This is a genomic window from Streptomyces sp. NPDC046870, assembly GCF_040704595.1.
GTDB classification, from domain to species: domain Bacteria; phylum Actinomycetota; class Actinomycetes; order Streptomycetales; family Streptomycetaceae; genus Streptomyces; species Streptomyces argyrophylli.
Genome location: NZ_JBEYXM010000004.1, coordinates 172,287 through 228,087, shown reverse-complemented (window position 1 = coordinate 228,087; position 55,801 = coordinate 172,287). Strand labels below are relative to the sequence as shown.

The following is a 55,801-nucleotide window of genomic DNA, read 5'->3' as shown; positions in this document are numbered from 1 at the left end:
CCGCAGGACTGGCATCTGGTCCATCTCGGCTCCCTGGCACGCGGCGGCTCCGGCCTGGTCATGCAGGAGGCCACGGCCGTGGAACCCGAGGGCCGGATCACCCCCTCCGACGCCGGCATCTGGGATGACGGGCAGGCCGCCGCGTACAAGCGGATCACCGACTTCGTCCACGGGCAGGGAGCCATCGCCGGCATCCAGATCTCCCACGCCGGCCGCAAGGCGTCGACGGCACCGCCCTGGGAGGGTGACGTGTACGTCGAACCGGAGGCCGGAGGATGGCGGACGGTCGCACCGTCACCGCTGCCCTTCGGCGACTGGCCGGCCCCGCGGGAGCTCGGCGCGGACGACATCCGCGCTCTGGTCCGGGCCTTCGGCGAGGCCGCCGCGCGGGCGCTGTCCGGTGGCTTCGAGGTGCTGGAGATCCACGCCGCGCACGGCTATCTGCTGCACCAGTTCCTGTCGCCGCTGTCCAACCACCGCAGCGACGAGTACGGAGGCGATCTCGACGGGCGCAGCCGTTTCCTGGTCCAGGTCACCGACGCCGTGCGGGCGCAGTGGCCGGAAGACCGCCCGCTGTTCGTACGCTTCTCGGCCACGGACTGGGCCGACGGCGGCTGGACCCCGGAGGAGACGGTCGAGCTGTCGCGGCACCTGGTGGCCCACGGCGTCGATCTGGTGGACATCACCAGCGGCGGGCTCGTCCACAACGCCCGTATCGAAGTGGAGCCCGGCTACCAGGTGCCCTTCGCCCGAACCGTCCGCGAGGGCGCGGCCCTGCCCGTCTCCGCGGTCGGCCTGATCACCGCACCGGAGCAGGCCGACCAGATCCTCGTGGACCGCTCGGCCGACGCGATCATGCTCGCGCGCGAGCTGCTGCGCAACCCGACCTGGCCGCTCCACGCGGCCCATGTGCTCGGTGACGACGTCCCGTGGCCGAAGCAGTACCAGCGTGGCCGCCCACGTCATCGCTGAAGCCGTCGTCGTCCGAGCACCGGGAATTCGGCACAAGACAATGAGGTTTCCTCTGATATGAGCGATCAATCCACCAATGCCGCTTTCGCCGCGCCCCAGGGCGAGTCGATGCGGGCGCTGCTCGCGGCCGACCGTGTCGGCACGCTGGAGCAGATATCCGCCCTCAGCCGTGAGTTCGAAGGGATCGTCGAGGCGAACGCACTGGTGGCCATTGACGACGAGCACGACCCGGAAGGCGCGAGCACGGCCTTCGAGCGGGCGCACGTCGCCGCCCTGCTGTCCCAGGCGCGCGAGCATCTGGACGATCTCGATCGCGCCCTGGAACGGCTGGAGAGAGGCGACTACGGGCGCTGCGAGCGATGCGGTGAGCCGATCCCGGCGGAGCGCCTCGAAGTCCGCCCGGCGGCGAAAACCTGCGTGCGCTGTGCGTCCGTAGCTCGTTGAAGGGTGCACAGTCGAGGACGCGACCTTCTGCACAGGTCACAGGGCGTATCGCCCCCGTGCAGGAGGGCGAGACGCCCTGCCGCCCCGCTGGCTAACCCATGGTCTTGGCGCCGTCCAGGGACTCGCGGATGATGTCGGCGTGGCCGGCGTGCTGGGCGGTCTCGCTGATGATGTGCATCAGTACCCGGCGGGCCGACCATCGCGCGCCCGGCGGGGACCACGGGGCCTTCGGCAGTGGTTGTGTGGCGTCCAGGTCGGGGAGGGTGGCGACCAGTTCGTCGGTTCGGCGGGCTGCCTCGGCGTAGTCGGCGAGCACGCCGGCCAGCGTCTCGCCGGGCAGCATCCGGAACTCGTCGGCCCGTCGGGCCCAGTCGGTCTCGGTCATGGTGGTGAAGTCGGGCATCGCCGACGGGCCGTCCAGGATGAACTGCGCCCAGGAGCGCTCGACCGCGGTGACATGTTTGATCAGGCCGCCCAGGCACAGCTGGCTGGCGGTGGTCCGGCGCCCGGCCTGCTCGTCGGTGAGGTCACGGGTGGTGAAGCGCAGGAAGTGCCGATGCTTGGCCAGGGCCTCCAGCAAGTCACCGCGCTCGCCGGTGGCGGTCGGCTCATGGGCCGAGTCGTGGGTGGCCAGTTCGTTGACAGTCACGGTCTCGCTCATCGTCGCTGCCTTCTGTGGTTCGTTTTCCGCCGGGCAAGAAGGACGCTAGCGGGCCTGGAGGTCAGATGCTGACCTGAAGGGCCGGAGGGGTGAGGATGCTGAGGACCGAGGCGTCTTCGTACGACCACGACCGCCCGTGCGGCGGCTCGCCTCGGACCGCTTCGCCCGGCGACACGGGGAGCAGGGCAGGTCCGCGTTCATCGCGGAGACCGACGCGGTCGGCGGTCACCCCCAGGTTGACAGCCCGGAGGTAAGAGAGGGGAAGGCCGGCCAGGACATCTCCGCCCGGCGCGGTTCCGTGCGACGCGTGCCGGCTCGTCGGCGGACGCCTACGGTCCTCTCTTACCGGGTTCCGGTCAAGTGAGCGCGGACCGCCAGGGATGCATGACGAAGGCCAGTCAGGAGCGTGCTCCTGACTGGCCTTCCCCCATGTGCCCCCGGCAGGATTCGAACCTGCGACACCCGCTTTAGGAGTTCGATCAGCTAGTTGCGCGGCGTGCCGAAACGGGGCTCAGTGGTCGCTCGTGGGTCCGATCGTGGCCGCTTCGATGCGCCATCGTTCGTTGTCGTTGATGTCAGCTGGTGATGTCAGGCGGGCCGAGGAACGATGTTCACGGCCCGGTAGCTGTACCCGTCCTGTTTGAAGCCAGGGGCTTCCCACTGGAGGTCTACTTGCTGTCCCGGCGACAGCGTTCGGAAGCCCTTCACTTGGATGTGGGAGTAGTGGCCCCAACATCCGCCGGGAGTGTCGGGGGAGTCGAGCACGCCCCACCCTTCCTCGTCGTGCCACTCGCGGACAGTCGCAGTCACCATGAGTGAAACCTTACGGCTTCGTCTGTGCTGGCAACCGGGGATCTCAACTTGGGAAGCTAAGCGCATCTAGGGCTTGTTCCGGGGCTGACCCGCGGCAGGAGCGGTATCGGTGCCCGATGGGCGGTCGACTGGCTCCCCGGTGTTCCTCCCCGGTGTTCCCCGTGGTTCCCCGCACGATCGGGCACACATCTGGCACGTACGACCACCCGGACTGAGAAGCTGAGCCGGTGACTGACGATGAGGTTGTCGAGGCGTTGCGGATCGTGGCCCGGGCGGGGACTTTGCCACCGCCCGCAATACCGGAGGCTGTCGCTGCGGCGGAAGAAGTCATCGGGTTCCCGCTGCCCTCTCTCCTGCGGCGCCTGTACGTCGAAGTCGCCAACGGCGGATTCGGCCCGGAAGAAGGAGCCCTGGGGGTGAGCGGTGGGGCTGCGCAGGGCAACTTTGCGGACATCGCCGAGCTGTACCAGGACGGCCCGGATCCGTCCGGCCGCATCCCGGCCGGCCTGGTGCTGATCTACGACTGGGGCTGCGCCATCTGGTCGCTCGTCGACTTTCGCGACCCCGCGGGTGGCATGTGGTGCAGCCACGAAGGCGAGTGCTGGCCCCAGGGCGTGAACCTCGCAGAATGGCTGACCGGCACGTTGGCAGGAACCCTGACGGTGGAAACACTGCTGGAGAGCCGACCCACTTCGTAGACCAGCCGTCTCACTGCCCTGAGCTGGCGCTGCTCCATGGGAGTTGCCGACTTTGGACCCACGACTTCTTCGTCCCGAAGCAACTTGCACAGCCTGCCCACCTTGGACCAGTGCTCATCTGACCTGCTGCGACGGTCCGTGAGTGTCCGTGCTCGTCCGCCGCTGTCCGTCCGCGTTGTCACGCAGTTAGACACTCACCGCTGCGGCTCACGTCGAGGTGCTCAGATCGGCGTCGTGCAGCGCAGCGAGTTCCCTCAGGTCGTTCGCGACCATGACCTGGGCGAGACGACCCGCGACCGCCACGACCTTTGGCCAAGTGGGTGCCTGTAGATACTCCGCATCGGTGTTGTTGGGTGCCTCGGCCGCCGCGGCGTTGAGCATGGTGCCCAGCTCACGCATGAGGGCGACCTCTTCCTCAGTCCTCAGACTGACTCCGAGGTATCGCTCGGGTTTGTCGGCATCGCAAAAGTCATCGAAGAGCGTGTGAAAGACGTGGTCCAGGTTCTCGAACACCGACGGGTCAAGCCAGACGTCCTGCTGCCATGGCGGATTGGCCAGAGCCAGGACTACGGGTACGACGTGGACTCGGTGGTTCGCCAGGAGACGGGCGTCTTCGCTCACGGGGCCGAGCCTAGTGACGAGACCCTGCCGATGCGCTGGCGTTTCCGGGGAGCCTAGTGCAAGAAGGTCCCCATTTTGCCGTACGGCCACCCCTGGGTGGAAACGCGTACGGTCCGGGCGCGCTGACCTGGGGTTTCGCTGCTGCGCGCTGCGGCGGACGCGCCGACCGACCAGGCGCGCGTATGTCTCGCTGCACTCCCACCGGCCTCAGTCACGGTGCAGTGCCGTCGACCGGAGCAGCCACGCCAGCCGGGGCGTGCGGACGAGTCGGAGTCGATCGCCTCCAAGCCCTCAGCTTGGGAAGCTGCGAGCACTAGCGGTGCATTCGACTGCTGACCTTGGCGAACGGTCTGAGAGCTGCCTGTCGGCCTCGGCTGCGTTCACCGTGGTTCCCCGTTGTTCCCCGCTCGATCTGGTGCGCATGTGGTGCGGCCGGGATCATCCGCGTTGAAACCCGATGCTCACCTGAACACGCAGACGACGCGCCCATAGTCTTCGATCTGCTGCTGTTGTTCGTCGGGACGAGGTGCGTGCTCGTTGTCTCCACACCTGAGGACTGTTCCGTCGTCTCCCTCAAATACGGAGACAACGCCTCCGTGATGGCTACAGGCTCCTGGGCGGCCGATGGAGTCTGACGGCCACCCGTCTGAGCACTCGTAGCCCTGATACGTCCAGCGAACTGGCGTGTGCGTGGCGGATGGAACTCCAGAGCTGACCGGCGGATCCTCGTCGTCATCGTTCCACCCACTGAGTTGGGCTGTGATCGGGAGGACGACGAAGATCCCTACGCCGATAAGGCCGGCCACGGAGTAGGCCACCACCCGAGCGACCCGCCACGCGCGGCTCTCGACGAGCCTTTGCAGGAGACTGCGCACGGAAGACTTCTAGCAGAGCAAGCGGCTCTAGCGGGCTTCTTCGCCGACGTTGGCGGCAGCTCTCCAGAGCGTCAAGTGGCGGACTGCTGGTCGTCGTGTCTGGCATTCCGCAGACCCACCAACACGCTTTCCAACTGTGGTGGTGGGGCGGTGGGTTGTGTGCAGGGGCGTTCAGCTGCGTTCATGGGCGGCTGACTGTCGGTGCGGGGACAGCTTCGGGTCTCGCCAGAACGGCAGCGAACGGGGGTGAACGAGACGGAAACTGAGACGGGCGGCCATCACGGGTTCACTGGTCACGGACCTGAAGTGTCGTCACGTTCACCGCGGTTGCCACGGTTCCACATGACGGCATCTTGCCCGCTGGGTGTAGCCGCCGGGCACGTCGACGCTGACGGAATTCCAGAACGGCTCGGCCTCGCGGAAGTGACCGCCGCCCGTATGCCACTGGACTCCTGGGTAGGCGTGGCGCAGGGACCGAAGAGCGGCTGAGGCGAGGCCGCAGCGCTTAAAGCCCTCATAGGAGTGAGGCGCTTCGACCCAGCCGATCTTGCACAGGTTGCAGACCACGTACTCAACCTCGAAGGCCAGGTCGGATCGGACGTAGGCCGCACGGATGCGCCAGCCTGTTCGCTCGTAGTGGCCGGCGGGCCGGTCGACCCAGGGTTCCGGTGGGGTGGCGGTCCCGTCGAAGTGGTACGACGCCGGGTTCAGCCACCGGCGAAGCCGGTCCCGCCAGGTCGGTTTGTCGGGCCACTTCCGTACCCAGTACACGTGGTCAGCGCGGCGCGCCACAGCGCGGATTGCCGCCTCTCTGTCCGCCATGCGCTCTCCTCTCCGGGCTCTGGAGTCGCCCTCAGCCATGGTCCGGCGGGCGGGAGGCTGCTGTACAGGACAGCGTATGGACCTCACTGGTCGTGACTGCTCCTCACGGTCGTCGTGGGAAATACAGGGTTCCTGTCCCTGTGCGACGAGGCGGCAGCAACACTGGTCTAGTGGACTGGCTTACACCCTTTATCGGACTTGTCGGCGTAGTCGTTGGTGCCGCCACCTCCTACGCCTCGACCCACCAGGTGCAGAAGCGACAACTCGCTGACGCTCGACTCGCGCGTGAGGAGGCAGAGCGGGCGGCCGTGGTTACCGCCAACGCCCAGGCGCTTACGGCGTTGTTGGGACACGTAAGGAAGATGCCGCCCGACTCCACATTGGCAGATGTTCCTTCGGATACATACGAGCAGCTTGTCGAGCGTGAGCAGGCCTGGGGAAAAGAACTGCATGAATATCTAGAACCGGCGCGCGTAGCAGCACTAGAAGTGCGCGATGAGGAACTTCGCACGCTCCTTCTCGACGGCCTGACATGGATCCATGATTGGGATTGGATCAATCTCGGTCCCTACAGGCGAAGTCGAGAGTGGCTCATAACGGGAACGGTTCATCACCTGATTTCCTGTTTGTTTGCATGGAAGCGCGGCGATGCACAAATGCCAGAGCCGAATGGTCGCTATAGTCGCTACAAGGAGGCATGGGAGTACGAGGAGGAAAGACGACGCATTGAGGCCGAGGAGATCGAGGCAGAGCGTCGCGGCCAACGCCATTGACGCGGGCCGCGATCTCTAAGTGGAGTTAGGGCGATGCCTGCCGAGCTGCTTGCGCTCGGTTCAGTAGGTACTCGCTGAACCGTTGAGCCTTGGTTGCCCTTTCCAGGATTACGCCTTCTTGGTCAAGATAGGTAGCAGACCATTCCTTGAGATTTTCGAAGAGAGTTTTGATCTCTGTTTCCTCGACTCCAGCGCTCCTGGAGGCTAGGGGGCGGAGTTGCTGCGGCCTTCGAATGGGACCACCGTTCAATTTTTCCACGATGAGCATGGATAGATGGAACTTAAGGTTGCTCTTTTGAGACACGTTGGCTTCGGCGGCATCAGACAAGATGAAGTTGTCCACTTGGCGCTGTAGTCTTGCGCACCAGAGATAGGTCTGCAGATCAATTGACGAGTTGAAAACGAGACGGTAGTCTTCATCGTTCTTAAGTAGCGAAGAAGGCTTTCCGCGAGATTTGTCCGGGCGCGCCAGTCCCATCGCTGTGACGGACGCTCCAACGAATTGAATGCTCACAATTTTGGCAGGATCCTTGCCGTCGTTCTTGTAATATCCTTTCCTCCTGTCGTAGTACCAGCCTTGGGTCAAAAAATAGTCCTCGATATTGCGTTGCACCTCATCCGTTGCACGCAGAGAGGCGTCAGTAATTGCTGTTTGGCGATTGGTAGCCCTGATGACCATATCTCTGGTTGCGGCGTCAGCAGTGACGATAATCCGCACGAGAAGCATGCGCTCTGCGGCTTCTTCCGTAGCGTTTCCTCTGAGCGCTTCAAAAATTTCGTGACTGGTCTGCAAACCATTCACGATCTGAATATTTGATAGGGAGTAGGTCTTCGCTGTACTCGTAGCTTCGCTGCAAATCAGGGTGACGCCATTGTTTAGCCACCAAAACTCAGGGCTTTCGGTAGCCGTCAAGGACTGGCGAATCTCCTGATTGACCGACACGTTACCTTGATAGTCTCTGACGTTCCATTCGAAGAGGTGCCGACGGAGTCGACCGTTCTCATCTACGATCAAGTTGTAGTAGTCCCTCAGCTTCACGAGGGCTACATGGGACTGTCCGCTTGTGGCGCTTTCTTGATAATTCATAGCCAAGGTGTAAGGCGGACGTTCGTTGTACCTAGCCAATAGCTCTTTATCGCCGAGAAGCTCTACGGAAATTGTCCGTGCGTCCGGCACTGAAGAGAGAATCACCTGCTTCAGGGCGTGTAGTTTTGCCTCGAACTGCGGTGTGATGTTGCTGGAGTCTCCTGGAGTGGCATAAATAACGTTTACGCTGATTCGGGGGCGGCGCGTGAGGAGCTTCTCCCAGGCGGCGCGGAAGATTCCGAAGCGTGCCAGAAGCGTGGGATTGTATAGAACGGATAGATCGTCAAGGGGTTGCGAGAGGTCCAGCAATCGGCGCATTGTATTCTCTAGCTTTTCTGCCACCTCCTCGGCGAAGCTGGGTGTCCGCTTAGCCTGCACCACCCAGAGTTCAAGGTTTCTATCTTGCCCGAAATCGGTGGGGCGGCTTGTTTCTGACACTACATCTGAGTCTTCATCTAGCAGCGTGTCGTCGAAGAAAACGTACACTGAGTCAATGGCGCCATCCTGCCCGCCGCCTACAATCCCCGCTTCAATATCCTCAAGCCCCAGCCCAAATGACCGCAATGCAAGCTCGGATGCGAAGACTTCAAAGGCGGTGCCCCCGTCGACCGTAGGTAGGTTCTCTTCTTTCCATGCATCAAAGATTCGCATGATCAGCATCTGCGCGTTGCTGGGCATTTTCGGCATATGAGGACTCCCACCCGTCAAGAGATGTTGCGTGCTGAACGTACCATTGAGGTGCGTGGCTGTGCAGTGCTTTCACGGGTTTAAGGGTTGTAGAGGGCGGTGCTCTCATTCTGGCTGGTCGTCCGTGGGTATCCGGGTTAAACGTAGGTTGCGGCAGCATGGCAGTCAGGTCGGTGGAGCGGCTTTGGGGTGGCGCTGCTTTGGCGCGAGTGATCATGGCCTCGTAAGCTTCCGGCGCGTCGGGCAGTCTGTGGACCTGCCCGGTAAAGCACGACGTTGGGGCCACGATCTTCGAGGCTCGCGCCAAAGTGGCTCCGTAAAGGCGTGGAGCCGACCGCCCCAGCCACGACGTACCCCTTCTCTGACATCAGGTGGCTGATTGCTGTGCGCGCGGCACGGGCGCCGGCCGGGCTGGAGCGGGGCGGAGACAGGAGCGCAGGCCCGGCCGGGGGCCGGGCCGCGCGGTGAGCGGAGCGAGCCGCCTTGAACCAGTAGAGAAAGTTGTAACTCAGTCTGTCGGGCCGGGCTTGAAGTCGTACGCACACGGCGGGAGTCCGGCTGCTTGGCGGTGCGCGAGTGGCAGGAAGAGCACGGGCCGGATCGTCCACGTGATGCGGGTCTTGGCGTGGGTCACCGAAACCGTGCACGGCTCGGCGCGCAACAGGGCTCGTCGGGTCGCGATGCGGCCCTCGTACAACCACTCCCACACCTCGTCGGAGGCGTCAGCGTCTAGGGCCGGTGAGATCGTGCGGAGCGCGACCGCTACCCAACGGTCGGCCTGGGGTGCCGAGTACGCGTCGAACGATGCCATCAGCGCCGGCCCCCGCTGCTCGGTCAGGTCCTCGGTCCAGCACTCGCACCAGTAGCCCCGCTGCGGCGGCTTCAGCATGGGTGGCCTCCCAGACGGGCGTCCGCGTACAGCTCCGCGGTGACCGTGTGGCCCTGGTCGCTCTCGTGCACGACGACCCGGTGGGCGATGGCACTGACCATGTCCAGCCCGCGGCCGTGCTCGGCGTCCTGGTCCTGGTGCTCGACCTTCGGGGCCGTGGCCGTGCCGCCGTCGTCCGTGACTGACACCGCCACCACCTGAGCCGAGACGGCGACCGCCAGGTGGAAGCTGCCGTACTCCCGGCCGCTGGCCGTGTGCAGGATCGCGTTCGCGCTCAGCTCGCTCACGATCAGTTCGGCGTCTTCGGCTAAGGGGGAGCCGCGCAGGATGTCGCGCGTCCAGCGGCGGGCCCGGCTCACTTCTTCGGGGAATCCTGGGCAACTCAGTCCCCAGACCCGGACTGTACTCGTATACTCGTGCATACAAGTTCCTTCGTGCTGGTAGGCCGCCATGTGCAGCGGGTTCGGGCTAGACGAGTTTCACGCCGTCGTGGGCGCGGATGGCCGGCGGGATCGTCGCGTCGAGTGCGTCAAGGACGCGGATCGCGTACGCCTCGTCGGCAAGCTCGGTGACCTCTTCGCGGGTGGCCCAGCGCAGCGCGCGGGTCTCGTCACCGGTGGTGGGCACACCGTCGGCGGCTTCACAGCGGAAGACCAGCGAGACGATCAGGCCCTTCATGTTCTTGTAGACGCCGGTCAGGGTCGCCGGAAGTGCGATCTTGATTCCGGTCTCTTCGAGGACTTCGCGCTGGAGGGCTTCCGGGATGGTCTCCTCGCGTTCGAGGACACCGCCCGGTGGCTCCCAGTGGCCGTTGTCCCGGCGCTGGATCAGGAGGGCCCGACCGTGGTCGTCCACGACGACCCCGGCGACGCTCACGGAGTGCGGGCGTTCACTGCTCACGTTCCTCGGCCCTCTCGGCTGGCTAGGCTCTCCACCGTAGCAACAACACTCGCCCACTCGTCTAGATACCTAAAGGAGTACTCACGTGAGCCCTCTTTCTTCGGGCCTCCTCGGTGATCTCGACCCCACGAGCGATCGTGCGGTCTTCCGGCAGATCGTCGACCAGCTCCGCGAGGCCATCGACCGTGGGCGATTCCGCGAGGGCGAGAAACTGCCCTCTGAAGCCGACCTTGTCGACCACTTCGGGGTGTCCCGGATGACGGTCCGCAACGCCTTCTCCATCCTCCAGGGTGAAGGCCTGGTGCACGCCGAGCACGGCCGGGGCGTCTTCGTGCGACCACGACCGCCCGTGCGGCGGCTCGCCTCGGACCGCTTCGCCCGGCGGCACCGGGAGCAGGGCAAGTCCGCGTTCATCGTGGAAGCAGACGCGGCCGGCAGCCACCCCCAGGTGGACAGTCTGGAGGTCAAGGAGGAGAAAGCTAGTCAGGACGTCTCCGCCCGGCTGGGCTCGGTGCGGCGCGTGCTGGCTCGTCGGCGCCGGTACCTGCTCGACGGGCGACCCGTCGAGTTCGCCACCTCCTACCTCCCGCTCGACATCGCCCGCGGAACCCCCATCGCCGAACCCAACCCCGGCCCCGGCGGCATCTACGCCCGCCTCGAAGAGCTGGGTCACCGCCTCGACCACTTCGAGGAAGAGATCCGCGCCAGGATGCCCTCGCCCCCAGAGGTGAAGCTCCTGCACCTGGCGGCCGGCGTGCCGGTCATCCACCTCATTCGGACGGCCTTCGACACCGAGGGTCGGGCCGTCGAGGTCTGCGACACGGTGATGGCGGCGGACGCGTACGTGCTCTCGTACCAGCTTCCGGCTACGTGATCAGGTGGGCGGCGGCACAGCTCTAAGCGGTCGGCTCGTCCTCGCCGTCGGTGGCAAGGGCAAACATGTGGCCGATGTTGGTCCACATGAGGTTCTCTCGCCAGTCGGGCTTGTCGAGCATCCAGCCGAGGAGAGCCTGCAAGACCTTCTCCTGGGACACCGTTCGGGTCTGGTAGTGCTCCGCAGGGACACCGTTGCGGTATTCCAGCTGGTAGGTGTTGTTGTCGCGGAACCAGACCTGGATGTACCAGTCGCCCTCCCGTTCCTCATCCCGCCGTTCAAGGATCAAGTACTCGTTGCCGCGTCTCAGGTTGGCGAGCATGGTTCCTACTGCCGGCTTCGTGGGGCGCTTCAGCTCGTAGCCACGGCCGTTGGTCGCTATCAGCATGGGTGGATTCTGGCGGGTGGGCCTGACATCGGCCGCAGGACGCTTCTCCGAACTCGAACACCCCAAACACGCTTACTCGTATAGACGAGTGGGTAAGTTATCTGGCAAGGTGAGTACGCGATCCCGATCAAGGGACTCGCAGGACCCATCTTATATAGACGAGTAGATAGGAGTGGGTCTTGCGCGCCATCCGCGTGGAGACATCCGGAGCGACGATCCTCCTGTACCCAGGTGCGAAGGTCCTCCCGCAGTCGGAAGCGACCCGCCGTTGGGCGCAAGCCGTTGGGGATCGACTTCCATGAGGTGCGCATTGAGGCCAATGCGCACCGTCTCACCCTGATCTTCTCGGACTTGCAGGTCAGCGAGGTGCCGGTCGGGTATGCACCCTTTGCCACGGAGTAGCGGGGACCCCTTCCGCTCCAACGAGGTGCCGAACGGGCGTAGTGGCACGCATGTGGCACGGCGCCTGAAACGGCTAAGGGCCAGCCTGGGAGGGAATTCCTCCTGAGCTGGCCCTTCTCACTGTGCCCCCGGCAGGATTCGAACCTGCGACACCCGCTTTAGGAGAGCGGTGCTCTATCCCCTGAGCTACGAAGGCGAGGCGTTGGTCCACAGGGTACCGGATCAGGACGGGGGGACGTGGGTGAAGCGGGATGCGGTGTGGAGGTCCTGCTGGATGTGGGCCGCCGTCGCGTGCAGGGCGGGCAGGAGATCGGCGACGACGTCCGGCAGGGTGCGGCGGGCCGCGTGGGTGGAGACGTTCAGGGCGGCCACCGTCCGGCCCGTGCGGTCCCGTACCGGTACGGCGATGGACCGCAGACCCGATTCCAGTTCCTCGTCGACCAGGGCGTAGCCCTGCGAGCGGACCTCGGTGAGCGTGGGGGACAGGGAGGCGGAGGTGTCCGCCAGGAGGACGCGGCCCAGGGAGGTCGCGGTCGCCGGCAGCCGTGTGCCCACGGTGATCTGTACGGTCAGGACCCGGCTCGTGCCCGCCCCGGCCGTGTACTGGATCTCCTCGCCGTCGTTCGTCAGCACCGCCAGTGCGGCCGGTTCCCGTACCGCGTCCGCCAGGGCCCGCAGGTGCGGTTCGGCCAGGCGGGGCAGTGTCGTCCGGGACAGGGCCGGGAAGCCGAGGTCCAGGACGCGCGGGGTCAGGGTGAACGTGCGGTCGGGGTGTGCCGCCACCAGGCCCAGGTGCTCGTGGGTGAGCAGCGCCCGGCGTGCGGTGGCCCGGGACAGGCCGGTCGCGCGGGCCACCTCCGTCAGGGACAGTGCGGAGCGGCCCCCGCCGAACGCCGTCAGCACCGTCAGGCCCCGGGCCAGCGACTCCACGAAGTCCCGGCCGAGTTCGTGCTTGGACGCCGTGGTCCAGGTCGCCAGGCCGGCCGGTGCCGGACCCGGCTCGGGTGCGGGTGCGGTGCGCAGGGCCGCCTCCATCGCCGTCACCGCCGTACGCAGCCGGGGCAGCAGGCTGGTGCGCAGGTCCGCGGCGGAGTGCCGGCTGGTGTGGCTGACCACGCTCGCCACGCAGGCCACCCGGCCGGTGCCGGGGTCCCGTACCGGTACGGACACCGCGACCAGGCCCGGCTCGATCAGCTGGTCGTCCACGGCCCAGCCGTCCCGGCGCGCCCGCTCGACCCTTTCCGCGAAGGCGTCGTCCGCGGGGTCCGCTCCGGGCGGTACCGCGGGGAAGGACGCGTCCCGTGCGTCCTGCGTGCGGCGTTCCCGCCAGCGGGTCCAGTCCGCTGCCGTCCACTCGGTCGCGAACAGCGCGCCCGGCGCGGTCCGTTCGGCCGGCAGCAGGTCGCCGATGCGGAAGCTCACGGACAGCGCGCGGCGGCGGGTGGCCTGGTGGATGAAGCGGATGCCGTCGAGGTCGGCGACCGCGAGCGACACCGACTCGTCCAGTTCGTCGGCGAGGGCGTCGGCGCGCGCGTCGAGCAGGGCGGGCAGGCGCAGGGCGGCCAGGTAGGCGTTGCCCAGCTCCATCACGCGGGGGGTGAGGACGACATCCCGGCCGTCGAGGCGGACGTAGCCCATGCGGCCAAGGGTGCCGGTGATCCGGTCCACCGTGGAGCGGGCGAGGCCGGTGGCCCGTTCCAGCGCGCTCGGGCTCAGCGTGCCGCCCGCCTCGGTGAGCCGTCGTAGCACCGCGACGCCCCGCAGCAGCGGTCCGACCGCCTCCGCCGGCGTCCCGTCCCCGGTGCGGGCGTCGGCATCCACTGCGGTCATCGCGGGCATCGTCTCTCCGGTACGGCATCCCATCGGGGCACGCCTACGGTAAACCTCTCCCGGCCGTGAGCCGGTCCCGTGCCCGCCCCCGCGTCAGCCGGATCGCGGTCTGCCCGGGAACCATCGATCACCAGCCCCCGGCCGCCCCCTCACGCCCCGACCCCCGCCCCCGCCCCCCTCGTGATCCGTATCCGGTAGTCGCCCTCCTCGTCCGTGCTCAGGACCTGGACGGTGATGCCGTGGCGGGGGTCCTTGAACGTCTCGCCGGAGGCGAACGGCGCGTCGGAGAGTTCGGCGTGGACGTTGGGGCTGCGGGTGCAGCCGCCGCTCTGGCGGTGGCTGTCGTAGACGGTGACCGGGCCGCGGCCGGTGTCGACGGCGCCGTCGACCTTGTAGATGAGCACTCCCGGGTGGCACACCGCCTCGTCGTTGCCGCCCTGCGCGCGTACCTCCAGCGCGTAGGTGCTGCCCGCGGTGACCGGCACCAGGACGAGCTTTCCGCCGCCCGGCCGGTACAGCGGGGACAGGGTGTACTCGGTGCTGCCCCTGGCCGCCGCGCAGCCGACCTGGTCGCCGTCCAGCCAGCCCAGCTTCCACTTGTGCCAGCCGAGCAGGTCGTTGTTGGCGCCCCAGTCCTCGCTCATGATGTCCCAGTGCCCGACCGCGCCCCCGCCCTCCTGGGTGTACAGGTCGGGCAGGCCGAAGGTGTGGCCGTTCTCGTGCGGCAGCACCCGGTAGCCGGTGCGGGAGTAGGAGCCGGAGCCGTCGTCCTGGCGGGAGTAGACGAAGGAGGCGTTGGATATGCGGACGCCGTCGGCGACCGGGGCGTCGTCGTTCCCGGCGAAGGTCACGGACAGCACGGTGTCCAGGGCGGAGGGGCCGGCGTTCGGGGTGATGAGCACGTTCAGCAGGTCGTAGTCGCGGAAGTCCACGGCCGGGTCGGCGGTGGTCACGATGTCCTGGACCAGGTTCCGGTAGCCGGGGTCGAAGGGCGCTCCGCGCTCTATGCCGTACGCCTGGAAGGTCTTCGGCATGCGCAGCCAGGTGGTGACGGGGGTCTCGGGGCGGTAGTCGAGACGGCCGTACGACGCGGTGCGGAACCACTCCTGGGTCTGCGGGAAGAACTCGTGGAAGCGGTCCATCGCGCTGCCCGGTCCGGGCGCGTCGGGGAAGTCCACCATCAGGGTCAGGGCGCGGACGGTGCCGGTGGCGCGGGAGTAGCCGGACGGGGTGGGCAGGCCCTCGGTCATCTGCACGTCCAGACCGCCACGGATCATGCAGGGGACGAGCGCGGAGTTGCGGGCCAGGCTGTCGGGCCCGGCGGCGAAGGTGGGCGCCGTGAGGTTCCCGGTCCCGGCCGAGGTGCTGACCGCGAGGGTCAGTGCGGTCACCATCGACAGGGCGGCAACCCGGCGCGGGCGTATCCGGCGGCGGGGGCGGGGCTGCGGCTGCGGCTGCATGCAGGGACCTTTCGCGCCACGGCAGCCGCCGGTCACCGGCTGCACCCTTGCGCTCACCCTGTGTCGACAGGCCGGTGGGCGCGCGCTGGAGGAGACCGATCGTGGGAAAGCGGGGCGGCGGCGGGGTGAATCCCGGCGGGTGGTGATTGTGTCTCAGGTCACACCGGTTCTTCCGGCGGGCGGGAAATAACCGGGGAGGGTTTCCCCGTTTAGCCTGTGTCCGACGGAAACGGGGACCGGCTCCCCGGATCAACGCCGGGCACGCGCACGCGCACGCTCACCGTCGAGCGGCCGCCGCCGAGTCACCGGGTGCGCCACGGCGCACCACCACGCAGCACCCCGACCTACCCGAGGAGTTCACCGTGCCCGCCACGACCGCCCCCTCCGCGCGCAAGGCGCCCCGGCCGCGCGCCGACGCCCTGCGCAACCGGGAGCGGATCATCACCGCCGCCCGGGAGATGTTCGTCGAGCACGGCCCGGACGTGCCGCTGGACGAGATCGCCCGCCGGGCCGGCGTCGGCAACGCCACGGTGTACCGCAACTTCCCCGACCGTGACGCCCTCGTCCGCGAGGTCGTCTGCTCCGTCATGGACCGGACGGCCGAGGCGGCCGAGCTGGCCCTCGCGGAGACCGGGGACGCCTTCGCCGCTCTGGAGCGCTTCGTGCACACCGCCGCCGACGAGCGGATCAGTGCGCTGTGCCCCATGGTGTCCAGCACCTTCGACCAGCACCACCCCGACCTGGTGGCCTCCCGCGAGCGCGTCGAGCAGCTGGTCGAGGAGGTCATGGGCCGGGCCAAGGCGGCCGGGCAGCTCCGGGCGGACGTCGGCGTCGGCGATCTGATGATCGTCGCGGCCCAGCTGAGCCGGCCCCCGGCCGGCACGGACTGCCTGCGCGGCGACCGCTTCGTCCACCGTCATCTGCAGTTGTTCCTCGACGGTCTGCGGGCCCCCGGCCGCTCCACCCTGCCGGGCCGGGCCGTGGACATCAGGGAGCTGCGCGACTGCTGACCGACGACCGACCGATCAGTTCAGCTCCCGCACCCGGTCCACCCTCCGTGGAACGGCCCGTCCGCCTTCCGCCCCTCCTCCTTCCGAGCACGGCCTCTTCATCGTTCCGTCGTACTCCGTTTTCTCGTCATTTTTCCGTCACACCTTTCGTCACCTCCTCCTTCACGAAGTTCCGGTCCTCTCCGTCACGAAGGTCCGGGCTTCTCCGTCACGAAGTCCCGAAGTGGGTATCTCCATGTCCGAAGCAGCCCTCAAGGCTCCCGGCGCCGCCGCTGCGAGCGGTGACGCCAACCGCTGGAAGGCGCTCGTGTTCATCGCGCTCGCCCAGCTGATGGTCGTCCTCGACGCCACCATCGTGAACATCGCCCTTCCCTCCGCCCAGACCGACCTCGGCATATCCGACGGCAACCGGCAGTGGGTCGTCACGGCCTACGCCCTCGCCTTCGGTGGCCTGCTGCTCTTCGGCGGCCGGATCGCCGACCTGTGGGGCCGCAAGCGCGCCTTCGTGCTCGGCCTCGCCGGTTTCGCCGCCGCCTCCGCACTCGGCGGTGCCGCCACCACCGGTTCGATGATGTTCGGCGCCCGCGCCCTCCAGGGCGTCTTCGGCGCGCTGCTGGCCCCGGCCGCGCTGTCCCTGCTCGCGGTGATGTTCACCGACGCCAAGGAGCGCGCCAAGGCGTTCGGCATCTACGGCGCCATCGCGGGCGGTGGCGGTGCCGTCGGCCTGATCCTCGGCGGTTTCCTCACCGAGTACCTGGACTGGCGCTGGACCTTCTTCGTGAACGTCCCGTTCGCCGTGGTCGCCGCGGCCGGCGCCTACTTCGTCATCCGTGAGCCGGAGGGCGGCCGCAACCGCAACCCGCTCGACATCCCGGGCGTCCTGCTGTCCACCCTCGGCCTGGTCGCGCTCGTCTACGGCTTCACCCGCGCCGAGTCCGACGGCTGGGGCGACGCGGTGACCGTGTCGATGTTCGTCGCGTCCGTGGTGCTGCTGGTCGCGTTCGCGGTCGTGGAGTCCAGGGTCAAGGCCCCGCTGCTGCCGCTGCGCGTGGTGACCGACCGCAACCGCGGCGGCATCTACCTCTCCCTCGGCCTCGCGATCATCGGCATGTTCGGCCTGTTCCTCTTCCTGACCTACTACCTCCAGGTCGTGAAGGGCTACTCGCCGGTCAAGACCGGCTTCGCCTTCCTGCCGATGGTGGCCGGCATGATCACCGGCTCCACCCAGATCGGCACCCGGCTGATGACCCGCGTCCCGGCCCGCCTGCTGATGGGCCCGGGCTTCCTGGTCGCCGCGATCGGCATGCTGCTGCTGACCCAGCTGGAGATCGACTCCTCCTACGCGGCCCTGCTGCTGCCCGCGATGGTGCTGCTCGGCCTCGGCATGGGTACGGCGTTCATGCCGGCGATGTCCCTGGCCACCCAGGGCGTCGAGCCCCGGGACGCCGGTGTGGCCTCCGCGATGGTCAACACCTCGCAGCAGGTGGGCGGCGCGATCGGCACCGCCCTGCTGAACACCATCGCCGCCTCGGCGACCACCTCGTACATCAAGGACCACATCGCCGGTGCCGCCTCCAGGCCGCAGCAGCAGCTGGTGACGCTGCAGGGCCAGGTGCACGGGTACAGCACCGCGATCTGGTTCGCCGTCGGCATCCTGGCCGTCGCCGCCCTGATCGCGTTCACCTTCGTCAACGCCGGCCGTCCCGGTGCCACCCCGATGGCCTCGGGCGACGGTGTCGAGGACGAGCTCCCGGTGCCGGTGGTGGCCCACTGACCGGCCGTACGGCCCGGCCCGCCCCGCGCTGACCAGGGTCCTTCGTCTGGATCAGGCGCGAGCCCGGCATGATCCGAACGAGAGGCCCTAGCGCAGCCAGGGCAGGTCCGCACCCGCTTCGTTGGGCTGGAGGCCCTCGGCGACGATCTCCATGATCTCGCCGAGGGCCTTCTGCTGTTCCGGGCTCAGCCGGTCGAACAACGCCTGCCGTACGGCGGTGACGTGGCCGGGCGCGGTGCGCCGCAGCACCTCCTGGCCCGCGTCGGTGAGGACGGCGAACTGGCCGCGCTTGTCGCTGGGGCAGTCCTCCCGGTGGACCCAGCCGTTCTTCTCCAGCCGGGCGACGGCGTGCGACAGCCGGGAGCGGGTGATCTTGGCCTTCATCGCCAGCTCGGTCATCCGCAGCCGGCGGCGCGGCGCCTCGGCGAGGCTGACGAGGAGGCCGTAGTAGATGTGCGGCATCCCCGCGTCGCGCTGGAGCTGCCGGTCGAGGTGGTCCTCCAGCAGGGTGGTGGCGTGCAGGTAGGCGCGCCAGATGCGCTGTTCCTCGTCGGTGAGCCAGCGGTGCCGCGCGGCGGCGGGGTCCGGTGCCGTGTTCATATCCCCACTGTACGAGGCAGCTCCTTGAAACTTGAACAAGTCACGCGTAGGGTTTCCATGAGAACTTGAGACTTAAAGCAACTGGATCACCGGGAGCCGCCGCGATGTCCGCCACCGCCCAGGAGCGCATGCCCGCCCTGTACCTCAGCCACGGCGCCCCGCCGCTCGCCGACGACCCCGTCTGGCCCGGCCAGCTCGCCGCCTGGTCCGCCTCCCTGCCCCGGCCCACGGCGATCCTCATGGTCTCCGCGCACTGGGAGGAGGCTCCGCTCGCCCTCGGCGCGGTCGAGACCGTGCCGCTCGTCTACGACTTCTGGGGCTTCCCGGAGCACTACTACCAGGTCCGGTACGCCGCCCCCGGCGCCCCCGCGCTCGCCGAGTCCGTCCGCAAGCTGCTGCGCGCCCCCGGCATCCCCGTCCAGGACATCCCCGACCGGGGCCTGGACCACGGCGCGTACGTCCCCCTCGTCGAGATGTTCCCGGACGCCGACATCCCCGTCCTGCAGATCTCCCTGCCCACCCTCGACCCGGTGCGCCTGATGGACATCGGCCGCAAGCTCGCCCCCCTGCGCGACGAGGGCGTGCTGATCGTCGGCTCCGGCTTCTTCACCCACAACCTCGCCGCCCTGCGCCACACCGGCCGGGGCGTGCCGAGCTGGTCCTCCGAGTTCGACGACTGGGGACGGCGGGCCCTGGAGACCCGCGACTGGGACGCGCTGCTCGACTTCCTGAACAAGGCACCGGCCGGCCGCTACGCCCACCCGCGCACCGAGCACTTCGCCCCGCTGTTCGTGACCATGGGCGCGGCGGAGGCGGGCGGCGAGCTGGACGCGCAGAGGTCCGTCATCGACGGGTTCTGGATGGGAATGGCCAAGCGGTCGGTGCAGTTCGGATAAGTGACGCGTCCGGGCGGGCCGCGACGGCCGGCCGGGCCGGAGGGCCCCCCGGGCCGGCTAGAGAGGCTTCTCGTACCAGGCGACGTCCCAGTAGCGGCCGAACTTACGCCCCACCTCGCGGTACGTTCCGACGTGCGCGAAGCCGAAGCGCTCGTGGAGCCGCGTGGAGGCCTCGTTCGGCTGGGCGATGCCCGCGTAGGCGCGGTGCACGTCCTGCCCGGCCAGGGCGTCGAACAGGGCGCGGTAGAGCAGCGTGCCGATCCCGCGGTGGCCGCCGGCGCCCCCTCGTGCGGAGTCCGGGGCCACGTACACCGAGGTCTCCACGGACGTCGCGTACGCCGGCTTCGGCCGGTAAGGGCTGGATGTGGCGTACCCCAGAATCTCCTGTGACTCCGCGTCCGTGGCAACCATCAGCCGGTGCGGGCCGTCTTCCGGGTGGGAGAGCAGCCAAGGGCGGCGCTCCTCCGGAGTGAAGATCGCGGTGTCGAATGTGATGGCCGTCTCACGCACATAGTGGTTGTAGATCGCCGTGAGGGCATCGAGGTCCGCCTCGACTCCCGGTCTGACCTGCGCCTCAGTACGTTCCGACGGCATCTTGCCTCCCAGCGTGGCGGACAGGGTACTGCATGATCAGAAAAATCGGGGGGCGGGTTGGGAATTCTGTCCGGATTCCAGTCGTTGTTTCCCACGGATGCAGGGCACTCGGAGAGAGTCTCGGAGCGAGAGCGAGTGAGTGAGTCCCGGAGACTCCCCCGTCAGTGCCGAGCGTTCGCCAGGACCACCCGCCAGCCCACCATCGCAAGGGAGCACGCATGGCAACCCGTGCCGTCGCCCGTCGTCAGTCCGCCACCGGCGAGACGGCCGACTCGGCAAGCAGTGTTCGCGCTCATGGCGGCGAGATCGCAGACCGCGACCTGGTCGGCATGTACCTCGACGAGATCGCGCGTACGCCGCTGCTCGACGCCGCAAAGGAGGTCGAGCTGTCCCAGACCATCGAGGCGGGTGTGTTCGCGCGGCAGGTCCTCGACGGCGAGGAGGAGTCCAAGACGGACGCCACCCGCGAGGAGCTGGAGGCCCTGGTCGCCGCCGGCGAGCGGGCCAAGGACGTCTTCATCCGCTCCAACCTCCGTCTGGTCGTCGCGGTCGCCCGGCGCTACCCGCGCAGCGGTCTGCCGCTGCTGGACCTGATCCAGGAGGGCAACGCCGGCCTGGTGCGCGCGGTCGAGAAGTTCGACTACCGCAAGGGCTTCAAGTTCTCGACGTACGCCACCTGGTGGATCCGGCAGGCCATCACCCGCTCCATCGCCGACCAGTCCCGCACGATCCGGCTCCCCGTCCACCTGGTGGAGGAGCTGGGCCGCATCCGCCGCGTGCAGCGCGAGTTCAACCGCGAGCACGGCCGCGAGCCGGAGCCGGCCGAGATCGCCGCGGAGCTGGGCTCGACGCCGGAGCGCGTCACGGACGTCCTCGACTGGTCCCGCGACCCGGTGTCGCTGAACATGTCGGTGGACGACGAGGGCGAGACCCAGTTCGGCGACCTGCTCGAGGACACCTCGGCGGTCTCCCCCGAGCAGTCCGTGATGACCCTGCTGCGCAGCGAGGAGCTGGACGACCTGATCGGCCGCCTGGACCAGCGCACGGCCTCCATCATCAAGATGCGGTACGGCATCGAGGACGGCCGCGAGCGCACCCTGACCGAGGTCGGCAAGGAGCACGGGCTCACCCGCGAGCGGATCCGGCAGATCGAGAAGCACGCGCTGCTGGAGCTGAAGAAGCTGGCCCGCCAGACCGGTTTCGACGCTGCGGCGTGACGCAGGGGGCGCACGGGGCGTACGCCCGGTCGCGAAAGACGGCGCAAACATGGCGCTGTCGCCTCGCTTCAACCGCTGGGCCCGAGGGAACAACCCTTCCGGGCCCAGGAGCGGGCCCCGGGAACCGCACTCCCCACCCCACCGCACAGCCCCGGCCGGCCTCACGCGGCCGGCCCACGTGAACCACGTGTCCCGTCGCAATCCCCCCGGCGCCGGGACCTTCCCGAGCCGGACTTCGGCGCCCTTCCCCCCCCCGGGCGCCGGAGTCCGGCTTTTTCTCGTGAAGGGGACGCGGGGTCGGGCGGCCACGGGGCGTGCCGGGCCCTGACCCGGTCTGACCTGCTGGAAGACGGCCCACCCCGTACCTGAACCCCGGGGTGGACCGCCGGATGGCAGATTCTGCCACACCGGCATAGCCTGCCGGGATGAGCACCACCTCCAGCCCCTCCCACCAGCCGTTTTCCGCCTCGGTGCCGGTGTCCCTCACCGAGCGCAGGAAGGCCGAGACCCGGATGGAGATCGCCCGGGCGGCGGCGGCCCTCTTCGTCCAGCGCGGCCTGCGGGCCACCCGTGCCGAGGACATCGCCCAGGCCGCGGGCATCGCACCGCGCACCTTCTACCGCTATTTCGCCACCAAGGAAGAAGCGGTGTCCCCCCTCTACGCGGCCGGCGCCCAGCGCTGGACCGAGGCGGTCCGTACGGCCCCGGCGGACCTGACCCTCTCCGAGGCGCTCGAGCACGCCGTCCACCACACCCTCACCCCCGGCCTCGGCGTCTCGGCCGCCTCCTGGGAATGGCTCCGCACCCTGGTCCGCCTCGCCGACACCAGTCCGGCCCTGCGCAAGGTGTGGGCGGAGGTGTGCCAGATGTCGGAGGGCGCGCTGGCGGAGATCCTGGTGAGGCGGGCCGAGGCGGCGGGCAGACCGGCCCCGCTCACCCCGCACCTCCGTTTCGCCGCGGCCGTGGCCGGTGCCGCCGTGCGCGTGGCCGTGGAGTCCTGGGCCGCCACGACGAGTTCGCCCACCGGCCCGGAGGGCCCGGCGGCCCTGGCCCTCGACAACCTGCGCGCCCTCCGGTCCTTCGACTGGGGCCAGAACGAGAGCCCGGGCGGGGCAGGGTGACAGGCCCGGGCGGGACCAGCGAAGACGGCGGACCCGCGGCTCCCCGGCACCGGTGAGGCCCCGCACCGAAGCGAAACGGCCCTACGCCCTCCCGCCGGTGTCGGCGTCGGCCGCCCGGCTCAACCGGCCGCCCAGTTCCCGTACGCACTCCACCAGTTCCCCCGGCCCGCGCACCGTGAACTCGCAGCCGGCCATCACCAGCCGTACCGCGAGCCACTCCACGGGGTCGCCGGTGGTGCCCCGCAGGACACAGCCGCCCGCGCCGTCGTCCTCGGGCACCCCCAGCCACGTCGGCAGGCGCCCGGACACCCGGTCCGCCGGCGCGGCGAACCGCACCTCGAACGCGTACGTCTCCTGCCGCCTGTGGAGCGACTGGCGCAGGAACTCGGCGGCGCTCCCCGTCGGCAACTCCCGGGGCGCGAACCGGACCCCGGTCGCGAACGGCTCGCTCACCCGGTCGACCCGGAAGGTGCGCCAGTCCGCCCGGTCGAGGTCGTACGCGACCAGGTACCAGCGCCGGCCCGTGGACACCAGCCGGTGCGGCTCGGTCAGCCGCCGGGACGTGCCGCCGTCCTTGTCGCGGTAGGCGAACCGCAGCCGCTCCCGTCCGGCCACCGTCGACGCCATCACGGTCAGCGTCTCCGGGGCGATGCTCGGCCCGTCCCCGTGGGTCAGCGCGGTGGTCGCGGCCTGGAGCGTGGACACCCGGTGGCGCAGCCGGGCGGGCAGCACCTGTTCCAGCTTGGCCAGGGCCCGTACGGACGCCTCGTCCACCCCTTCCACGGCGTGTCCGGCGCCGGCCCGCAGCCCCACCGCGATGGCGACCGCCTCCTCGTCGTCCAGCACCAGCGGCGGCATCGCCTTGCCCGCCACCAGCCGGTACCCGCCGTCCGCGCCCTTCGTCGCCTGCACCGGATAGCCCAGCTCCCGCAGCCGGTCGACGTCCCGCCGCACGGTCCGCCGCGACACCCGGAGCCGCTCGGCGAGCTCACCGCCGGGCCACTCGCGGGGCGTCTGGAGGAGCGAGAGGAGCTGCAGCAGCCGGGCCGGGGTATCGGTCGTCATGCGTCCGAGCATGCCGGAGAACTAGGACATGATCCGTCCTAATGCGGTCCTACGGTCGCTTCATGACCCCGAACGACAGCACCACCGCACAGGGGCGCGGAGAACTGCGCGCGCCGACCGCCGACCGCAGCCGCTGGCTCGCCCTGGCCATCGTCATGACCGCGGCCTTCATGGACCTGGTGGACGTGACGATCGTCAACATCGCCATCCCGTCCATCCAGCGCAGCGCGGGCGCTTCGGTCAGCCAGATCCAGTGGATAACCGCCGGCTACGCCCTCGCCTTCGCCGCAGGTCTGATCACCGGCGGGCGGCTCGGCGACATCCACGGCCGCAAGCGGCTCTTCCTGATCGGTGTCGGCGGCTTCACGCTCGCCTCGGCCCTGTGCGGCTTCGCGGCGAACCCGGAGATGCTGGTCGCCGCCCGTATCCTCCAGGGCGGTATGGCGGCGCTGATGGTGCCGCAGGTGCTGTCGATCGTGCACGCCACCTTCCCGGCCCACGAACGCGGCAAGGTCTTCGGTCTGTTCGGCGCGATCGTCGGCCTCGGCGCGGTCTCCGGTCCGCTGCTCGGCGCACTGCTGACGGAGTGGAACCTGTTCGGCCTCGAATGGCGGCCCATCTTCCTCATCAACCTCCCTGTCGGCGTCCTCGCCTGGCTGCTGGGCCGCCGTTTCATCACCGAGTCCAGGGCCCCCAGGGCGCTGAAGCTGGATCTCGTCGGCGTCGCCCTGGTCACGCTGGGCCTGCTGATGCTGCTCTATCCGCTCACCCGCGGACGCGAGCTGGGCTGGCCGCTGTGGGGAGACCTCTGCATGGCCGGCGCGCTCGCCGTCTTCGCGGCGCTGGTGTCGTACGAGAAACGGAAGGCCGCCAGGGACGGTTCCCCGCTCATCGAACTGTCCCTCTTCCGGGTGAAGAGCTTCGCCGCGGGCATCGCCGTGCAGACCGTCTTCGGAGTGGCGCTCGGCATCTTCTTCCTGGTCTGGACGCTCTACCTGCAGATCGGCCTCGGCTGGAGCCCGCTGCGGGCCGGGCTGACCGGCGTTCCGTTCTCCATCGCCGTGTCCACGGCGGCCGGCCTGTCGGTGCAGCAGCTGGTCCCGCGGTTCGGGCGGAAGGTGCTCCAGGCGGGCGCGCTGGTGATGGGCGCGGGCGTGCTGCTGTACCTGGGGGAGGCCCGCCACTACGGCCTCGCCATCGCCTCCTGGCAGATGGCCCTGCCGCTGGTCGTGATGGGCGCCGGCATGGGCCTGATCGTCGCCCCGCTGACCGACGCGGTGCTCTCGGAGGTGCCGCGCGAGCACGCCGGGTCCGCCTCCGGGCTGATCAACACCGTGCAGCAGATGGGCAACGCGCTGGGACTGGGACTGGTGTCGGTGGTCTTCTTCGGTCAGATCGGCGACCGGCTGACACCGGCCCAGGTGGGCCCGGCCTTCACACACGCCTTCCAGCACGCCCTGTGGTGGGTCGCCGGGATCATGGGCGTGATCTTCCTACTGATGTCCGCCCTGCCGAAGCGTCCGGCCCAGCACGTGGAGGGCGGGGCCGAGCAGGCGCCGGCGGTGGAGGGGGAACCCGCGCTGGCGCACTGACCAGGCAGGACGAGGGGGCCCGGTACCGGTTCGGTACCGGGCCCTTCCGCTGCCGCGGAGCGGCGGCTCCCGGGCCCTGCGGCTCCCAGGTGCTCGGAAATGCGGTCCGGGGCCGTCCGGAAGTCCGATCATGCCCGACCTGAGCCCGAATCTGTTTACTTTCCAGAAATCCGGGCGTAGCCTCCGAGTGAAACCACACGTTCGGGCTTGGCCCGGAAGTGACCGGACATCGGTCGGACCTTGAGGCGGAGGCGGCGGACATGTACGCACCGGAACGGCAGCAGGAGATCCTCCGGCTCGCCCGTGACGGCGGCCGGGTGGACGTGCTGTCGCTGGCCGAGGAGTTCCAGGTCACCGCGGAGACGATCCGCCGCGATCTGAAGGCCCTCGACCGGGCCGGTCTGCTCCGCCGGGTGCACGGCGGCGCCATCCCGGCCGGACGCCTCGACTTCGAGCCGGACCTCGCCGAGCGCGAGACCACCGCAGCCGACGAGAAGGACCGCATCGCCAAGGCCGCCCTGTCCGAGCTGCCGGCCGAGGGCACGATGATCCTCGACGCCGGTACCACGGTGGCCCGCGTCGCCGCCGCCATCCCGCTGGAAGCACGGCTCACCGTCGTCACCCACTCCCTGCCGATCGCCGCCCGGCTCGCCGACCACCCGGGCATCCAGCTCCATCTGATCGGGGGGCGCGTACGGCACCGCACGCGCGCCGCCGTGGACGCGTGGGCGCTCCGCGCGTACGGCGAGATCCGCGCCGACGTGCTGTTCGTCGCCGCCAACGGCTTCTCCGCCGAGCACGGGCTGACCACCCCCGACCTCGCCGAGGCCGCGGTCAAGCGGGCCGCCGTCGCCGCCGCCCGGCGCGTCGTGCTGCTGGCCGACTCCTCCAAGCACGGCCAGGAGCACTTCGCCCGGTTCGGCGACCTGGGCGAAGTGGACCTGCTGATCACCGACAGCGGGCTGAGCCCCGAAGACACCGCCGCCATCGAGCGCGGCGGCACGGAAGTAGTGCGCGCATGATCCTCACCGTCACCCCCAACCCGTCCCTCGACCGCACCTACGAGGTCCAGGCCCTCAGGCGCGGCGAGGTCATCCGCGCCGAGACCGAGCGCATGGACCCCGGTGGCAAGGGTGTGAACGTCTCGCGCGCGGTCGCCGCCGCCGGCCGGCGCACGGTCGCGGTTCTGCCCCTGGGCGGTGCGCCGGGGGCGCTCGTCGCCGAACTGCTGCACGCCCAGGGCATCGAGGTCGCGCCGGTCCCGGTCGTCGGGGCCACCCGCTCCAACATCGCGCTCGCCGAGGCCGACGGCGTCCTCACGAAGATCAACGCGCCGGGCCCGCGGCTGTCGGGGTCCGAGCAGGAACTCCTCCTGGACACCGTCCGGGCGCAGTCCCACGACGCCGACTGGATCGCCTGCTGCGGCAGCCTGCCCCGGGGGCTCGCGCCCTCCTGGTACGCCGATGTCGTCACGCGGGCGCACGCCGGAGGCGCCCGGATCGCGCTGGACACCTCGGGGCCCGCGCTCCTGGAGGCGCTGCGCGCGCGGCCCGACGTGGTCAAGCCGAACGCCGAGGAGCTGGCGGAAGCCGTCGGGCGCCCCCTGACGACCGTGGGCGACGCCCTCAAGGCGGCGGAGGACGTGCGCTCGATGGGCGCCCGCGTCGTGCTGGCGAGCCTGGGCGCCGACGGCCAGCTGCTGGTGTCGGACGCCGGCGCCTGGTTCGGCAGCGCGCGCGTGTCCGCGGTCCGCAGCAACGTCGGCGCCGGTGACGCCTCCTTGGCCGGTTTCCTGATCGCCGGCGGCACCGGCCCCGACGCCCTCGCCTCCGCCGTCGCCCACGGCGCCGCCGCCGTGCAGCTCCCCGGCAGCGTGATGCCGACCCCGGCCGACCTGGACCCGGCGGCGGTGACCGTCACCACCGACGTCCCCGTGGACCGCGAACTGAGGGAGCCGGCGTCATGACCGCCCCGCCGGCGCGTGCCTCGGCCGCCCCGATGGCCCACGGCGTGCGTGCTCCGGCGCACAGGCCGGCCGCCCACGCCACGTCCGCCCGCGCCACGCCGGGTCCGGACACGTCCGCTCCGATCACGCCCGCTCCGGTGGTCCGCGGTACGTCCGTCGCGATCGGCCGTCCCCGGCCGGCCGCGGTGCCGGGCGCCGGATCCGCCACCCGGCCGGCGTCCGTCCCCGCCGGCCGCCGCGGGCGGAGTCTCCCGCCGGCCCCGTACCGCCGCACCGCTCCCCCCGTGCGGCCCCCCGCACCCGGTACGACGGCCCCGTTCCGCTCACCCCGTCGCGGTGTCCCGTCGGTCCCCGTCCGCCCCACCGCCCCCCGCATCACCCCCGTCCCCACCTCCGCCCACCCTTCTCCCCGGGCGATACGCGAGCAGAGGAGCCCGCGATGAGCGACATGATCACCGCGGACCTGGTCGATCTCGACCTGTCCGCCGATACCAAGGAAGCGGCGGCCCGTGCCCTCGCCGAGCGCATGGTGAGCCAGGGCCGGGTGACCGACCTGGAGGGCTTCCTCGCCGACGTGGCCGCCCGGGAGGCCCAGATGCCGACCGGCCTGGACGGCGGTATCGGCATCCCGCACTGCCGAAGCGCCCACGTCACCGAACCGACCCTCGCCTTCGGCCGCAGTGCCGCCGGCATCGACTTCGGCGCACCGGACGGCCCGGCCGACCTGATCTTCCTGATCGCGGCGCCCGCCGGTGCCGACGACGCCCACCTGACGATCCTCTCCTCCCTCGCCCGCCAGCTGATGAACGCCGAGTTCACCTCCGCGCTGCGGGCGGTGGGCGACCCGGAGACGGCGGCGGCGCTGATCCGGGGCGACGAGACACCCTCGGCCCGGAGCGCCGAGGACACCCCCGAAGACACCGCTGCGGCCCCGGTGGCGGCCTCCACCGGCGCCGCAGCGGGCAGGACGGCGCCCCCGCCGGACGCGGACACCGCGGGCCCGGCGGGCACCCCCGCCACGGACACCGCACCCCCCGCCGCGGAGCCCGCCGACTCCGGTGAGCGTCCCTTCCGCGTCGTCGCCGTCACCTCCTGCCCGACCGGCATCGCCCACACCTACATGGCGGCCGAGTCCCTGGAGAAGGCCGGCCGCGAGGCGGGCTTCGAGGTGGTCGTCGAGACGCAGGGCTCGGCCGGCTTCGCCCGGCTGGACCCGGCGGTGATCGCGGCGGCGGACGGCGTGATCTTCGCGCACGACGTCCCGGTGCGCGACAAGGACCGCTTCGCGGGCAAGCCGACCGTGGACGTCGGCGTGAAGGCGGGCATCAACCGCCCCGCCGAACTCCTCGCGGAGGTCCGCGGGAAGGCGGCGCGCGGCGAGGTGAGCGCTCCCGCGCACGCCGGGTCCGGTACGCCGGTCGAGCGCGCGGGCGACTCCACCGAGGGCTATGGCACCAAGCTGCGCAAGTGGCTGATGTCCGGCGTCAGCTACATGGTCCCGTTCGTCGCCGCGGGCGGTCTCCTCATCGCCCTGGGCTTCGCGATCGGCGGCTGGCAGGTCAACAAGGCCCCCTCGGTCATGGACCACTTCGTGTGGACGCAGACCGGCAGCTGGGGCGCGCTGCTGTTCCAGATCGGCGGCGTGGCCTTCAACTTCCTCGTCCCGGTGCTGGCCGGTTACATCGCCTACGGCATGGCAGACCGGCCGGGTCTCGTGCCCGGCTTCGTCGGCGGCGCCATCGCGCTCCAGATCAACGCCGGCTTCCTCGGCGGTCTGGCGGCCGGTCTGATCGCCGGTGGCGTGGTGATGGCGATCCAGAAGGTGAACATCCCGGCGGCGTTGCGCGGCATCATGCCGGTGGTGGTGATTCCGCTGATCTCCTCGGCGATCGTCGGGTTCCTGATGTTCGTCGTGATCGGCAAGCCCATCGCCTCCGCGCAGAAGGGCCTGACCGACTGGCTGGGCGGCCTCACCGGCACCAACGCCGTCCTGCTGGGCGCCCTGCTCGGCCTGATGATGTGCTTCGACCTGGGCGGCCCGGTCAACAAGGTCGCCTACACCTTCGCCACCGCCGGCATCGCCGTGGCCGACCCCAGCGACTCCGCCATGAAGATCATGGCCGCGGTGATGGCGGCCGGCATGGTCCCGCCGCTGGCGATGGCCCTGGCGACCACCGTGCGCGGCAGGCTGTTCACGCAGACCGAGCGGGAGAACGGCAAGGCCGCCTGGGTGCTGGGCGCGTCCTTCATCTCCGAGGGCGCGATCCCGTTCGCGGCGGCCGACCCGCTGCGGGTCATCCCGTCCTCCATGGTGGGCGGCGCGCTCACCGGCGCCCTGTCGATGGCCTTCGGCGCCACCCTGCGCGCCCCGCACGGCGGCATCTTCGTGGTCCCGCTGATCGGCAACCCGTTCCTGTACCTGGTGGCCATCGCGGCCGGCGTCTGCGTCAGCACGGCCCTGGTGGTCCTCCTGAAGGGGCTGCGCAAGCCGGCCCCCGGGGCGACGGCCACCGATCCCGCCGCGCCGGCGGCCACCGCGCCGAAGGAGACCAAGCAGCCGATAGCGGCCTGAGCGCCGCACCGCCGTCCACGGCGCCGCGCCGCAGCCCTTCTGCCTCCTTGTCCCTTTGGTTCGCTGTGAGTTGTTCACGGCACCTGCGAGATACGTCACGGTCCGGGACCAAAGTCCCGGACCGTGGTGTGTACTGGGAGGCATGCCTGAGCACGCAACGACTCTCCAGTTGATCGGCGTGGCCGTCCTCGGCGCGGCGGCCGTCGTCTGGGCCGTCGTTGTGCTGCGTCTGCTGCGCCGTGCCGGCCGCCGGACCGTCGCCCGGCGCTCCACCGCGCCGCTCCCGGCCCTGCCGCGTCAGACGCGGGTCGGCCCCTCCCGGGAGTCCGTCGAGCTGACCCCCGCCGAACAGGACGCGTTCGCGGGCCTGGTACGGCACCTCGCCAACGGCTGACCCTCAGCCCTGCCGCGCCGCGCGCCGCTCCATCGCGTCCCGGGCCGCGTCCTCCGACAGGTAGACCTCGCACATGTGCCGTCCGTCGGGCGTCGCCGTGTGCTCCACCTCCCACAGGGAGATCTCGGTGCCGTCCGGCAGCAGGAAGGCGTGCTCGTACAGCGCGTAGCTCAGCCCGGTCCGTCCGGCCCGCCCCGGCCGGCCGAACGCCTGGGTGATCTCGTGCGCGGTCGCCGTCGCCAGCAGTGCCGCCGTCCGCTCGTCGGGCCGGTCGGGGTTCTCCGCGCGGCGCAGCAGCCGGCGCGCGTGGTCCGCCGAGTCGTCGGAGGCGAACATGTGCCGGGGCTCGGGCACGGCCCACAGCCGCATCAGCGCGGGCAGCTCGAAGTCCCGCGTGTCCGGGGGCAGACCGAGCCGTGCCGTGGCGGTCTGCACCTCCTCCTCGTCGACGTACACCTCGTGCTCCGGCGCGCTGCCCGGCGTGGGGTTGTGCACCAGCTCCCACAGCGTGACCGCCGAGCCGTCGGCGAGCAGCCAGGTGTGCCGGTACGTCTCCCGGTGCAGCCCCGCGCTGTGGTACGCGGAGTGCAGCGAACTGTCGTGCGCCAGCGCGAAGTCGAGTTGCCTGATCACCTCGTCGGGCAGCTCGAAGGAGTTCAGGGCACGGCCGAGGAGCCGCGCGAGATGCTCCTCAGGAGACTCGGGCGACTCGGCTGGTTCGTACGCTGCCGTCTCGTACGGAACGCTCAAGGCTTCTCCCGGCGTTGCTGCATGTCACCTTGTGGGTGCATACCGTAGCCCCTCGGTCGGACATCGTGTCCGGGAACCGAGAAAACGTACGCCGGGAAAACGCGCGGGCCGCGCGAAAAGTTCCCGCGCGGCCCGTCGTCCTGTCAAAACCCGCCGCTCAGACGGCACTTCCCGCGGTCCAGGCGTTCCATGCCATGTTCCAGCCGTTGAGGCCGTTGTCCGGGGCGACCGTCGTGTCGGGGGAGTTCTTCACGATCACCACGTCACCGACGAGCGAGTTGTCGTAGAACCACTTGGCCGACGTGGCGCCCTGCGCCCCCTGCACGTCCGCGAGGCCGACGCAGCCGTGGCTGGTGCCCTCCCGCCCGAACGGCGGGTTGCCCCTGTTGTACCAGTAGTTGCCGTGGATGAACGTCCCGGACGACGTCAGCCGCATCGCGTGCGGCACGTCCGGTATGTCGTACTCCCCGCCGAAGCCGACCGTCGAGCCGTTCATCCGGGTCTGCACGAACTTCTCGGAGATCACCATCTGCCCGTTGTACGTGGTGTGCTGCGGGCTGCCCGCCGAGATCGGCACCGTCTTGACGGTCCGGCCGTCCCGTACGACCGTCATGGTCTGCGTGCGGACGTCGACCGTGGAGACCTGCGACCGGCCGATCGTGAACGAGACGGTCTTCTTCTGCACACCGTAGACGCCCTGGGCGCCCTGGACCCCGTCCAGGTCGATGTCCATCGTGACCTTGGAGCCGGCCTTCCAGTACTCCTGCGGCCGGAAGTCGAGCCGCCGGTCGCCGAACCAGTGCCCGACCACCTGCTGGCCGCTGGTGGTGTTGACCGTGATGTGCGACTGCACGGCCTTCTTGTCGGTGATCGACTTGTCGAAGGTGAACGACACCGGCATGCCCGCCCCGACCGTCGTGCCGTTGTCCGGGGTGTAGGTGCCGATGAAGCTGTTCGCCGTGGTGACGGTGGTGAAGACGGAGTTGGCCGCCGCCGTGCGTCCCTCGGCGTCCTTCGCGGTCGCGGATATCTGGTACTTCGTCCCGCGCTCCAGCCGCTCCTTGGGCTTCCAGCTGCGGCCGTCGTCCGATATCGCCCCCGGCACGGTCTGTCCCGACCCCGCCACGGTCATCTTCACGTCGGTCAGCTTGCCGTCGCTGACCTTCACCCCGGTCGCGTTGATGGACGCCCCCGTCGCACCGTCCTTGGCCGAGATCGCTATCTTCGCCGCCGACGTCTTCGGGGAGTCCTTGCCCCCCTTGCCGTCGCCGTTGTCCGCGTTGGCGCTGCCGCCGCAGGCGGTCAGGGTGAGGGCGCCGACCATCAGGGCGGCACAGGCCCCGAGTGCGCGCCGCGCTGCAATGTCCGGCGTTGTCACGGGCTGCTCCCAGTTCGTGTGATGTGCGTGATCCGTTCCAGTGCGTGAAGAAAGAGGGCGCCGACGCCGGGGAAGGTTCCCTCCCGCTCCCTTCGAACGCCATCACGTGACAGAACCGCGACAATGCACCCCGTCCCCGGGGCCGTACCGTTACCCGTTCCCGTACAACTCCCCGTACGACGGCCACACTCCGCCCGGCCCGTCGACCGACTCGGCGGCGCGCACGGCCCGGACGATGGCGCGCATCACCAGGTCCGCGCCGGCGGCGAGGATGTCGTTGAGCGCCAGGGGGTGCGTGTCCAGCGCGTGCGTGCCGGTCGCCAGCGCGAACACCGTGTCCCCGTCGTGCAGGAGGTGCACCGGCCGTACGGCCCGCGCGATCCCGTCGTGCGCCGTGCCGGCCAGCTTCTGCGCCTGCGCCTTGGAGAGGTCCGCGTCCGTCGCGACCACCGCCAGCGTCGTGTTGAGCGGTGCCGGCCCGTTCCCGGCGGCGGTCTCGTCCAGGCGCCGGCACGCGGCCTCGTGCACCCGCTCCTGCGGATACTCCACCCGTCCCTGGGACAACTCGCCGTACAGCACCCCCGTTTCCGGGTCCAGCACCGACCCCGCGGCGTTCACGACCACCAGTGCCCCCACCGTGATCCCCGAGTCGAGCACCGTGCTCGCGGTGCCCACGCCACCCTTGAGCCGCCCGGCGACGGCGCCCGTGCCCGCGCCGACGCACCCCTGCGCCACCCGGGCCCCCGGCACACCGGCCGCCGCGGCCTCCACCGCCGCGCGTCCCGTCCCCGCGTCCGGACGGGCCCGGAAGTCCCCGCCGCGCCCCAGGTCGAAGAGGCACGCCGCGGGCACCACCGGCACGACATGCGCCGGATCCGGCCCCACCCGCACGCCCCGCTCCCGCTCCTCCAGCCAGGCCATCACCCCGGAGGCCGCGTCGAGCCCGTACGCGCTGCCTCCGGTCAGCACGACGGCGTCGATCCTCCGCACCACGGTGCGCGGGTCGAGCGCGTCGGTCTCCTTGGTGCCGGGACCGCCGCCGCGCACGTCCACGGCCGCGACCGCGCCGCCCACGGGGGCGAGGACGACCGTCGTGCCGGTGAGCCACCCGTCGCCGGTACGGGTGGCGTGTCCCACGCGCACCCCGGCGACGTCCGTCAATGCGTCAGCTGTCATGGACGTCAGTCTGGCCCAGCGCGGCGCGCCGCCCGGAAGGTCAGCCGGCCGCGGCGGCGGTGGCGCGCTCCGCGCGCTCCCGGCCGGCCCCGCGCGCCGTCAGGATCACCCCGGCCGCCACCGACGCCGCGGACACCAGCCCCGCCGCGAGCACCGCCCAGTCGCCCAGGAAGGTGCAGCAGATCACCAGCAGAGCCGTGACCGGCAGCACCAGTTGCTGGACGAGGCCCGCCTTGAAGTGCCGGGCGTGCAGCGCCCACACGGTCAGCAGGTACAGCGCCGTCGGCAGGGTGACGGCGGCCGAGGCGGACAGGGTGGAGACATGCGCCTTGCCGACCGCCTGTTCCACGGCGACCTCCAGGCCCGCGCCGATCGCCGCCGCCGAGGCGAAGACCAGGTAGTGGCCGTAGCCCCAGACGAACGCCCGCCGGCTGGAGCGCAGATGGCCGTGGATCGGCACCACGAAGTAGATCCACCACGCGGAGAAGACGATGAGCAGTCCGCCCGCCGCGATGGGCAGCAGCTCGCCCAGCGCGTTGTGCTCGTCCGCGGCCGACTTCACCGCCACCGTGGCCGCGGCGATCGTCTCGCCGAGCACGATGATCGTGAACAGGCCGTACCGCTCGGCGATGTGGTGCGGGTGCCAGGAGGTGTTCTGGGCCCTCTCGGCGTAGAGCGGCACGCACAGTTCCGCGACCACCATCACCAGGAACACCCAGGGCCGGGCCGGCTTCGGCAGGACCACCAGTCCGAGCCAGCCGATCTGGCACAGCAGCACGCCGCACGCGTACCGGAGCGCCATGGTCCGCTCCGCGCCCGGCGCCGATCTCGCGACTCTCAGCCACTGCCAGACCATCGCCAGCCGCATGATCACGTAGCCCACCAGGACCAGGAGGAAGTCGTGCTGCGTGGAGGCCCGGGAGACACCGGCGGCCAGCACCAGGACGCCGGCGATCTGCACCAGCGTGACCACCCGGTAGAGGACGTCGTCGTTGTCGTACGCCGAGGCGAACCAGCTGAAGTTCATCCACGCCCACCAGATGGCGAAGAACACCATCGCGTAGTTGAGGATCCCCTGGCCCGCGTGGCCCGCCGCCACGGCGTGCACCAGCTGCACGCCCGCCTGCGCGACCGCAACGACGAAGCACAGATCGAAGAAGAGCTCCAGCGAGGAGGCGACGCGATGCGCCTCGCCGCGTTCGCGGGCGGTGAGCCGCCGCAGGGGGCCGGAGGACTTCGGCCCGCCCGAGGGGGCGGGCGTGGCAGGGGAACTCGACGTCATGGTTCCCAGCACAGCAGAAAACCGGCGCGAAATCTTGTGAAGGCTTTCACAAGCGGGGAGGGGGTCCCGGCCCGGCCGAAACACCAGGCCGGGGGCCCCGGCCGGCGCCGTACCCTGGGGGGATGAGCACCGCCCGTGAACCCGAGCCGAGTGAACCCGAGCCGCGCGACGCGAAGCCCGCGCTGGTCTTCGACGACCCGCTGGACCAGCAGTCCTCGGACGACACCGACCGCGGCTGGGGCGACCGCCCGGACGGCGACAGCGCCGCCGACCTGAGGCGCTTCCTGGACGAGAAGCCGCCCCACCACCTCTGAGCGGTCCGCGGGCGGCGCCGTCAGCGCTCGCCGGGCCCGGCCCCGCGCTGCGCGAGCAGCGCGTCGCGGATCTCCTTGAGCACCTCCAGCTCGGTCACCTCGACCACTTCCTTCGTGCCCTCCCGGGCCGCCTTCCGGGCCGCCTGCCGGGCCAGGTACTTCGACATCGGCAGGACCATCAGGAAGTACACCACCGCCGCGGTGATCACGAAGCTGAGCGTGGCCCCGAGGACGGAGCCCCACATGATCGGCACGCCGCTCTGGACCGTGCCGTCCGCGCTCACCCGGCAGGGGTCCTTCAGGCAGGAGCTGTAGTTGTCGAGGCTCTGCGTGCCGATGGCCCCGACCACCGGGTTGATGATCCCCTTCACGATCGAGTTGACGATGTTCGTGAAGGCCGCGCCGATGACCACCGCGACCGCCAGATCGACGACGTTGCCGCGCATCAGGAAGGCCTTGAAGCCCTGCCAGACGTTCGGTTCCTTCTTCGCGCTCACCTAGGGGACTCTCCTCGCGTGCACAGGGTGCGGAACGAAACGCTCCGCAACCTACGGCACGGGGCGGTCGTCGTGTCCACTCCCGTGGCCGGAGCGAGATCCTCGCCGTCAGGTCGGCCACGGTACGGAGAAGGCGGACGAGCCGGTTCAGCACAGCGTCACCGCCAGCCGCGCGGTGGCGCTCGCGCCGACCAGCCGGGCCGCCGTGGGCCGCGGCACCGACAGCACGACCAGCGCACCGCTCTCGGCCGCTCCGGCCGGCGGTTCGGGGACCTCCGTCACCCGTGCACCGCGTGCCAGCACCCGGACGCCGGCCCCGGCCGACGCGTCCTCCGCGGCGATCACGTCGACACGGTCCCCGGAGTGCAGCAGGCGCACCGTGGCGGCGTCGGCGATCCGGACCGGCGCCGTCACCAGCTCGGCCGGCCGACGGGGCCGTGCCGGTTCCGCCACCGGGCGGCCGTGGGCCCGCTCGGCGGCGCGCGGTTCCGCCCTGGCGCCCTCGCTCCGGGGCCCCGCGGCCACGAGCGCCACCGCCGTCACCGCGAGCCCGGCCGCGACGGCCCGTCCCCGGTGCCGCAGCAGCCGTTGCAACCGGTACCGCCCGCCGCGCACCCGCACCGGATCGAACGGGGGCACCGCACGGGTCGGCGGGGCCTCGGTGCCCGGCGGCCGCGGCAGCGGAGCCCGCGACAGGGGCGGTGGGGGCGGGAACGAGAAGCCGGTGGGAGAGGGTGAGGGCGTGGGTGGGAGGTGGCGCGGGAGCGAGGGCATGGGAGTCACCGCCTGCGACGAGGAGTTCGGCTTGCCGTGCCACGATGACGCCTCGCGCCGGATCCCGCCGGGGTCCGTGGATCACGGGCGCATTGTGGATAACTCACCCACCCGAACGAGGAGTTCCGCCTGGCCGCCGAGCCGCACGTGGCCGCCGAGCCGCACGTCGCCGCCGAGCCGAGCCCCCTCCCGGCGCCCGCCCTACGGCAGCGCGAACCCCGGGTCCATCCCGCCCAGCGCGTTCACGCACAGGCAGTCCCGCTGCCCGGTCTCCGGCAGGGCGGCCACCGCGTCGAATAGCACGCCGCGCAGTCGGTCCACGTTGGCCGCGAACACGCGCAGGACCTCCTCGTGCGAGACGCCCTCGCCGGTCTCGGCGCCCGCGTCGAGGTCGGTGACCAGGGTCAGCGAGGTGTAGCACAGCTCCAGCTCCCGGGCGAGCGCCGCCTCGGGGTGGCCGGTCATGCCCACCACCGACCAGCCCTGGGCCTGGTGCCACAGCGATTCGGCGCGCGTGGAGAAGCGCGGGCCCTCGACCACGACGAGCGTGCCGCCGTCCACCGGCTCCCAGTCCCGGCCGCGGGCGGCCTTCAGGGCCGCGGCACGCCCGGTGGGGCAGTACGGGTCGGCCATGGACACGTGCACGACGTTCGGCACGGTGCCGTCGGGCAGCGGCAGCCCGTCGAAGTACGTCTGTGCCCGGGACTTCGTACGGTCCGCGAACTGGTCGGGCACGAGCAGGGTGCCCGGCCCGTACTCGGGACGCAGGCCGCCCACCGCGCACGGACCGAGCACCTGCCGTACGCCGACCGAGCGCAGGGCCCACAGGTTGGCGCGGTAGTTGATGCGGTGCGGGGGCAGATGGTGGCCGCGGCCGTGCCGGGGCAGGAAGGCGACCTTCCGGCCGGCGACCTCGCCGAGGAAGAGCGAGTCGCTGGGCGACCCGTAGGGGGTGTCCACCTGGACCTCGGTGACGTCGTCCAGGAAGGAGTAGAAACCCGAACCGCCGATGACGCCGATCTCTGCTTTGGCCATGACCAGCACAGTAGCGGGCCGCGGGGGCGTGGGGGGAGGCGGCGCCGGGGAAGGCCGAAGACCCCGCCGTCGTGCGACGGCGGGGTCCGGACGAGCGGTGTCAGGCGGCGGAGCTGCTGGCGGAGCCGGAGCCCGAAGAGGAGGTGGACGTCGAAGAGGACGTGGACGTCGAGGAGGACACCTTCGCGTCGGACGACGAACCGGCCGGCTTCGACGCCGGGCTGCTGCTCGACGTGGAGCCGCGGGAGTCGTTGCGGTAGAAGCCCGAGCCCTTGAAGACGATGCCGACCGCGGAGAACACCTTCTTCAGGCGGCCGTCGCAGTTGGGGCACACGGTCAGGGCGTCGTCGGTGAACTTCTGCACCGCCTCAAGGCCCTCGCCGCACTCGGTGCACTGGTACTGGTAGGTCGGCACTGTCTTCCTCCTGGCACTCTCACTCAATGAGTGCTAACGACGGTCCATAGTGACGTATTCCCGGGGATCAGTCCACCGTGACCGGCACGCGGTGACCGACGCCACGCGCGACCGTGCGGTTCCCGTGCCGTGCGGCCAGCCGCGACCGCAGCGTCACCAGGGTCGCCAGCGCGAGCACGGTGCCGCCCATCGGCACCAGGAACCCGGCGCCGTCCCACAGCCGGTCCTCCAGCTGGCCCGCGACCGTGACGGCGGCGGCCTGGCCGAGCGCGACGGCGCCGGTCAGCCAGGTGAAGGCCTCGGTCCGGGCGCCGGTCGGGACCAGGCCGTCGACCAGCGTGTAGCCGGTGATCAGCGACGGGGCGATGCACATGCCGACCAGCAGGCCGAGAGCGGCGAGCAGCGGCACCGAGTGGGCCGTCCACAGGGCGGACGCCGCCACCGCGAGCGCCGTGTAACCGAGCACCAGCCGCTTCTGCGGAGCCGTCTTCCAGGCGACCGCGCCGCAGACGATGCCGGACAGCATGTTCCCGGCGGCGAAGACGCCGTACAGCACGCCGTTCAGGCCGGGCTCGCCGATCGACTCGGTGAAGGCCGCGAGCGACACCTGCATGCCGCCGAAGACCGAGCCGATGCCGAGGAAGGTGACGACCAGCACGCGCACTCCCGGGACCCGCAGGGCGGAGGCGTGCCGCACGCGCGCGTGCCCGCCCTCCCGGGACACCGGCGGCTGCGTGCTCTTCCGCGCGGCGAACAGCAGGCCGCCGACCAGGGTGAGCCCGGCCTCCGTGACCAGGCCCGCGGCCGGTGTCACGGCCGTGCAGAGCGCGGTCGCCAGCAGGGGGCCGACGACGAAGGTCAGCTCGTCCGTGACCGACTCGAACGCCGCCGCCGTGGTCATCAGGGGCGAGCCCTGGAGCTTCACGCCCCAGCGGGCCCGCACCATCGGGCCGACCTGCGGGACGGAGGCACCGGTCGGGACGGCGGCCACGAACAGCGCCCACAGGGGCGCGTGCGCCAGCGCGAGCGCGGTCAGAGACAGACCGGACAGCGTGTGCACCAGAACGCCGGGGATCAGCACGGCCCGCTGGCCGTAGCGGTCGGCGAGGCGGCCGCTGTACGGCGCGAACAGCGCCATGGAGACACCGGTGGCCGCCGCGGCGGCTCCCGCGGCACCGTACGAGCCGGTGGTGTGCTGGACGAGCAGCACGATCGACAGGGTGAGCATCGCGAACGGCTGGCGCGCGGCGAAACCGGGGAGCAGGAACGTCCAGGCGCCGCGGGTGCGCAGCAGCTGTCCGTATCCGGGGCGGGGCGACGCCGGCGGGTTCTCAGCCGGCCCGGTGGTGACCGTGGACTCCACGGCCCGTGCCTTTCTTCCGCCTGGTAGCGCGCCCGTGCGGGGGCGCCGAGAGCTGTCCTCTTGCGCGGAACTGCGGTAGATACCGGTGCCTCCGCGGAGGGTGTTCCGGCCGCCATACGGTCGCGCCAGCTCTGCATCAGGCAGAGTTGGTTCGATCAGGGTGCCTTCATACTACAGGGATCATGGCCCGTATCCCTGCGGAAGTGAGCACCGTCGCAGGGGCTGCCTGTGATTGCGGCGGGGTCATCCGCGGTCGCCGTCCGTGCCCAGCCAGTCCGCCAGCTTGCCGCCGTGGGCGACCGCGCGCAGCCGCCGTTCCGCCGCGTCGCGGACCGGGTCGGTGGCGACGACCAGCAGTTCGTCGCCGCGCCGCAGCACGGTGGAGGGCAGCGGCACGAACGACTTCTCCTCGCGCACGACGAGGGTGACGGCCGCGCCGGGCGGCAGCCGCAGCTCGCTGACCTCCACGCCGTGCATCCGGGAGCCCTCGGGGACGGTGACGGACAGCAGGTGGCCCCGGAGCCGTTCCAGGGGCGCCGACTCGATGCCGAGGTCGGCGGCCTCGCCCTTCTCCCCGAGCCGGAGCGTGCGGGCCAGCCAGGGCAGGGTCGGCCCCTGGACCAGGGTGTAGACGACGACCAGGACGAAGACGATGTTGAAGATGCGGCGGCTGCCTGCGACGCCGTTCACCATGGGGATGGTCGCCAGGATGATGGGCACGGCGCCGCGCAGCCCGGCCCACGACATCAGGATCCGCTCCGGCCGCGGCACCCGGAACGGCGCCAGGCTGACCACCACGCTCAGCGGGCGGGCCACCATGGTCAGCACCAGCCCGATGACCAGCGCGGGCACGATGTCGTCGCCCAGTTCGTGCGGGGTGACCAGCAGGCCGAGCACGACGAACATGCCGATCTGGGCGATCCAGCCGAGCCCCTCGGCGAAGCCGCGGGTGGCGGGCCAGTGGGGGAGTCTGGCGTTGCCGAGGATCATGGAGGCCAGGTAGACGGCGAGGAAGCCGCTGCCGTGCGCCAGGGCGCCGGCGGCGTACGCCGTGACGGCGATGGCCATCACGGCGATCGGGTAGAGACCGGAGGCGGGCAGCGCGACGTGCCTGAGCCCCCAGGAGCCGAACCAGCCCACCGCGAGGCCCAGCGCCGCGCCGATGGCCAGTTCCAGGACTATCTCGCCGAGCAGCAGGTACCAGTGCTCGACCGGGCCGGCCGTGCAGAAGGCGACGACCAGGATGACCACCGGGGCGTCGTTGAACCCGGACTCGGCCTCCAGCGTGCCCGTCACGCGCGCGGGCAGGGGGATCTTCCGCAGGACCGAGAAGACCGCCGCCGCGTCCGTCGACGACACCACCGCCCCGATGATGAACGCCTGCCGCCACTCCAGCCCGACCAGGTAGTGCGCGCCGGCTGCGGTGACACCCACGCTGATCGCGACGCCCACGGTCGCCAGGACGGAGGCGGACGGCAGGACCGGCCGGATCTCCTTCCACTTCGTGCCCAGCCCGCCCTCGGCGAGGATCACGACCAGGGCCGCGTATCCCATGACCTGGGTCAGCGCGGCGCTGTTGAACTGGATGTGACCGATGCCGTCCTGGCCGATGAGGACGCCGATCCCCAGGTACACGAGCAGGCTGGGGAGCCCGCTGCGGGAGGAGACCCGGACGGCCGCGACGGCGACGAGCAGGACGACGGAGCAGACGAGCAGGAGCTGGTTGAGGTGGTGGACAGTCAGGGGGCGTTCCTCCTCCGAGATCGGACCCACGGATCTCCGGTTACTTCGTTACCTTACCTAACTCTTGACGATTTCTTGACGTTCGCGAGGCAAGATCGAACGCTCGTACGCGCTCGTTCCCGACTCCGCGTCAAGCGGGACGGGGCCCTGCGCCTATGGTTGCTCCAGCGCTCATTCAAAGTCACAGCCCGACCTGCCGCTCGCGTTAGGACAGCAAGGACAGCGATGCCCCCCAACACCACCGCCACCACGGGTGACACCGCCGCAGCGGGTGCCACGTCCGTCAAGTCCGGCAGGAAGAAGGGGCGCAAAGCCCGACTCATCGTGCTGGTGCTGGTCCTGGCCATCATCGGAGGCATCGCCTACGGGGCGTACTGGTCGATCAGCACCGTCCGCGCCTCCTTCCCGCAGACCACCGGTTCGATCAAGCTCGACGGCCTGTCCGGGCCGGTCGACGTCAAGCGGGACGGCTACGGCATCCCGCAGATCTACGCGTCCTCGGACGAGGACCTGTTCATGGCGCAGGGCTACGTCCAGGCGCAGGACCGGTTCTACGAGATGGACGTGCGCCGGCACATGACCTCCGGTCGCCTGTCGGAGATGTTCGGCAAGGGCCAGGTCAAGAACGACGAGTTCCTGCGCACCCTCGGCTGGGACCGGATCGCGCAGCGGGAGTACGACACCAAGCTGTCGGCGTCCACCAAGAAGTACCTCCAGGCCTACGCCAAGGGGGTCAACGCCTACCTCCAGGGCAAGGACGGCAAGGACATCTCCCTGGAGTACGCGGCCCTGGGCTTCGCCAACGACTACAAGCCGGAGAAGTGGACCCCGGTCGACTCCGTCTCCTGGCTGAAGGCGATGGCCTGGGACCTGCGCGGCAACATGCAGGACGAGATCGACCGCGCCCTCATGACCAGCCGCCTCGGCCCGCAGCAGATCCAGGACCTGTACCCGGCGTACCCCTACGGCCGCAACAAGCCGATCGTCCAGGAGGGCCAGTACGACGCGGTGACCCAGGCCTTCCAGCAGAGCGGCGCGACGAGCTCCGCCGGGGGCACGGGGACGACCGGTTCGACCGGTTCGACCGGCACGACCGGTTCGACCGGCACGACCGGCACGACTGGCACGACCGGCACGACGGGGACGACCGGTTCGACCGGCGCAACGGGCACCACCGGGACGACCGGCTCCTCCGGCTCCTCCACCTCGGCCGGGACGGGTTCGTCCCTCACGAGCCAGCTGGGCGGCCTCTACGGCGTCCTGGACGACCTGCCCACGGCCGTCGGCGTGAACGGCCAGGGCATCGGCTCCAACTCCTGGGTGGTCGCCGGGAAGTACACCATCACCGGCAAGCCGCTGCTCGCCAACGACCCGCACCTGTCGGCGTCCCTGCCGTCCGTCTGGTACCAGATGGGCCTGCACTGCCGCACCGTCTCCGGCAAGTGCCAGTACGACGTCACCGGCTACACGTTCGCGGGCATGCCCGGTGTGATCATCGGACACAACGGGAAGATCGCCTGGGGCCTCACCAACTCCGGGGTCGACGTCACCGACCTCTACCTGGAGAAGGTCAGCGCGAACGGCTACCTGTACGACGGCAAGGTCCGGCCGTTCAGGACCCGCCAGGAGACCATCAAGGTCGCCGGGGGCGCGGCCAAGACGATCGTCGTCCGGCAGACCCAGGACGGGATGCCGCTGCTGTCCGACCGTGACGACGAACTCGTCCAGGTCGGCAAGAAAGCCACCGTGAACGCCGCCGCGCCCGACCGCGGCGACGGCTACGGCATCGCCCTGCGGTGGACCGCGCTCGACCCGGGCACGACCATGGACGCCGTCTTCGCCCTCGACAGGGCCGGGGACTGGAGCGACTTCCGCGCGGCGGCGGCCCTGTTCGACGTGCCCTCCCAGAACCTGATCTACGCCAGCACGGACAACCACATCGGCTACACGCTGCCCGGCAGGATCCCCGCCCGCACCGCCAAGGACTCCGGCGCCGTCCCGGTGCCCGGCTGGGACTCGAAGTACCGCTGGAAGGGCTTCGTCAAGCAGGACGAACTGCCCTACGAGTACGACCCGAAGCGCGGCTACATCGTCACCGCCAACCAGGCCGTGGTCGACCCGGACACGTACCCGTACACCCTCACCACCGACTGGGGCTACGGCACCCGCAGCCAGCGGATCACCGACCTGATCGAGTCCAAGATCAAGGACGGCGGCAAGATCTCCACCGACGACATGCGGCAGATGCAGCTGGACAACAGCAGCGAGATCGCCAAGCTGCTGGTGCCCAAGCTGCTGAAGATCAACCTGGACGACCCGGACGTCCGCCAGGCGCAGAAGCTGCTGGAGGGCTGGGACTACACCCAGGACGCCGACTCCGCGGCGGCCGCGTACTTCAACGCCGTCTGGCGCAACATCCTCAAGCTCGCCTTCGGCAACAAGCTCCCCAAGGAGCTGCGCGTCAAGGGACAGTGCCTGTGGGTCGACAAGATCGACAGCACCGGCCCGGTGGACGACGACACCAAGGTGCGCGAGTGCGGCCAGCGCGACGCCGACCAGGCGCAGCCGGACGGCGGCGACCGCTGGTTCGAGGTCGTGCGCACCCTGATGGACAAGCCGGACAGCGACTGGTGGAAGACGCCCAGGTCGGGCACCCGCCCCGCCGCCGAGAACCGCGACCAGCTCTTCGCCCGCGCCATGATCGACGCCCGCTGGGAGCTGACCGCCAAGCTCGGCAAGGACATCGACACCTGGAGCTGGGGCCGTCTGCACCGGCTGTTCCTGAAGAACCAGACGCTCGGCACCGAGGGCCCCAAGGCCCTGCAGTACCTCCTCAACCGCGGCCCCTGGAAGCTCAGCGGCGGCGAGGCGACGGTGAACGCGACCGGCTGGAACGCCGCCGGCGGCTACAACGTGGTCTGGGTGCCGTCCATGCGGATGGTCGTCAACCTCGCCGACCTCGACAAGTCCAAGTGGATCAACCTGACCGGCGCCTCCGGGCACGCCTTCAGCGCGCACTACACGGACCAGACGAGCAAGTGGGCCAAGGGCGAGCTGCTGCCCTGGTCGTTCTCGGGCGAGGCGGTGGACAAGAGCACCAGCGACGCCCTGGTCCTCAAGCCCTGACCGGCGGCACAGAGCACGCAAAGGCCCTCCACGCGCGCGTGGAGGGCCGTTGCCGTCAGAGGGGTGGGTCAGGGTTGCGGGAAGCGGCGCACTCCCGACGGGGTCACCACCGCGTGCACCGGCCTGTCGTGCGTCTCCGCCGGGACGCGCGCGACGACCTCCGTGTCGTAGAGCAGCACCACGAGCAGGGGGCGCGCGCCCGTGCGCTCCAGCCGGGCCAGCACCCGGTCGTAAGACCCTCCGCCGCGCCCCAGGCGCGTCCCGCGCGCGTCCACCGCGAGGCCGGGCAGCAGGACCACGTCCGCGTCCGCCACGGCGTCCGGGCCCAGACGCGGACCGGAGGGCTCGAGAAGAGCCATCCTGCCGCCGTGCCGGACCGGGGCGAGGGAGTCCGGGCCGGCGTACTCGCCCCAGTCCAGGTCGTTGTCGGGCAGCAGCACGGGGAGCAGGACGCGCACGCCCCGCGCGCGCAGGGCGTCCATCAGGTCGAGCGTGCCGGGTTCGCCGCCCACCGAGACGTACGCCGCCACCGTGCGGCCACGCGCCAGCTCGGGCAGCTCCAGGGCCCGCTCCGCCAGCGCGCGGCCCGCCACGCGGACGTCATCCGCCGTCAACCTGTTCCTCACCCCGAGGAACTCCCGCCGAAACGCGCGCTTGTCAGACTCGCCCGTACGTCCGTCGTGTTCCACTGGTCGTCCTCGCGCCCTTCTTAATGCAGGTCATATAAGGGTCAAGCAACCTGAGCCACAGATTCCCCACAAAGGCACCGGATATGGTTGCGGGCATGACTCAGTCCCACCCCAGGATCAGCAAGGCTGTCATTCCCGCAGCCGGCCTCGGCACCCGGTTCCTGCCGGCTACCAAAGCCACTCCCAAGGAGATGCTGCCGGTCGTAGACAAGCCGGCGATCCAGTATGTGGTCGAGGAGGCCGTGTCGGCGGGGCTCGACGACGTCCTGATGATCACCGGGCGCAACAAGCGCCCGCTCGAGGATCACTTCGACCGCAACTACGAGCTGGAATCGGCGCTGCAGAAGAAGGGCGACGCCGAACGGCTCGCCAAGGTGCAGGAGTCCAGCGACCTGGCCACCATGCACTACGTGCGCCAGGGCGACCCCAGGGGCCTCGGGCACGCCGTGCTGTGCGCCGCCCCGCACGTCGGCCACGAGCCCTTCGCCGTCCTCCTCGGTGACGACCTGATCGATCCCCGGGACCCGCTGCTCGCGCGCATGATCGAGATCCAGGAGCGGCACGGCGGCAGTGTCGTCGCCCTGATGGAGGTCGCACCCGAGCAGATCCACCTCTACGGCTGCGCGGCCGTGGAGGCCACTGCCGACGGCGACGTGGTCAAGGTGACCGGACTGGTCGAGAAGCCGGACCCGGCGGACGCCCCGTCGAACTACGCGATCATCGGACGCTACGTCCTCGACCCGCACGTGTTCGGCATACTGCGCAAGACCGAGCCGGGCCGGGGCGGCGAGATCCAGCTCACCGACGCCCTCCAGCAGCTCGCGCAGGACGAGAAGGTCGGCGGCCCGGTGCACGGCGTCGTCTTCCAGGGCCGCCGCTATGACACCGGCGACCGTGGCGACTACCTGCGTGCCATTGTCAGACTCGCGTGCGAACGTGAGGACCTGGGCCCGGAGTTCCGGACCTGGCTCCGCAGTTACGTAGCCGAGGAGATGCAGCAATCTTGAGCAGCGCCGCGACCCGCCCCGCAGGCCCGGACGACCTGTGGTCGGTGGACGAGCACCTTGAGGACATCCTCTCGACCGTCCACCCCCTCGAACCCATCGAGCTGCAACTGCTCGACGCCCAGGGCTGCGTCCTGGTCGACGACGTCACGGTGCCGGTGTCCCTGCCGCCGTTCGACAACAGCTCCATGGACGGGTACGCGGTGCGGGTCGCGGACGTGGCGGGTGCCGGGGAGGAGTTCCCGGCCGTCCTGGAGGTCGTCGGGGACGTCGCGGCCGGCGCGGCCGACCCGGTGCGGGTCGGTCCCGGACAGGCCGCGCGCATCATGACCGGCGCGCCGCTGCCCCCCGGCGCCGAGGCCGTCGTCCCCGTCGAGTGGACCGACGGCGGGCTCGGCGAGGGCCCGGTCAGCGGCATGCGGGCGCGCAGCTCGGCCCCCGAGGGCGCCGAGGGCCACGTGCACGTGTACCGGTCCGCCGAGGCACGCGCGCACGTGCGGGCCAAGGGCAGCGACGTGAAGGCCGGGGACCTCGCCCTGGAGGCCGGGACGATCCTCGGCCCGCCGCAGATCGCGCTGCTCGCCGCGATCGGCCGCGGCACGGTACGCGTGCGCCCCCGTCCGCGCGTGGTCGTGGTGTCCACCGGCAGCGAACTCGTCCAGCCCGGCGAGCGACTGGCCGGCGGGCAGATCTACGACTCCAACAGCTTCGCCCTCACCGCCGCCGCCCGGGACGCGGGCGCCATCGCCTACCGGGTGGGCGCCGTCGCCGACGACGCCGAGACCCTGCGCTCCACCATCGAGGACCAGCTCATCCGCGCCGACCTGCTGGTGACCACGGGCGGGGTGAGCGTCGGGGCGTACGACGTCGTCAAGGAGGCGCTGGCGTACGCCGCGGACGCGGACGAGGCGGGCAGCGGCGTGGAGTTCCGCAGGCTCGCCATGCAGCCCGGCAAGCCCCAGGGTTTCGGTTCCATCGGCCCCGACCACACCCCGCTGCTGGCACTGCCCGGCAACCCCGTGTCGTCGTACGTCTCCTTCGAGCTGTTCGTCCGGCCCGCCATCCGCGCGCTGAGGGGCCTCACGGACCTGCACCGGCCCCGCGCGCGGGCCGTGCTCAAGGCCGACGGGGCGCTGCGTTCGCCCAAGGGCCGCCGCCAGTTCCTGCGCGGCACCTACGCCGGCGGCGAGGTGACCCCGGTGGGAGGTGCCGGTTCCCATCTGATCGCCGCGCTGGCGCAGGCCGACGCGCTGATCGTCGTGCCCGAGGACATGGAGTCCGTGGAGCCCGGCAGCGAGGTCGAGGTGGTCCTGCTCGGCTGAGCCCGGCTGGTTGGCGGTACCGTGTCGCGCACAGCAGGCCCGCGCGCCGCACCGCGCCGGGCCCGGACCGGGAGCGCCACAGCCATGACCCAGCCTTCCCGGGGGGAGACCCCCGGAGCCCCTGCGCAGGACCGACTGACGCACATCGACGAGGCGGGCGCGGCCCGCATGGTCGACGTGTCCGGGAAGGACGTGACCGCGCGCACCGCCCGCGCCAGCGGCCGGGTGCTCGTCGCACCGCGCGTGGTCGAGCTGCTGCGGGGCGAGGGCGTGCCCAAGGGGGACGCCCTGGCCACCGCGCGGATCGCCGGGATCATGGGCGCCAAGCGCACCCCGGATCTGATCCCCCTGTGCCACCCGTTGTCGGTGTCCGGTGTGACACTGGACCTGTCGGTCGCGGACGACGCCGTGGAGATCCGGGCCACCGTGAAGACCACGGACCGCACGGGCGTCGAGATGGAGGCCCTCACCGCGGTGACGGTCGCCGCGCTCACCGTGATCGACATGGTCAAGGCGGTCGACAAGGGGGCGGTCATCACGGACGTACGGGTGGAGGAGAAGACGGGCGGCAAGTCGGGTGACTGGAGCCGGGCATGACCTACCGTGCTCTGGTGATCACCGCTTCCAACCGGGCCGCCGCGGGCGTCTACGCGGACAAGGGCGGCCCGCTGGTCGCCGACGGCCTCAGCGGCCTCGGGTTCGACGTCGACGGCCCGCAGGTGGTCCCCGACGGCGACCCCGTGGAAGCGGCCCTGCGCGCGGGCGTCGCCTCCGGGTACGACGTCGTCGTCACCACTGGCGGCACCGGCCTGTCGCCCACCGACCGCACCCCCGAGGCGACCCGCGCGGTGATCGCGTACGAGGTGCCGGGCATCGCGGAGGCCATCCGCGCGTACGGGCGGGACAAGGTGCCGACCGCGGCGCTGTCCCGGGGCCTGGCCGGAGTGGCCGGGCGCACGCTGATCGTCAACCTGCCCGGGTCGACCGGCGGGGTGCGCGACGGGCTCGCCGTGCTGGAGCCCCTGCTGGTGCACGCCGTCGACCAGATCCGCGGCGGTGACCACCCGAGACCCGGCGGTACGGGGGGTGCGAGCTGAACAGCCCTTCCTGGCCCGTCGTACTGGCGGACGGCGATGTCGTCCTCCGGCCGATAAAGCTGCGCGACCAGCGGGTCTGGCGTGAGGTGAACCGGCGTAACCGCGACTGGCTGCGCCCGTGGGAGGCGACCATCCCGCCGCCCACGCCGAGCGGGCCGATCGCGCACCGGCCGACCTACCGCCAGATGGTCCGGCATCTGCGCTCAGAGGCGAACGCGGGTCGGATGCTGCCGTTCGTCATCGAGTACCAGGGGCAGCTCGTCGGGCAGTTGACGGTCGCCGGGATCACCTGGGGGTCGATGTGCTCGGGGCACGTCGGCTACTGGGTGGACGAGGCGGTGGCCGGGCGCGGGGTGATGCCGACGGCCGTCGCGCTCGTGGTGGACCACTGTTTCCGCACCGTCGGCCTGCACCGGGTCGAGGTCTGCATTCGCCCGGAGAACCGGCCGAGCCGGCGGGTCGTGGAGAAACTCGGATTCCGCGAGGAAGGGCTCCGGCCGCGTTATCTGCACATCGACGGTGCCTGGCGCGACCATCTCGTCTTCGCGCTCACCGCGGAAGAGGTGCCCGACGGGTTGCTCACGCGGTGGAAGCGGGCGCGCTCGCGCGGGAGCCAGCGCACCGAGAGTCCGTGAATTGAATATGTGTTCGAAAATGATCGGCTGTTGACCGTCTCGGGGCGCCGAATTCCCGGCTGCGGCGGTCCGCTGATCGCAAGCGTCGCAAAAAATGCTGGAAATATGAGCCAGATCGTGCGACACACCGGCCCAATTGGCGGATGGCCTCACGCAAACCCCTCTACGGTGTGAGCGTGAGCAGCAGCGGCCTCATCTACGCAGTCATTGTCGGGGCCTGGGCCGCCTACTTGGTGCCGATGTGGCTCCGTAGGCAGGACGAGCTGAACGAGGCCCGTCCGACGGAACGCTTCAGCACCGCCATCCGGCTGCTGTCCGGACGGGCGGGTATGGAGCGCCGGTACGCCAGGGACCTGCGGGCGCGCTCCGCCCAGGAGGGGGAGCCGGACGCCGTCGATCCGGACGCCGTCACCGACTCGGTGGACGTCCGGGCCTTCGCCGTGCCTCCGACCCGCCGTCAGGTGGCCGTCGAGGCCGAGCCCGAGGCGCCCGGCGGCACCGGGGCGGCGAGCGACCACGCCTCCGTCCCGGCCTCCCGGCCCGCCCCCGACCCCGCGCCCGTTCCCGCGACCCCGCCGGCCCAGCAGCGTGAACCGGCGGCACGGAGCGCGTCCTCGGCGCAGTCGGCCGCGGCACGCGCCCGGCGCACCAAGGTGCTCGCGCGCCGACGGCGCACCACCGTGGTGCTCTTCCTCGCCTTCACCCTCGGCGCGATCGTCGCCGCCGTCGGCGGCCTCGCCTTCCTCTGGGTGCCCGGCGCGCCCGCCGTGCTCCTCAGCGCGTACATCGCCTATCTGCGCACGCAGGAGCGCCGCCGGTTCGCCTACCAGATGGACCGGCGCCGTGCCGAGGCCGCCGCCCAGCGCCTGCGCGAGCGCCAGCCCCGCCGGCGCGCGCCCCTCGAGGCGGGACCGGCCGCCGAGGAACCGCAGGAGGGCCAGGCCACCGAGACCGGCACCGGACTGTCCGCGCTCGCCGCCGACCGGCGCGCCCTCGTCGAGCAGACCGACCACGCCGAGTGGGTCGACCAGCAGCGCGAGCGGCAGCGCAGGCCCGGTCACGGGGACAGCTGGGACCCGGTGCCGGTGCCGCTGCCCACGTACGTGACCGCGCCCGTCGCCCCGCGCGCGACCTCCGACGTGGATCTCGGCGCGCCCGACACCTGGAGCTCGGCGCGGTCCAGCGCGGTCGTGCCGGAGCAGGAGACGGGCCACGCGCCCGAGAGCGTGGCGCGCGATCCGGAGGCGGTGCCCGGGCAGAAGACGGGGGACCAGGCGGCGGACGGCCGTGCCCACGCCCGGCCCCGCTCGCGCGGCGGGGCCTCCGCCGCGGCCGCCGCCCGCCGGGCACGGGAACGCGGACGCACGCCGCTCTTCGACCAGTACGACCCCTACGAGGACGACGACCGTCCGCGCGCGGCCAACGAGTGACCCCGGTCACCTCGGAAACCCCCGCCCTGACCAGTCAGGGAGCGGATTTCCAAGCACCCCGATCGGGATGCTAAAGTTTCACTCGTTGCAAGGGCCTGTGGCGCAGTCCGGTAGCGCACCTCGTTCGCATCGAGGGGGCCAGGGGTTCAAATCCCCTCAGGTCCACTGCACGACGAAGATCCCGTCGGTCATCACGACCGGTCGGGATCTTCGTCGTTTCCGCCCATGTGACGGCGGCATCGCCGCCGCCCGGGCGGCGGCTTCACCGCCCCCGGTCACAGCCGCTTGGCGTAGCAGAGGCTCTCCTCGTGGTGCCGGTAGTAGCCGAACTTCGCGCACGGCTCGTAGCCGCTGGAGGTGTACAGGGCGACGGCCTCCGGCTGCTTGGTGCCCGTCTCCAGGACCATGCGGACCCGGCCGGCCATGCGGGCGTCCTCCTCCAGGGCCGCGAGCATGCGGCGGGCCAGGCCCCGGCCGCGCATCTCCGCGACGACGTACATCCGCTTCAGTTCCGCGTCGCCGTCCTCGTTGCCCTCCTCGTTGCGGTCCTGGCTGCGCCAGCCGCCGGTGGCCACGGGGCGGTCGCGCTCGTCGTACGCGATCAGGTACACGCCCCGGGGCGGGTCGAAGTCGGCGGCGTCCAGGGCGGTGGCGTCGCCCCCGTCGCCGTAGCGCTGGTGGTACTCGGCCTGGACCTCGTCGTTGAGCTTCACGGCGTCGGGGTGATCGAAACGAACGCGGCGGATATTCATGCTGGGCATCGTACTTCTATGCAGTCGGCGGGCGGTCCCGGATTTTGTGGACCCGGACCAGTGTGCCGGTATCGTGCCCGGGTGCTGACTGTGACCTCGGTGAACGTGAACGGGCTGCGGGCCGCCGCGAAGAAGGGCTTCGTGGAATGGCTCGCCGGGACGGACGCGGACGTCGTCTGCCTCCAGGAGGTGCGGGCCGAGCCGCACCAGCTGCCCGAGGAGGCCGGCCGGCCCGAGGGCTGGCACGTCGTGCACGCCCCGGCCGCCGCCAAGGGCCGTGCGGGCGTCTCCCTCTACACCCGGCGCGAGCCCGACCGGGTCCGGGTCGGCTTCGGCTCCGCCGAGTTCGACGGCAGCGGGCGCTACGTCGAGGCCGAGCTGCCCGGCGTCACCGTCGCCTCCCTCTATCTGCCCTCCGGCGAGGTCGGCACCGAGCGGCAGGACGAGAAGATCCGCTTCATGGGCGAGTTCCTGGCCCATCTGAAGGAGCTGCGCGAACGGGCCGCCGCCGACGGGCGCGAGGTCCTCGTCTGCGGCGACTGGAACATCGCCCACCGCCAGGCCGACCTGAAGAACTGGCGCGGCAACACCAGGAACTCCGGCTTCCTGCCCGAGGAACGGGACTGGCTCGACCGTGTCTTCGCCCCCGGGGACGGCGGCTACGTCGACGTCGTGCGCGTCCTGCACCCGGACGCGGAGGGCCCGTACACCTGGTGGTCGTACCGGGGGCGGGCTTTCGACAACGATTCGGGCTGGCGCATCGACTACCACGTCGCCACGCCCGGCCTCGCCGGCAAGGCCGCCAAGGGCTTCGTGGAGCGCGCGGCCACGCACGCCGACCGCTGGTCGGACCACGCACCGGTCACGGTCGTCTACGACCTCTAGACCCGCTTGTCCGGCCGGCCCCGCCCGGTCAGTCCCGCTTGTTCAGCCGGCGGTCCAGTGCCAGGGAGAGTTCCGCCTCCACCACGCTGCGGGCCAGCGGGCGCAGTCGGCGCAGGTCTTCCTCGGGGCCGTGGCGCAGGATCAGGTCGGCGAAGAGTTCGGCCAGGGCGTCGGCGTGCTCGCGGACGCGGGCGCCGGCCGCCAGCACCTCGGCGAGCGGGATGCCCTCGCGGACCAGCGCGGAGGAGACGTCCAGCAAGCGCCGGCTGATGTGGACGATCTCGTCGCCGTCGGTGCCGAGGTAGCCCAGTTCCAGGGCGGCGGCCAGGTTCTCGGGGGTGACCTCGCCCTCGAAGCGGGCGGCGAGTTCCTCGGGGGTGAGGCGGACGGGCTCCTCCTCGGTGGGGGCGCCGACGCCGAGCAGGTCGGCGACGTCGCGGCCCTGGTCGAGGGCGTCCGCGAGTTCCGCGATGCCGTTCAGGGTGTGGCCGCGTTCCAGGAGTGCCGCGATGGTGCGCAGCCGGGCCAGGTGGTGGTCGTCGTACCAGGCGATGCGGCCCTCGCGGCGGGGCGGCCCTATCAGCTTGCGTTCGCGGTAGAAGCGCAGGGTGCGCACGGTGATGCCGGCGCGCCGGGCCAGCTCCTCCATGCGGTATTCGCGCCTGACCGTGGGGTGTTCCGCGTCCTCTGCCACGACCGCAGCCTATGGCGTACTGCCGGTAACTTTCCTTCCGTCACCCCCTACCGCTCGGTAGGCGGCTGCTCTACAGTCCCATTGCGCCAGTGTTCACTGGCAGAGTTCCTAGGCGATGCGTGGAGGCTTCGGGATGGCCGAGCACGAGCATGTACGGGTGGCGGTGATCGGGTCCGGGTTCGGCGGGCTGGGGGCCGCCGTGCGGCTGCGCCGCGAGGGAATCACCGACTTCGTCGTCCTGGAGCGGGCCGGCAGCGTCGGCGGCACCTGGCGGGACAACAGCTACCCCGGGTGCGCCTGTGACGTGCCCTCGCACCTGTACTCCTTCTCCTTCGCGCCCCACCCGGACTGGCCGCGCACCTTCTCCGGCCAGCGGCACATCCGCGCGTATCTGGAGCACGTCACCGACCTCTTCGGGCTGCGCCCGCACCTCCGCCTCGACTCCGAGGTCAAGCTGATGACCTGGGACAACGAGAACCTGCGGTGGACGATCGAGACCACGCGCGGCACGCTGACCGCCGATGTGGTCGTCTCCGCCACCGGGCCGCTGTCGGACCCGAAGATCCCCGACGTCCCCGGTCTCGACTCCTTCCCGGGCAAGGTGTTCCACTCCGCCCGCTGGGACCACGACCTCGACCTGCGCGGCAAGCGGGTCGCCGTGATCGGCACCGGAGCCTCCGCCATCCAGATCGTCCCCGCCATCCAGCCGCAGGTCGGCCGGCTCACCCTCTTCCAGCGCACCCCGCCCTGGGTGCTGCCCCGCGTCGACCGCGCCATCAGCGGCGCCGAGCGCTGGCTGCACCGCCGGCTGCCCGTCACCGCCCAGATCCGGCGCGGACTGCTGTGGGGCATCCGGGAGCTCCAGGTGCAGGCGTTCACCAAGCGCCCGGACGAACTCGGCCTGGTCGAACAGCTCGCGAAGCGGAACATGGCCCGCGCGATCAAGGACCCGGCGCTGCGCGCCAGGCTCACCCCGGACTACCGCATCGGCTGCAAGCGCATCCTGCTGTCCAGCACGTACTACCCGGCGCTGGCCAGGCCGAACGTGGACGTCGTCGGCGGGCTGAGCGAGATCCGCGGGTCCACGGCGGTGGCGGCCGACGGCACCGAGGCCGAGGTCGACGTGATCATCTTCAGCACCGGCTTCCACGTCACGGACATGCCGATCGCCGAGCGCGTGGTCGGCGCGGAGGGCATCACGCTCGCGGAGTCCTGGAAGAACGGCATGCGGGCGCTGCGCGGTGCCTCGGCGGCCGGGTTCCCGAACTGGATGACGATCATCGGGCCCAACACCGGCCTCGGGAACTCCTCCATGATCCTCATGATCGAGTCCCAGCTCAGCTACATGGCCGACTATCTGCGCCAGCTCGACGTCCTGGGCGGCCGCACCGCCCTCGACGCGCGGCCCGCCGCCGTCGACGCCTGGAACGACAGGGTGCAGGAGCGCATGAAGCGGACCGTGTGGAGCACCGGCGGCTGCACCAGCTGGTACCTGGACGCGAGCGGCCGCAACACCACCATCTGGCCCGGTACGACGACCGAGTTCCGGCGCGCCACCCGGCGGGTGGACCTGGCGGAGTACGAGGTGCTGCGCACACCCGCGCCGGTGTCCGGCCCCGGCGCCGGGCCGGCCGGCCGGAAGAGCGGGGCCGCCGCATGAGCCGCAGCGCCCACGTCACCTCCGGCCCCTACGCCCCGCCCGCCCCGGCCCGTACCCTCACCGCCGTGTCCGCCGACGGTGCGCGGCTGCACGTCGAGGTGCACGGCCCCGAGGACGCCCCACCGGTCGTCCTCGCCCACGGCTGGACCTGTTCGACGGCGTTCTGGGCGGCCCAGATACGGGACCTGGCCGCCGACCACCGGGTGATCGCCTACGACCAGAGGGGGCACGGGCGCAGTCCCGCGAGCCCCGCCTGTACCACCGAGGCGCTCGCGGACGACCTCGAAGCAGTGCTCGCGGAGACCCTGGCGCGCGGGGAGAAGGCGCTCGTCGCCGGTCACTCCATGGGCGGCATGACGGTCATGGCGGCGGCCGGGCGCCCCCGCTTCCGGGAACACGCCGCCGCCGTCCTGCTGTGCAGCACGGGGAGTTCGGGGCTGGTCGCGCAGTCGCGCGTGGTGCCGTTGCCCGCCGGACGCGTGCGCACCTGGATCACCGGGCGCGTCCTCGGTTCCCGCGCGCCCCTCGGGCCGGTCACACCGGTCGCGCGGCGGGTCCTCAAGTACGCCACGATGGGCGCGGGTTCGGCCCCGCACATGGTGGAGGCGTGCGCGCGGATCGTGCACGCCTGCCCGCGCGCCGCGCGCCACGCATGGTCGGCCGTCCTCGCCGGGCTCGATCTCGACCACGGCGTACGGCGGTTGAGCGTGCCCACCGCCGTACTGCACGGCGCGTCAGACCGGCTCACGCCTGCGGTGCACGCCCGGGCACTGGTCGCCGCGCTGCCGCACTGCGTCGGCCTCACCGAGCTGCCCGGCGTCGGTCACATGACCCCGGTCGAGGCCCCGGAGCCGGTGACCACCCGCATCCGGGAACTCGTCGGCACGTATGTCACGGGGGCTGTCCCCGAGCACGGTTCCACCCCCGCGCGGATCAAGGAGGGCGCATGAGCAGGGTCAGCCTCGAGGGGCAGGTCGCGGTCGTCACGGGAGCGGCGCGCGGCGTCGGTGAGCTGCTGGCGCGCAAACTGTCCGCGCGCGGCGCGAAGGTGGCGCTGGTCGGGCTGGAGGAGGAGGCGCTGAAGGAGGTCTCCGGACGGCTGCACAGCGACAGCGCCCACTGGTACGCCGACGTCACCGACCACGAGGCGATGAGCCGGGTCGCCGAGGAGGTGAAGGCGCGCTTCGGGAAGGTCGACATCGTGGTCGCCAACGCCGGTGTGGCGACGGGCGGTCCGTTCGCCGACTCCGATCCGCAGGCGTGGCGGCGGGTGATCGAGGTGAACCTCATCGGTTCGGCGGTCACCGCGCGGGCGTTCCTGCCGGTGCTCGTGGAGAGCCGCGGTTACCTGCTCCAGATCGCCTCGCTCGCCGCGATCACACCCGCGCCGATGATGACGGCGTACTGCGCGTCCAAGTCGGGCGTGGAGGCGTACGCGCACAGTCTGCGCGCCGAGGTGGGCTACCAGGGCGTCCGTGTGGGCGTCGGGTACCTGTCGTGGACCGACACCGACATGGTGCGCGGGGCCGACCAGGACGACGTGATGCGGGAGCTGCGGCAGCGCCTGCCGTGGCCGTCCAACAAGACCTATCCGCTGGGCCCGGCCGTGGACCGGCTCGTGGAGGGGATCGAGCGGCGCTCGGCGCACGTGTACGGGCAGTGGTGGCTGCGCGGCATGCAGGGCGTGCGCGGCTATCTGCCGGGGCTCATCGGGACGGTCGGGCAGCGGGAGATGAAGCGGTTCGCGCCCCGCCTGAAGGGCATGCGTTCCGGACTCGTCGGC

At 70.8% G+C, this 55,801-nt stretch carries 54 protein-coding genes, 2 tRNA genes and 1 pseudogene (2 of these 57 only partly in view); 29 read left to right on the top strand and 28 right to left on the bottom strand.

The annotated features are described in order from the left end of the window. On the top strand, positions 1–972 hold the 3' portion of the coding sequence (locus AB0946_RS12130; protein WP_366760471.1) for an NADH:flavin oxidoreductase/NADH oxidase. Its footprint begins 99 nt before the window's first position; only the last 972 of its 1,071 coding nucleotides appear in the window; its start codon lies beyond the left edge, outside the window; its stop codon occupies positions 970–972. A 57-nt stretch (positions 973–1,029) separates the two neighbouring features. Beyond that, the gene (locus AB0946_RS12125) at positions 1,030–1,416 is read left to right on the top strand and encodes a TraR/DksA C4-type zinc finger protein (RefSeq protein WP_366760470.1); all 387 of its coding nucleotides are present in this window, start codon (positions 1,030–1,032) and stop codon (positions 1,414–1,416) included. Between the two features lie 91 nt (positions 1,417–1,507). Here AB0946_RS12125 and AB0946_RS12120 read toward each other — a convergent pair whose 3' ends face one another. Then, positions 1,508–2,077 carry a DinB family protein gene (locus tag AB0946_RS12120; protein ID WP_366760469.1) on the bottom strand — a complete coding sequence of 190 codons (570 nt, stop codon included), beginning with the start codon at positions 2,075–2,077 and terminating at the stop codon, positions 1,508–1,510. Positions 2,078–2,174: 97 nt separating this feature from the next. Between AB0946_RS12120 and AB0946_RS12115 the strand changes: the two are divergent. Further along, positions 2,175–2,402 (top strand): annotated as a pseudogene (locus tag AB0946_RS12115) (GntR family transcriptional regulator); the annotation flags it as partial. Positions 2,403–2,665: 263 nt separating this feature from the next. Here AB0946_RS12115 and AB0946_RS12110 read toward each other — a convergent pair. Beyond that, complete coding sequence (locus AB0946_RS12110; protein ID WP_366760468.1) at positions 2,666–2,890, bottom strand: cold shock domain-containing protein; 225 nt, start codon at positions 2,888–2,890, stop codon at positions 2,666–2,668. A 227-nt stretch (positions 2,891–3,117) separates the two neighbouring features. Between AB0946_RS12110 and AB0946_RS12105 the strand changes: the two genes are divergently transcribed. Next, the gene (locus AB0946_RS12105) at positions 3,118–3,588 is read left to right on the top strand and encodes an SMI1/KNR4 family protein (protein WP_366760467.1); all 471 of its coding nucleotides are present in this window, start codon (positions 3,118–3,120) and stop codon (positions 3,586–3,588) included. Positions 3,589–3,795: 207 nt separating this feature from the next. Here the strand turns inward: AB0946_RS12105 and AB0946_RS12100 are convergent, their stop codons facing one another. Both AB0946_RS12100 and AB0946_RS12095 read right to left on the bottom strand, forming a co-directional pair. Further along, positions 3,796–4,209: a hypothetical protein gene (locus AB0946_RS12100; RefSeq protein ID WP_366760466.1), complete on the bottom strand. Its 414-nt coding sequence runs from the start codon at positions 4,207–4,209 to the stop codon at positions 3,796–3,798. A 1,193-nt stretch (positions 4,210–5,402) separates the two neighbouring features. Continuing rightward, positions 5,403–5,906, bottom strand: coding sequence for a hypothetical protein (locus tag AB0946_RS12095; RefSeq protein ID WP_366760465.1), 504 nt, complete (start codon positions 5,904–5,906; stop codon positions 5,403–5,405). Positions 5,907–6,076: 170 nt separating this feature from the next. On the opposite strand from AB0946_RS12095, the gene AB0946_RS12090 reads away from it, so the two are divergent. After that, positions 6,077–6,679, top strand: a complete 603-nt coding sequence (locus AB0946_RS12090) for a hypothetical protein (protein WP_366760464.1) — start codon at positions 6,077–6,079, stop codon at positions 6,677–6,679. A 25-nt stretch (positions 6,680–6,704) separates the two neighbouring features. On the opposite strand, the gene AB0946_RS12085 is transcribed toward AB0946_RS12090, so the two are convergent. The 4 genes from AB0946_RS12085 to AB0946_RS12070 all read right to left on the bottom strand — a co-directional run bounded on the left by AB0946_RS12085 (position 6,705) and on the right by AB0946_RS12070 (position 10,218). Then, positions 6,705–8,444, bottom strand: coding sequence for an AIPR family protein (locus tag AB0946_RS12085; RefSeq protein ID WP_366760463.1), 1,740 nt, complete (start codon positions 8,442–8,444; stop codon positions 6,705–6,707). Positions 8,445–8,961: 517 nt separating this feature from the next. Beyond that, the gene (locus tag AB0946_RS12080) at positions 8,962–9,342 is read right to left on the bottom strand and encodes a hypothetical protein (protein ID WP_366760462.1); all 381 of its coding nucleotides are present in this window, start codon (positions 9,340–9,342) and stop codon (positions 8,962–8,964) included. Then, positions 9,336–9,764 carry an ATP-binding protein gene (locus AB0946_RS12075; RefSeq protein WP_366760461.1) on the bottom strand — a complete coding sequence of 143 codons (429 nt, stop codon included), beginning with the start codon at positions 9,762–9,764 and terminating at the stop codon, positions 9,336–9,338. The genes AB0946_RS12080 and AB0946_RS12075 overlap by 7 nt, the downstream gene beginning before the upstream one ends. A 46-nt stretch (positions 9,765–9,810) precedes the next feature. Next, a complete protein-coding gene (locus AB0946_RS12070) occupies positions 9,811–10,218 on the bottom strand; it encodes an NUDIX domain-containing protein (protein WP_366760699.1) in 408 nt (135 codons plus the stop codon). A 109-nt stretch (positions 10,219–10,327) separates the two neighbouring features. Between AB0946_RS12070 and AB0946_RS12065 the strand changes: the two genes are divergently transcribed. Further along, positions 10,328–11,116: a GntR family transcriptional regulator gene (locus AB0946_RS12065; protein WP_366760460.1), complete on the top strand. Its 789-nt coding sequence runs from the start codon at positions 10,328–10,330 to the stop codon at positions 11,114–11,116. A gap of 22 nt (positions 11,117–11,138) precedes the next feature. Here the strand turns inward: AB0946_RS12065 and AB0946_RS12060 are convergent, their stop codons facing one another. The 4 genes from AB0946_RS12060 to AB0946_RS12045 all read right to left on the bottom strand — a co-directional run bounded on the left by AB0946_RS12060 (position 11,139) and on the right by AB0946_RS12045 (position 15,196). Further along, positions 11,139–11,504 (bottom strand): hypothetical protein, encoded by a 366-nt coding sequence (locus AB0946_RS12060; RefSeq protein ID WP_366760459.1) that lies wholly within the window; start codon positions 11,502–11,504, stop codon positions 11,139–11,141. 525 nt (positions 11,505–12,029) lie between these two features. Further along, a tRNA-Arg gene (locus AB0946_RS12055) sits at positions 12,030–12,102 on the bottom strand. A gap of 26 nt (positions 12,103–12,128) precedes the next feature. After that, entirely contained in the window at positions 12,129–13,745 is a 1,617-nt protein-coding gene (locus tag AB0946_RS12050) for an IclR family transcriptional regulator C-terminal domain-containing protein (RefSeq protein ID WP_366760458.1), read from the bottom strand. A 140-nt stretch (positions 13,746–13,885) separates the two neighbouring features. Next, entirely contained in the window at positions 13,886–15,196 is a 1,311-nt protein-coding gene (locus tag AB0946_RS12045; RefSeq protein WP_366760457.1) for a M6 family metalloprotease domain-containing protein, read from the bottom strand. Between the two features lie 362 nt (positions 15,197–15,558). Here AB0946_RS12045 and AB0946_RS12040 point away from each other — a divergent pair, with 362 nt between their 5' ends. Next, positions 15,559–16,206 (top strand): helix-turn-helix domain-containing protein, encoded by a 648-nt coding sequence (locus tag AB0946_RS12040; RefSeq protein WP_366760456.1) that lies wholly within the window; start codon positions 15,559–15,561, stop codon positions 16,204–16,206. A gap of 235 nt (positions 16,207–16,441) precedes the next feature. Further along, the gene (locus tag AB0946_RS12035) at positions 16,442–17,980 is read left to right on the top strand and encodes an MFS transporter (RefSeq protein ID WP_366760455.1); all 1,539 of its coding nucleotides are present in this window, start codon (positions 16,442–16,444) and stop codon (positions 17,978–17,980) included. Between the two features lie 87 nt (positions 17,981–18,067). Here AB0946_RS12035 and AB0946_RS12030 read toward each other — a convergent pair whose 3' ends face one another. Then, on the bottom strand, positions 18,068–18,580 hold the full coding sequence (locus AB0946_RS12030; protein ID WP_366760454.1) for a MarR family transcriptional regulator: 513 nt from the start codon (positions 18,578–18,580) through the stop codon (positions 18,068–18,070). 104 nt (positions 18,581–18,684) lie between these two features. Between AB0946_RS12030 and AB0946_RS12025 the strand changes: the two genes are divergently transcribed. Continuing rightward, entirely contained in the window at positions 18,685–19,476 is a 792-nt protein-coding gene (locus tag AB0946_RS12025) for a class III extradiol ring-cleavage dioxygenase (RefSeq protein ID WP_366760453.1), read from the top strand. A gap of 57 nt (positions 19,477–19,533) precedes the next feature. Here the strand turns inward: AB0946_RS12025 and AB0946_RS12020 are convergent, their stop codons facing one another. Further along, positions 19,534–20,070: an N-acetyltransferase family protein gene (locus AB0946_RS12020; protein WP_366760452.1), complete on the bottom strand. Its 537-nt coding sequence runs from the start codon at positions 20,068–20,070 to the stop codon at positions 19,534–19,536. 218 nt (positions 20,071–20,288) lie between these two features. Here AB0946_RS12020 and AB0946_RS12015 point away from each other — a divergent pair, with 218 nt between their 5' ends. Both AB0946_RS12015 and AB0946_RS12010 read left to right on the top strand, forming a co-directional pair. Further along, on the top strand, positions 20,289–21,287 hold the full coding sequence (locus AB0946_RS12015; RefSeq protein ID WP_171155379.1) for a sigma-70 family RNA polymerase sigma factor: 999 nt from the start codon (positions 20,289–20,291) through the stop codon (positions 21,285–21,287). A gap of 512 nt (positions 21,288–21,799) precedes the next feature. After that, the gene (locus AB0946_RS12010) at positions 21,800–22,408 is read left to right on the top strand and encodes a TetR family transcriptional regulator (RefSeq protein ID WP_366760698.1); all 609 of its coding nucleotides are present in this window, start codon (positions 21,800–21,802) and stop codon (positions 22,406–22,408) included. Between the two features lie 81 nt (positions 22,409–22,489). Here the strand turns inward: AB0946_RS12010 and AB0946_RS12005 are convergent, their stop codons facing one another. After that, positions 22,490–23,473, bottom strand: a complete 984-nt coding sequence (locus AB0946_RS12005; protein WP_366760451.1) for a WYL domain-containing protein — start codon at positions 23,471–23,473, stop codon at positions 22,490–22,492. A gap of 62 nt (positions 23,474–23,535) precedes the next feature. On the opposite strand from AB0946_RS12005, the gene AB0946_RS12000 reads away from it, so the two are divergent. The 5 genes from AB0946_RS12000 to AB0946_RS11980 all read left to right on the top strand — a co-directional run bounded on the left by AB0946_RS12000 (position 23,536) and on the right by AB0946_RS11980 (position 29,997). Further along, a complete protein-coding gene (locus AB0946_RS12000) occupies positions 23,536–25,065 on the top strand; it encodes an MFS transporter (RefSeq protein WP_366760450.1) in 1,530 nt (509 codons plus the stop codon). Between the two features lie 260 nt (positions 25,066–25,325). After that, positions 25,326–26,087, top strand: coding sequence for a DeoR/GlpR family DNA-binding transcription regulator (locus tag AB0946_RS11995; RefSeq protein WP_366760448.1), 762 nt, complete (start codon positions 25,326–25,328; stop codon positions 26,085–26,087). Beyond that, a complete protein-coding gene (gene pfkB, locus AB0946_RS11990) occupies positions 26,084–27,031 on the top strand; it encodes a 1-phosphofructokinase (RefSeq protein WP_366760447.1) in 948 nt (315 codons plus the stop codon). The genes AB0946_RS11995 and pfkB overlap by 4 nt, the downstream gene beginning before the upstream one ends. 439 nt (positions 27,032–27,470) lie before the next feature. After that, positions 27,471–29,603 (top strand): fructose-specific PTS transporter subunit EIIC, encoded by a 2,133-nt coding sequence (locus tag AB0946_RS11985; protein WP_366760446.1) that lies wholly within the window; start codon positions 27,471–27,473, stop codon positions 29,601–29,603. A gap of 142 nt (positions 29,604–29,745) precedes the next feature. After that, positions 29,746–29,997 carry a hypothetical protein gene (locus AB0946_RS11980; RefSeq protein WP_366760445.1) on the top strand — a complete coding sequence of 84 codons (252 nt, stop codon included), beginning with the start codon at positions 29,746–29,748 and terminating at the stop codon, positions 29,995–29,997. A gap of 3 nt (positions 29,998–30,000) precedes the next feature. Here the strand turns inward: AB0946_RS11980 and AB0946_RS11975 are convergent, their stop codons facing one another. The 4 genes from AB0946_RS11975 to AB0946_RS11960 form a co-directional block, all read right to left on the bottom strand. Continuing rightward, positions 30,001–30,747: a DUF6227 family protein gene (locus AB0946_RS11975; protein WP_366760444.1), complete on the bottom strand. Its 747-nt coding sequence runs from the start codon at positions 30,745–30,747 to the stop codon at positions 30,001–30,003. 157 nt (positions 30,748–30,904) lie between these two features. Continuing rightward, positions 30,905–32,125, bottom strand: a complete 1,221-nt coding sequence (locus AB0946_RS11970; protein WP_366760443.1) for an Ig-like domain-containing protein — start codon at positions 32,123–32,125, stop codon at positions 30,905–30,907. Between the two features lie 150 nt (positions 32,126–32,275). Beyond that, positions 32,276–33,301, bottom strand: coding sequence for a P1 family peptidase (locus AB0946_RS11965; protein WP_366760442.1), 1,026 nt, complete (start codon positions 33,299–33,301; stop codon positions 32,276–32,278). A 40-nt stretch (positions 33,302–33,341) separates the two neighbouring features. Further along, positions 33,342–34,583: a low temperature requirement protein A gene (locus AB0946_RS11960; RefSeq protein ID WP_366760441.1), complete on the bottom strand. Its 1,242-nt coding sequence runs from the start codon at positions 34,581–34,583 to the stop codon at positions 33,342–33,344. A gap of 122 nt (positions 34,584–34,705) precedes the next feature. Here AB0946_RS11960 and AB0946_RS11955 point away from each other — a divergent pair, with 122 nt between their 5' ends. Then, positions 34,706–34,897, top strand: a complete 192-nt coding sequence (locus tag AB0946_RS11955; RefSeq protein ID WP_366760440.1) for a hypothetical protein — start codon at positions 34,706–34,708, stop codon at positions 34,895–34,897. Positions 34,898–34,917: 20 nt separating this feature from the next. Here AB0946_RS11955 and mscL read toward each other — a convergent pair whose 3' ends face one another. The 6 genes from mscL to AB0946_RS11925 form a co-directional block, all read right to left on the bottom strand. Next, complete coding sequence (gene mscL, locus AB0946_RS11950; RefSeq protein WP_366760439.1) at positions 34,918–35,394, bottom strand: large conductance mechanosensitive channel protein MscL; 477 nt, start codon at positions 35,392–35,394, stop codon at positions 34,918–34,920. 147 nt (positions 35,395–35,541) lie between these two features. Continuing rightward, positions 35,542–36,033 carry a hypothetical protein gene (locus tag AB0946_RS11945; protein WP_366760438.1) on the bottom strand — a complete coding sequence of 164 codons (492 nt, stop codon included), beginning with the start codon at positions 36,031–36,033 and terminating at the stop codon, positions 35,542–35,544. A 336-nt stretch (positions 36,034–36,369) separates the two neighbouring features. Further along, entirely contained in the window at positions 36,370–37,203 is an 834-nt protein-coding gene (locus tag AB0946_RS11940) for an S-methyl-5'-thioadenosine phosphorylase (RefSeq protein WP_366760437.1), read from the bottom strand. A gap of 100 nt (positions 37,204–37,303) precedes the next feature. After that, on the bottom strand, positions 37,304–37,618 hold the full coding sequence (locus tag AB0946_RS11935) for an FmdB family zinc ribbon protein (RefSeq protein WP_366760436.1): 315 nt from the start codon (positions 37,616–37,618) through the stop codon (positions 37,304–37,306). A 67-nt stretch (positions 37,619–37,685) separates the two neighbouring features. Next, complete coding sequence (locus tag AB0946_RS11930) at positions 37,686–38,981, bottom strand: MFS transporter (protein WP_366760435.1); 1,296 nt, start codon at positions 38,979–38,981, stop codon at positions 37,686–37,688. Between the two features lie 243 nt (positions 38,982–39,224). Next, entirely contained in the window at positions 39,225–40,754 is a 1,530-nt protein-coding gene (locus AB0946_RS11925) for a potassium/proton antiporter (RefSeq protein ID WP_366760434.1), read from the bottom strand. Between the two features lie 195 nt (positions 40,755–40,949). On the opposite strand from AB0946_RS11925, the gene AB0946_RS11920 reads away from it, so the two are divergent. Beyond that, a complete protein-coding gene (locus AB0946_RS11920; protein ID WP_366760433.1) occupies positions 40,950–43,850 on the top strand; it encodes a penicillin acylase family protein in 2,901 nt (966 codons plus the stop codon). 68 nt (positions 43,851–43,918) lie between these two features. On the opposite strand, the gene AB0946_RS11915 is transcribed toward AB0946_RS11920, so the two are convergent. Next, positions 43,919–44,539: a 5-formyltetrahydrofolate cyclo-ligase gene (locus AB0946_RS11915; protein WP_366760431.1), complete on the bottom strand. Its 621-nt coding sequence runs from the start codon at positions 44,537–44,539 to the stop codon at positions 43,919–43,921. A 95-nt stretch (positions 44,540–44,634) separates the two neighbouring features. On the opposite strand from AB0946_RS11915, the gene galU reads away from it, so the two are divergent. The 7 genes from galU to AB0946_RS11880 all read left to right on the top strand — a co-directional run bounded on the left by galU (position 44,635) and on the right by AB0946_RS11880 (position 50,192). Continuing rightward, positions 44,635–45,546: a UTP--glucose-1-phosphate uridylyltransferase GalU gene (galU, locus tag AB0946_RS11910; protein ID WP_366760430.1), complete on the top strand. Its 912-nt coding sequence runs from the start codon at positions 44,635–44,637 to the stop codon at positions 45,544–45,546. After that, positions 45,543–46,865 (top strand): gephyrin-like molybdotransferase Glp, encoded by a 1,323-nt coding sequence (gene glp, locus AB0946_RS11905; RefSeq protein ID WP_366760429.1) that lies wholly within the window; start codon positions 45,543–45,545, stop codon positions 46,863–46,865. Before galU ends, glp begins: the two co-directional genes overlap by 4 nt. Before the next feature lie 84 nt (positions 46,866–46,949). Next, positions 46,950–47,462, top strand: coding sequence for a cyclic pyranopterin monophosphate synthase MoaC (moaC, locus tag AB0946_RS11900; RefSeq protein WP_030650393.1), 513 nt, complete (start codon positions 46,950–46,952; stop codon positions 47,460–47,462). Continuing rightward, positions 47,459–47,962, top strand: a complete 504-nt coding sequence (locus tag AB0946_RS11895; protein WP_366760428.1) for a MogA/MoaB family molybdenum cofactor biosynthesis protein — start codon at positions 47,459–47,461, stop codon at positions 47,960–47,962. The genes moaC and AB0946_RS11895 overlap by 4 nt, the downstream gene beginning before the upstream one ends. After that, a complete protein-coding gene (locus AB0946_RS11890; protein WP_171159957.1) occupies positions 47,959–48,597 on the top strand; it encodes a GNAT family protein in 639 nt (212 codons plus the stop codon). Before AB0946_RS11895 ends, AB0946_RS11890 begins: the two co-directional genes overlap by 4 nt. Positions 48,598–48,773: 176 nt before the next feature. Next, positions 48,774–50,027 (top strand): gephyrin-like molybdotransferase receptor GlpR, encoded by a 1,254-nt coding sequence (gene glpR / locus AB0946_RS11885; protein WP_366760427.1) that lies wholly within the window; start codon positions 48,774–48,776, stop codon positions 50,025–50,027. A 91-nt stretch (positions 50,028–50,118) separates the two neighbouring features. Further along, positions 50,119–50,192: transfer RNA gene (locus AB0946_RS11880), tRNA-Ala, on the top strand. Positions 50,193–50,302: 110 nt separating this feature from the next. Here AB0946_RS11880 and AB0946_RS11875 read toward each other — a convergent pair. After that, positions 50,303–50,779, bottom strand: a complete 477-nt coding sequence (locus AB0946_RS11875) for a GNAT family N-acetyltransferase (RefSeq protein ID WP_171155422.1) — start codon at positions 50,777–50,779, stop codon at positions 50,303–50,305. Positions 50,780–50,860: 81 nt separating this feature from the next. Between AB0946_RS11875 and AB0946_RS11870 the strand changes: the two genes are divergently transcribed. Next, positions 50,861–51,664: an exodeoxyribonuclease III gene (locus tag AB0946_RS11870; protein WP_366760426.1), complete on the top strand. Its 804-nt coding sequence runs from the start codon at positions 50,861–50,863 to the stop codon at positions 51,662–51,664. A 28-nt stretch (positions 51,665–51,692) separates the two neighbouring features. Here the strand turns inward: AB0946_RS11870 and AB0946_RS11865 are convergent, their stop codons facing one another. Then, positions 51,693–52,313, bottom strand: coding sequence for a MerR family transcriptional regulator (locus tag AB0946_RS11865; protein ID WP_366760697.1), 621 nt, complete (start codon positions 52,311–52,313; stop codon positions 51,693–51,695). A 178-nt stretch (positions 52,314–52,491) separates the two neighbouring features. Here AB0946_RS11865 and AB0946_RS11860 point away from each other — a divergent pair, with 178 nt between their 5' ends. The 3 genes in view from AB0946_RS11860 to AB0946_RS11850 are tightly spaced (each overlapping or abutting the next) and all read left to right on the top strand, a layout consistent with a single transcriptional unit that may run on beyond the window. Continuing rightward, entirely contained in the window at positions 52,492–54,018 is a 1,527-nt protein-coding gene (locus AB0946_RS11860; RefSeq protein WP_366760425.1) for an NAD(P)/FAD-dependent oxidoreductase, read from the top strand. Then, the gene (locus AB0946_RS11855) at positions 54,015–54,968 is read left to right on the top strand and encodes an alpha/beta hydrolase (protein ID WP_366760424.1); all 954 of its coding nucleotides are present in this window, start codon (positions 54,015–54,017) and stop codon (positions 54,966–54,968) included. Before AB0946_RS11860 ends, AB0946_RS11855 begins: the two co-directional genes overlap by 4 nt. Beyond that, positions 54,965–55,801, top strand: the 5' portion of a protein-coding gene (locus tag AB0946_RS11850) for an SDR family oxidoreductase (RefSeq protein ID WP_366760423.1). 48 nt of this gene lie beyond the right edge of the window; the window shows 837 of its 885 coding nt (coding positions 1–837); its start codon is at positions 54,965–54,967; the stop codon falls past the right edge of the window. Before AB0946_RS11855 ends, AB0946_RS11850 begins: the two co-directional genes overlap by 4 nt.

Excerpts from the sequence above, each read along its gene's own strand:
- AB0946_RS12125 (WP_366760470.1), top strand. The coding sequence starts at position 1,030 with ATGAGCGATCAATCCACCAATGCCGCTTTCGCCGCGCCCCAGGGCGAG.
- AB0946_RS12120 (WP_366760469.1), bottom strand. The coding sequence starts at position 2,077 with ATGAGCGAGACCGTGACTGTCAACGAACTGGCCACCCACGACTCGGCC.
- AB0946_RS12110 (WP_366760468.1), bottom strand. The coding sequence starts at position 2,890 with ATGGTGACTGCGACTGTCCGCGAGTGGCACGACGAGGAAGGGTGGGGC.
- AB0946_RS12095 (WP_366760465.1), bottom strand. The coding sequence starts at position 5,906 with ATGGCGGACAGAGAGGCGGCAATCCGCGCTGTGGCGCGCCGCGCTGAC.
- AB0946_RS12085 (WP_366760463.1), bottom strand. The coding sequence starts at position 8,444 with ATGCCCAGCAACGCGCAGATGCTGATCATGCGAATCTTTGATGCATGG.
- AB0946_RS12080 (WP_366760462.1), bottom strand. The coding sequence starts at position 9,342 with ATGCTGAAGCCGCCGCAGCGGGGCTACTGGTGCGAGTGCTGGACCGAG.
- AB0946_RS12075 (WP_366760461.1), bottom strand. The coding sequence starts at position 9,764 with ATGCACGAGTATACGAGTACAGTCCGGGTCTGGGGACTGAGTTGCCCA.
- AB0946_RS12060 (WP_366760459.1), bottom strand. The coding sequence starts at position 11,504 with ATGCTGATAGCGACCAACGGCCGTGGCTACGAGCTGAAGCGCCCCACG.
- AB0946_RS12050 (WP_366760458.1), bottom strand. The coding sequence starts at position 13,745 with ATGCCCGCGATGACCGCAGTGGATGCCGACGCCCGCACCGGGGACGGG.
- AB0946_RS12045 (WP_366760457.1), bottom strand. The coding sequence starts at position 15,196 with ATGCAGCCGCAGCCGCAGCCCCGCCCCCGCCGCCGGATACGCCCGCGC.
- AB0946_RS12035 (WP_366760455.1), top strand. The coding sequence starts at position 16,442 with ATGTCCGAAGCAGCCCTCAAGGCTCCCGGCGCCGCCGCTGCGAGCGGT.
- AB0946_RS12030 (WP_366760454.1), bottom strand. The coding sequence starts at position 18,580 with ATGAACACGGCACCGGACCCCGCCGCCGCGCGGCACCGCTGGCTCACC.
- AB0946_RS12025 (WP_366760453.1), top strand. The coding sequence starts at position 18,685 with ATGTCCGCCACCGCCCAGGAGCGCATGCCCGCCCTGTACCTCAGCCAC.
- AB0946_RS12020 (WP_366760452.1), bottom strand. The coding sequence starts at position 20,070 with ATGCCGTCGGAACGTACTGAGGCGCAGGTCAGACCGGGAGTCGAGGCG.
- AB0946_RS12015 (WP_171155379.1), top strand. The coding sequence starts at position 20,289 with ATGGCAACCCGTGCCGTCGCCCGTCGTCAGTCCGCCACCGGCGAGACG.
- AB0946_RS12010 (WP_366760698.1), top strand. The coding sequence starts at position 21,800 with ATGGAGATCGCCCGGGCGGCGGCGGCCCTCTTCGTCCAGCGCGGCCTG.
- AB0946_RS12005 (WP_366760451.1), bottom strand. The coding sequence starts at position 23,473 with ATGACGACCGATACCCCGGCCCGGCTGCTGCAGCTCCTCTCGCTCCTC.
- AB0946_RS12000 (WP_366760450.1), top strand. The coding sequence starts at position 23,536 with ATGACCCCGAACGACAGCACCACCGCACAGGGGCGCGGAGAACTGCGC.
- AB0946_RS11995 (WP_366760448.1), top strand. The coding sequence starts at position 25,326 with ATGTACGCACCGGAACGGCAGCAGGAGATCCTCCGGCTCGCCCGTGAC.
- pfkB (WP_366760447.1), top strand. The coding sequence starts at position 26,084 with ATGATCCTCACCGTCACCCCCAACCCGTCCCTCGACCGCACCTACGAG.
- AB0946_RS11985 (WP_366760446.1), top strand. The coding sequence starts at position 27,471 with ATGAGCGACATGATCACCGCGGACCTGGTCGATCTCGACCTGTCCGCC.
- AB0946_RS11980 (WP_366760445.1), top strand. The coding sequence starts at position 29,746 with ATGCCTGAGCACGCAACGACTCTCCAGTTGATCGGCGTGGCCGTCCTC.
- AB0946_RS11965 (WP_366760442.1), bottom strand. The coding sequence starts at position 33,301 with ATGACAGCTGACGCATTGACGGACGTCGCCGGGGTGCGCGTGGGACAC.
- AB0946_RS11960 (WP_366760441.1), bottom strand. The coding sequence starts at position 34,583 with ATGACGTCGAGTTCCCCTGCCACGCCCGCCCCCTCGGGCGGGCCGAAG.
- AB0946_RS11955 (WP_366760440.1), top strand. The coding sequence starts at position 34,706 with ATGAGCACCGCCCGTGAACCCGAGCCGAGTGAACCCGAGCCGCGCGAC.
- AB0946_RS11940 (WP_366760437.1), bottom strand. The coding sequence starts at position 37,203 with ATGGCCAAAGCAGAGATCGGCGTCATCGGCGGTTCGGGTTTCTACTCC.
- AB0946_RS11920 (WP_366760433.1), top strand. The coding sequence starts at position 40,950 with ATGCCCCCCAACACCACCGCCACCACGGGTGACACCGCCGCAGCGGGT.
- galU (WP_366760430.1), top strand. The coding sequence starts at position 44,635 with ATGACTCAGTCCCACCCCAGGATCAGCAAGGCTGTCATTCCCGCAGCC.
- moaC (WP_030650393.1), top strand. The coding sequence starts at position 46,950 with ATGACCCAGCCTTCCCGGGGGGAGACCCCCGGAGCCCCTGCGCAGGAC.
- AB0946_RS11895 (WP_366760428.1), top strand. The coding sequence starts at position 47,459 with ATGACCTACCGTGCTCTGGTGATCACCGCTTCCAACCGGGCCGCCGCG.
- AB0946_RS11875 (WP_171155422.1), bottom strand. The coding sequence starts at position 50,779 with ATGAATATCCGCCGCGTTCGTTTCGATCACCCCGACGCCGTGAAGCTC.
- AB0946_RS11865 (WP_366760697.1), bottom strand. The coding sequence starts at position 52,313 with ATGGAGGAGCTGGCCCGGCGCGCCGGCATCACCGTGCGCACCCTGCGC.
- AB0946_RS11860 (WP_366760425.1), top strand. The coding sequence starts at position 52,492 with ATGGCCGAGCACGAGCATGTACGGGTGGCGGTGATCGGGTCCGGGTTC.
- AB0946_RS11855 (WP_366760424.1), top strand. The coding sequence starts at position 54,015 with ATGAGCCGCAGCGCCCACGTCACCTCCGGCCCCTACGCCCCGCCCGCC.